The sequence below is a fragment of the Aquimarina sp. Aq107 genome, assembly GCF_943733665.1.
Lineage (GTDB): Bacteria > Bacteroidota > Bacteroidia > Flavobacteriales > Flavobacteriaceae > Aquimarina.
On record NZ_OX030782.1, the window covers coordinates 1,856,200 to 1,913,870 of the forward strand.

General features: G+C 31.5%; 52 protein-coding genes and 1 pseudogene (2 of these 53 only partly in view). 29 read left to right on the plus strand and 24 right to left on the minus strand.

Annotation, left to right across the window (positions count from 1 at the left end; translation table 11 throughout):
- The 3 genes from NMK29_RS07675 to NMK29_RS07685 form a co-directional block, all read right to left on the minus strand.
- Positions 1-1,584: the 5' portion of a PLP-dependent transferase gene (locus tag NMK29_RS07675; protein ID WP_108804440.1), read on the minus strand. It extends 261 nt beyond the left edge of the window; only the first 1,584 of its 1,845 coding nucleotides appear in the window; the start codon lies at positions 1,582-1,584; its stop codon lies off the left edge, out of view.
- A 122-nt stretch (positions 1,585-1,706) separates the two neighbouring features.
- On the minus strand, positions 1,707-3,272 hold the full coding sequence (locus NMK29_RS07680) for a carboxypeptidase-like regulatory domain-containing protein (RefSeq protein WP_108804439.1): 1,566 nt from the start codon (positions 3,270-3,272) through the stop codon (positions 1,707-1,709).
- A gap of 191 nt (positions 3,273-3,463) precedes the next feature.
- Positions 3,464-5,773 carry a type IA DNA topoisomerase gene (locus NMK29_RS07685; protein ID WP_108804438.1) on the minus strand — a complete coding sequence of 770 codons (2,310 nt, stop codon included), beginning with the start codon at positions 5,771-5,773 and terminating at the stop codon, positions 3,464-3,466.
- A 156-nt stretch (positions 5,774-5,929) separates the two neighbouring features.
- On the opposite strand from NMK29_RS07685, the gene NMK29_RS07690 reads away from it, so the two are divergent.
- The 5 genes from NMK29_RS07690 (at position 5,930) to NMK29_RS07710 (ending at position 11,801) form a co-directional block, all read left to right on the plus strand.
- Positions 5,930-7,090 carry a histidinol-phosphate transaminase gene (locus tag NMK29_RS07690; RefSeq protein ID WP_108804437.1) on the plus strand — a complete coding sequence of 387 codons (1,161 nt, stop codon included), beginning with the start codon at positions 5,930-5,932 and terminating at the stop codon, positions 7,088-7,090.
- A 143-nt stretch (positions 7,091-7,233) separates the two neighbouring features.
- Complete coding sequence (aroC, locus tag NMK29_RS07695) at positions 7,234-8,298, plus strand: chorismate synthase (protein ID WP_108804436.1); 1,065 nt, start codon at positions 7,234-7,236, stop codon at positions 8,296-8,298.
- A gap of 108 nt (positions 8,299-8,406) precedes the next feature.
- Positions 8,407-9,729 carry a dicarboxylate/amino acid:cation symporter gene (locus NMK29_RS07700; RefSeq protein ID WP_108804435.1) on the plus strand — a complete coding sequence of 441 codons (1,323 nt, stop codon included), beginning with the start codon at positions 8,407-8,409 and terminating at the stop codon, positions 9,727-9,729.
- 109 nt (positions 9,730-9,838) lie between these two features.
- Entirely contained in the window at positions 9,839-11,284 is a 1,446-nt protein-coding gene (locus NMK29_RS07705; RefSeq protein ID WP_108804434.1) for an aminotransferase class I/II-fold pyridoxal phosphate-dependent enzyme, read from the plus strand.
- 121 nt (positions 11,285-11,405) lie between these two features.
- Entirely contained in the window at positions 11,406-11,801 is a 396-nt protein-coding gene (locus tag NMK29_RS07710) for a hypothetical protein (protein ID WP_108804433.1), read from the plus strand.
- Between the two features lie 29 nt (positions 11,802-11,830).
- Here the strand turns inward: NMK29_RS07710 and NMK29_RS07715 are convergent, their stop codons facing one another.
- The 3 genes and pseudogenes from NMK29_RS07715 to NMK29_RS07725 all read right to left on the minus strand — a co-directional run bounded on the left by NMK29_RS07715 (position 11,831) and on the right by NMK29_RS07725 (position 13,695).
- Positions 11,831-12,589 (minus strand): DUF4139 domain-containing protein, encoded by a 759-nt coding sequence (locus NMK29_RS07715; RefSeq protein WP_234424306.1) that lies wholly within the window; start codon positions 12,587-12,589, stop codon positions 11,831-11,833.
- A 9-nt stretch (positions 12,590-12,598) separates the two neighbouring features.
- Positions 12,599-12,724 (minus strand): annotated as a pseudogene (locus tag NMK29_RS07720) (carboxypeptidase-like regulatory domain-containing protein); the annotation flags it as partial.
- On the minus strand, positions 12,724-13,695 hold the full coding sequence (locus tag NMK29_RS07725; protein WP_234424305.1) for a mucoidy inhibitor MuiA family protein: 972 nt from the start codon (positions 13,693-13,695) through the stop codon (positions 12,724-12,726). The gene NMK29_RS07725 and the pseudogene NMK29_RS07720, both read right to left, overlap by 1 nt.
- A gap of 393 nt (positions 13,696-14,088) precedes the next feature.
- Between NMK29_RS07725 and NMK29_RS07730 the strand changes: the two genes are divergently transcribed.
- A complete protein-coding gene (locus NMK29_RS07730) occupies positions 14,089-14,265 on the plus strand; it encodes a hypothetical protein (protein ID WP_159092292.1) in 177 nt (58 codons plus the stop codon).
- Between the two features lie 551 nt (positions 14,266-14,816).
- Here the strand turns inward: NMK29_RS07730 and NMK29_RS07735 are convergent.
- The 3 genes from NMK29_RS07735 to gcvT all read right to left on the minus strand — a co-directional run bounded on the left by NMK29_RS07735 (position 14,817) and on the right by gcvT (position 17,282).
- Positions 14,817-15,227 carry a thiol-disulfide oxidoreductase DCC family protein gene (locus NMK29_RS07735; RefSeq protein WP_027391244.1) on the minus strand — a complete coding sequence of 137 codons (411 nt, stop codon included), beginning with the start codon at positions 15,225-15,227 and terminating at the stop codon, positions 14,817-14,819.
- 64 nt (positions 15,228-15,291) lie between these two features.
- Positions 15,292-16,107 (minus strand): sugar nucleotide-binding protein, encoded by an 816-nt coding sequence (locus tag NMK29_RS07740; protein ID WP_108804432.1) that lies wholly within the window; start codon positions 16,105-16,107, stop codon positions 15,292-15,294.
- Positions 16,108-16,199: 92 nt separating this feature from the next.
- A complete protein-coding gene (gene gcvT / locus NMK29_RS07745) occupies positions 16,200-17,282 on the minus strand; it encodes a glycine cleavage system aminomethyltransferase GcvT (protein ID WP_108804431.1) in 1,083 nt (360 codons plus the stop codon).
- Between the two features lie 199 nt (positions 17,283-17,481).
- Here gcvT and NMK29_RS07750 point away from each other — a divergent pair, with 199 nt between their 5' ends.
- Entirely contained in the window at positions 17,482-17,895 is a 414-nt protein-coding gene (locus NMK29_RS07750; RefSeq protein WP_108804430.1) for a DUF3052 domain-containing protein, read from the plus strand.
- 70 nt (positions 17,896-17,965) lie between these two features.
- Entirely contained in the window at positions 17,966-18,367 is a 402-nt protein-coding gene (locus NMK29_RS07755) for a hypothetical protein (RefSeq protein ID WP_159092291.1), read from the plus strand.
- Between the two features lie 5 nt (positions 18,368-18,372).
- On the opposite strand, the gene NMK29_RS07760 is transcribed toward NMK29_RS07755, so the two are convergent.
- Positions 18,373-18,984: a hypothetical protein gene (locus tag NMK29_RS07760; RefSeq protein WP_108804428.1), complete on the minus strand. Its 612-nt coding sequence runs from the start codon at positions 18,982-18,984 to the stop codon at positions 18,373-18,375.
- 154 nt (positions 18,985-19,138) lie between these two features.
- Entirely contained in the window at positions 19,139-19,570 is a 432-nt protein-coding gene (locus NMK29_RS07765; RefSeq protein ID WP_108804427.1) for a hypothetical protein, read from the minus strand.
- A gap of 324 nt (positions 19,571-19,894) precedes the next feature.
- Here NMK29_RS07765 and NMK29_RS07770 point away from each other — a divergent pair, with 324 nt between their 5' ends.
- From NMK29_RS07770 to NMK29_RS07820, 11 genes are all read left to right on the plus strand, one after another.
- On the plus strand, positions 19,895-22,507 hold the full coding sequence (locus tag NMK29_RS07770) for a S8 family peptidase (RefSeq protein WP_108804426.1): 2,613 nt from the start codon (positions 19,895-19,897) through the stop codon (positions 22,505-22,507).
- A 181-nt stretch (positions 22,508-22,688) separates the two neighbouring features.
- Positions 22,689-23,117 carry a hypothetical protein gene (locus NMK29_RS07775; RefSeq protein ID WP_108804425.1) on the plus strand — a complete coding sequence of 143 codons (429 nt, stop codon included), beginning with the start codon at positions 22,689-22,691 and terminating at the stop codon, positions 23,115-23,117.
- Positions 23,118-23,306: 189 nt separating this feature from the next.
- Positions 23,307-24,005, plus strand: a complete 699-nt coding sequence (tssD, locus tag NMK29_RS07780) for a type VI secretion system tube protein TssD (RefSeq protein WP_108804424.1) — start codon at positions 23,307-23,309, stop codon at positions 24,003-24,005.
- Positions 24,006-24,011: 6 nt separating this feature from the next.
- Complete coding sequence (locus NMK29_RS07785; protein ID WP_108804423.1) at positions 24,012-25,247, plus strand: hypothetical protein; 1,236 nt, start codon at positions 24,012-24,014, stop codon at positions 25,245-25,247.
- Positions 25,240-25,962 (plus strand): hypothetical protein, encoded by a 723-nt coding sequence (locus NMK29_RS07790; protein WP_108804422.1) that lies wholly within the window; start codon positions 25,240-25,242, stop codon positions 25,960-25,962. Before NMK29_RS07785 ends, NMK29_RS07790 begins: the two co-directional genes overlap by 8 nt.
- Positions 25,963-27,111, plus strand: a complete 1,149-nt coding sequence (locus NMK29_RS07795) for a hypothetical protein (RefSeq protein ID WP_108804421.1) — start codon at positions 25,963-25,965, stop codon at positions 27,109-27,111.
- Between the two features lie 309 nt (positions 27,112-27,420).
- Positions 27,421-27,768 (plus strand): hypothetical protein, encoded by a 348-nt coding sequence (locus NMK29_RS07800; RefSeq protein ID WP_027391258.1) that lies wholly within the window; start codon positions 27,421-27,423, stop codon positions 27,766-27,768.
- Between the two features lie 165 nt (positions 27,769-27,933).
- Entirely contained in the window at positions 27,934-28,674 is a 741-nt protein-coding gene (locus tag NMK29_RS07805) for a hypothetical protein (RefSeq protein WP_108804420.1), read from the plus strand.
- 7 nt (positions 28,675-28,681) lie between these two features.
- Positions 28,682-29,794: a DUF1266 domain-containing protein gene (locus NMK29_RS07810; RefSeq protein ID WP_108804419.1), complete on the plus strand. Its 1,113-nt coding sequence runs from the start codon at positions 28,682-28,684 to the stop codon at positions 29,792-29,794.
- 109 nt (positions 29,795-29,903) lie between these two features.
- Positions 29,904-31,055, plus strand: a complete 1,152-nt coding sequence (locus tag NMK29_RS07815; protein ID WP_108804418.1) for a hypothetical protein — start codon at positions 29,904-29,906, stop codon at positions 31,053-31,055.
- Positions 31,056-31,346: 291 nt separating this feature from the next.
- The gene (locus tag NMK29_RS07820; protein WP_108804417.1) at positions 31,347-31,703 is read left to right on the plus strand and encodes a GIY-YIG nuclease family protein; all 357 of its coding nucleotides are present in this window, start codon (positions 31,347-31,349) and stop codon (positions 31,701-31,703) included.
- Between the two features lie 86 nt (positions 31,704-31,789).
- Here the strand turns inward: NMK29_RS07820 and NMK29_RS07825 are convergent, their stop codons facing one another.
- The 3 genes from NMK29_RS07825 to NMK29_RS07835 all read right to left on the minus strand — a co-directional run bounded on the left by NMK29_RS07825 (position 31,790) and on the right by NMK29_RS07835 (position 35,773).
- A complete protein-coding gene (locus tag NMK29_RS07825) occupies positions 31,790-33,091 on the minus strand; it encodes a hypothetical protein (protein WP_108804416.1) in 1,302 nt (433 codons plus the stop codon).
- Between the two features lie 374 nt (positions 33,092-33,465).
- On the minus strand, positions 33,466-34,548 hold the full coding sequence (locus tag NMK29_RS07830) for an adenylate/guanylate cyclase domain-containing protein (RefSeq protein WP_108804415.1): 1,083 nt from the start codon (positions 34,546-34,548) through the stop codon (positions 33,466-33,468).
- A gap of 130 nt (positions 34,549-34,678) precedes the next feature.
- A complete protein-coding gene (locus NMK29_RS07835) occupies positions 34,679-35,773 on the minus strand; it encodes an adenylate/guanylate cyclase domain-containing protein (protein ID WP_108804414.1) in 1,095 nt (364 codons plus the stop codon).
- Positions 35,774-36,084: 311 nt separating this feature from the next.
- Here NMK29_RS07835 and NMK29_RS07840 point away from each other — a divergent pair, with 311 nt between their 5' ends.
- The 4 genes from NMK29_RS07840 (at position 36,085) to NMK29_RS07855 (ending at position 42,338) form a co-directional block, all read left to right on the plus strand.
- Entirely contained in the window at positions 36,085-37,464 is a 1,380-nt protein-coding gene (locus NMK29_RS07840) for a glycosyltransferase family 2 protein (protein WP_234424310.1), read from the plus strand.
- Positions 37,465-37,824: 360 nt separating this feature from the next.
- A complete protein-coding gene (locus NMK29_RS07845; RefSeq protein WP_108804412.1) occupies positions 37,825-40,377 on the plus strand; it encodes a toxin-antitoxin system YwqK family antitoxin in 2,553 nt (850 codons plus the stop codon).
- Between the two features lie 101 nt (positions 40,378-40,478).
- The gene (locus NMK29_RS07850; protein ID WP_108804411.1) at positions 40,479-41,501 is read left to right on the plus strand and encodes a hypothetical protein; all 1,023 of its coding nucleotides are present in this window, start codon (positions 40,479-40,481) and stop codon (positions 41,499-41,501) included.
- 99 nt (positions 41,502-41,600) lie between these two features.
- Positions 41,601-42,338, plus strand: a complete 738-nt coding sequence (locus NMK29_RS07855) for a YARHG domain-containing protein (protein WP_108804410.1) — start codon at positions 41,601-41,603, stop codon at positions 42,336-42,338.
- Between the two features lie 64 nt (positions 42,339-42,402).
- Here the strand turns inward: NMK29_RS07855 and NMK29_RS07860 are convergent, their stop codons facing one another.
- Both NMK29_RS07860 and NMK29_RS07865 read right to left on the minus strand, forming a co-directional pair.
- Complete coding sequence (locus NMK29_RS07860; protein ID WP_108804409.1) at positions 42,403-43,119, minus strand: LytTR family DNA-binding domain-containing protein; 717 nt, start codon at positions 43,117-43,119, stop codon at positions 42,403-42,405.
- 18 nt (positions 43,120-43,137) lie between these two features.
- A complete protein-coding gene (locus NMK29_RS07865; RefSeq protein ID WP_027391283.1) occupies positions 43,138-44,178 on the minus strand; it encodes a sensor histidine kinase in 1,041 nt (346 codons plus the stop codon).
- A gap of 207 nt (positions 44,179-44,385) precedes the next feature.
- On the opposite strand from NMK29_RS07865, the gene NMK29_RS07870 reads away from it, so the two are divergent.
- A complete protein-coding gene (locus NMK29_RS07870; RefSeq protein ID WP_199915055.1) occupies positions 44,386-45,255 on the plus strand; it encodes a DUF5694 domain-containing protein in 870 nt (289 codons plus the stop codon).
- Between the two features lie 105 nt (positions 45,256-45,360).
- On the opposite strand, the gene NMK29_RS07875 is transcribed toward NMK29_RS07870, so the two are convergent.
- Together NMK29_RS07875 and NMK29_RS07880 are read right to left on the minus strand one after the other, a co-directional pair.
- On the minus strand, positions 45,361-46,113 hold the full coding sequence (locus NMK29_RS07875; protein ID WP_108804407.1) for an acyl-CoA desaturase: 753 nt from the start codon (positions 46,111-46,113) through the stop codon (positions 45,361-45,363).
- A 250-nt stretch (positions 46,114-46,363) separates the two neighbouring features.
- The gene (locus NMK29_RS07880; protein ID WP_108804406.1) at positions 46,364-46,879 is read right to left on the minus strand and encodes a hypothetical protein; all 516 of its coding nucleotides are present in this window, start codon (positions 46,877-46,879) and stop codon (positions 46,364-46,366) included.
- Positions 46,880-47,180: 301 nt separating this feature from the next.
- Between NMK29_RS07880 and NMK29_RS07885 the strand changes: the two genes are divergently transcribed.
- From NMK29_RS07885 to NMK29_RS07900, 4 genes are all read left to right on the plus strand, one after another.
- Positions 47,181-48,767, plus strand: coding sequence for an NAD(P)/FAD-dependent oxidoreductase (locus NMK29_RS07885; RefSeq protein WP_108804405.1), 1,587 nt, complete (start codon positions 47,181-47,183; stop codon positions 48,765-48,767).
- 35 nt (positions 48,768-48,802) lie between these two features.
- Positions 48,803-48,955 carry a hypothetical protein gene (locus tag NMK29_RS07890; protein ID WP_159092290.1) on the plus strand — a complete coding sequence of 51 codons (153 nt, stop codon included), beginning with the start codon at positions 48,803-48,805 and terminating at the stop codon, positions 48,953-48,955.
- Between the two features lie 268 nt (positions 48,956-49,223).
- Positions 49,224-49,892, plus strand: a complete 669-nt coding sequence (locus NMK29_RS07895; protein WP_108804404.1) for a hypothetical protein — start codon at positions 49,224-49,226, stop codon at positions 49,890-49,892.
- Between the two features lie 146 nt (positions 49,893-50,038).
- A complete protein-coding gene (locus NMK29_RS07900) occupies positions 50,039-50,608 on the plus strand; it encodes a hypothetical protein (RefSeq protein WP_108804403.1) in 570 nt (189 codons plus the stop codon).
- Between the two features lie 73 nt (positions 50,609-50,681).
- Here the strand turns inward: NMK29_RS07900 and NMK29_RS07905 are convergent, their stop codons facing one another.
- Positions 50,682-51,647, minus strand: coding sequence for a DUF547 domain-containing protein (locus tag NMK29_RS07905; protein WP_199915054.1), 966 nt, complete (start codon positions 51,645-51,647; stop codon positions 50,682-50,684).
- Between the two features lie 50 nt (positions 51,648-51,697).
- Entirely contained in the window at positions 51,698-52,291 is a 594-nt protein-coding gene (locus tag NMK29_RS07910) for a hypothetical protein (protein WP_108804402.1), read from the minus strand.
- Positions 52,292-52,399: 108 nt separating this feature from the next.
- Between NMK29_RS07910 and NMK29_RS07915 the strand changes: the two genes are divergently transcribed.
- Complete coding sequence (locus tag NMK29_RS07915) at positions 52,400-53,284, plus strand: M28 family metallopeptidase (protein ID WP_108804401.1); 885 nt, start codon at positions 52,400-52,402, stop codon at positions 53,282-53,284.
- Positions 53,285-53,324: 40 nt separating this feature from the next.
- On the opposite strand, the gene thrC is transcribed toward NMK29_RS07915, so the two are convergent.
- The 4 genes in view from thrC to thrA are tightly spaced (at most 19 nt apart) and all read right to left on the minus strand, a layout consistent with a single transcriptional unit that may run on beyond the window.
- Positions 53,325-54,614, minus strand: coding sequence for a threonine synthase (thrC, locus tag NMK29_RS07920; protein ID WP_108804400.1), 1,290 nt, complete (start codon positions 54,612-54,614; stop codon positions 53,325-53,327).
- 19 nt (positions 54,615-54,633) lie between these two features.
- Positions 54,634-54,999 (minus strand): RidA family protein, encoded by a 366-nt coding sequence (locus NMK29_RS07925; RefSeq protein ID WP_108804399.1) that lies wholly within the window; start codon positions 54,997-54,999, stop codon positions 54,634-54,636.
- 1 nt (position 55,000) lies between these two features.
- Positions 55,001-55,924, minus strand: coding sequence for a homoserine kinase (locus NMK29_RS07930; protein ID WP_108804398.1), 924 nt, complete (start codon positions 55,922-55,924; stop codon positions 55,001-55,003).
- 14 nt (positions 55,925-55,938) lie between these two features.
- On the minus strand, positions 55,939-57,671 hold the 3' portion of the coding sequence (thrA, locus tag NMK29_RS07935) for a bifunctional aspartate kinase/homoserine dehydrogenase I (protein WP_108804397.1). The gene runs 712 nt beyond the window's last position; 1,733 of the gene's 2,445 nt are visible here — the last part of the coding sequence; its start codon lies off the right edge, out of view; its stop codon occupies positions 55,939-55,941.

Genomic DNA, 57,671 nt, shown 5'->3' on the forward strand with positions numbered 1-57,671 from the left:
ATCACCTTTAGTAGGAAGATCTAAAGAAAATACAGAAGGAGTAAACCCTTCATTTGCTAATTCTGGAGATACAAAATTGATTTTTGCATCTGGTAAATTATTCTCGATAAAACTAACGAAATCACGAGTGTTTTTATAGGCATCAGCAATTCTTTGATTCATAGATGGTAATTGCTTTGCTAATATTTCCATTTGTAGATCAGTAGCTTGATTGTCACAAAGTAGTAAATGTAAGTCTATCTTTTCTAATAAGCTTGCGGATTTGTTATTAGCTACACAATATCCTGCAGTACATTTACCACCACTAGGAAATTTTGATCCACTAACATAGGCAATAGCTCTAACCGAGGACAGTATTTCATTTTCTCCTAAGAAATGAACATTAGGGCAAAATGTTTGATCTAAAATAAATACTGGATCAATAGCAGTTTGACCATCGGTAGTTTTACGTTCTTTACTAAGAACTGCTTCTAATTGAGGAAGATCTGGAACTTCAACTCTTGGGTTTGTTGGGATTTCTGCAATTATATATGGAACAGCATCTTGTTCTGCTATTTTATTTAGAACTACCTCAATACTTTGCACCATATCCTGACCACCATCTACAGGTAAATCAACTATTTCGATCATATCACTACAAGCAGCAACACGTCTAGCTTGATCATTGGTTCCTCCATAACAGTTTGGAGGAACTACAATTTTTATAGCTTTTCCTTTATGATGTTCTAATGCGTGATCCACCAATCCCATTACAATGGCATATTGCATAGATAGCCCGCTAGATCCAACAAGACCTTTTGCCTTAGTTCCAGTAATTTCTTTTATAGTATCCAAAACAATAGTTTTGTTTTCGTCAATATTACTATCTAAATCATTAGAAGAAGATTGTTGGGTTAGACCTTTTAGAAAAGCTAAAGTGTTCGCAGGTGTCATCGCGATAGTTTCTCTTCTTCTTACATGCTGAATTTCTGATATATATTCTTTATTAGTGTCTTTGTTTATTAAAATAACACTACCTAAGTTATGATGAATATTTACAAAAAAATCAATATTAGAATGTATATCAAATTGTGTGAGATCATCCTGTTGAGAAACAAAAATTGTACTTCCATTAAAAGCTGGAATTTCATCAGTATTTTCTATTTTTTTAAGATCAAATTGATATCCATATACGGTTTTTAGTATATCGGCATCGAAACAACTAGGCAATTTATCAGTATATACAATTTGCGTGTTTTTATTAGCTAATAAGTTTGTTCGCAGAACGGCCATAATTGGAGTTGTCTTAGACGAAAAACTAATTATATTTTCTGAATTTAGTTTGTGTAGTTTGGCAATAGTCCATTCTAAAACACAAGACAATGGATGCCCTAATCTAATATAGTCATATGCCGTTGGTAGTTCACGTAGTGCAGATAGTTGCGCATCATTATTACTAAACAGAAGTTCAAAACCTTCTAGAAATTGATCTTTAGCTAATGCTTCATTATAGATATCTAGTCGATGTGTTGTTAAATTCAACCAGTCTGCAGGCATGTTTTTTACTACCTCTTTTATATAATTTAATCTGTTATTGTCTTGCATGATTTTTACCTTTAGAAAGGTGGGTAATATACATTAAATAGAATTTTTTTTAAACCTTTTTAAAACGTTTTATTCTATTGTTTTTATTGTTGGTTATATGAACTTGGTTCTGAGATTACAACTTAATTTTTTAAAGGTGTATTCATCCAATAGTTCAATAGGTTTTGAGGAGTATTTGTTGGGTGGATGTTTTTCGAAATTGGTTTTGTTTTAATCATAAATAATTCAATAGTATTATTTTCATTATCGGTGTTAAGCTCTTGAACAAAAAACTCTCTAAATTGATTATAAGAAACAGATTCTTGTTCATGAACTATATTCCCATAAATATCTTGTACATTTTTGACTTCTATGGATACACCTTTACTACTTAATTTATCAAGAGATTGTATCATTTTTGGATGAAAAAAAGCTTTTTTGTCTTCAGGGTAGAGGTATACGCTATTCTTTTTTATACTAACACTGTCAATTTTTAACTTTATTTCTTTATACCATAATCGATAATTCTTTTTTTTAAAAGCATCTTTTGTGGATAGAGGATTATTAAAAATAAGTTCAAAACGTTTTCTTTCGTGATTGATTTTTGCAGTTATGGGCTTAAAATTTGGTGGTTGCAGAACTTCAAAAGCATTATTAAAAGAGATGTAATTAGGATACATTAACCCTTTGTTTGACCTATATGCTACAATGATTTCGAAAAGTAATTTGCCTTGTTTTTTTTTAGAAGTATCAGATTGTTTTCTGTCATACACTGCATATTCTAGTTTATAAATTTTATAATCTCCTTTACTAATATAAATTTTACTCTCTACTTGTATGTTTTCTCTATTTTTTAAAATTTTAATTACATATAAAGGAGTGTTATCTATAAAAGTTTCTGGTAGAAGCTTAAGTCTATGATTTTTGATCAAATCTTTATTTAAACGGTTTACAAAATCATAGGCATTAATATTATAGTTTCTAATAGCATCGTGTAATCTAAGAATAGTATATTCATTTCCTCCTTGACCATCTAAAGTGGCGTTAGAAATAATCTTACTTCGGTTAACATAATCATATGGTTTTGAAGCAATTGTATCTCTGGGGAAATCTGTATTGTTTTTATACGAGAATAATGTTGTCTGCGTATTTTTAAAATCCTCAGTTCCAAAACCTTGATCGAAAACCTTCATTATGGCTTCGTTCATATTTAAATAACGACCATCTAGTACTTGATAATCTCTATAATAGCCAACATAAGAATATGGTGAAAATGGATAATTTTCGGGAATTCTATCAATGGCAGTGCGAATGATACTTCTGGCACTTTTTCTTTTTTTCTTTTTTGAAACTACAACTTTTACTTCGTCTAATAACTCTATTTTTTCCAATAGCCATATTAGGTTAATCTGATCTGTTTTAAGGTTTGATAAAGGTATTTCTTTCGTTATATACCCTATAGACGATATCACTAAAGTATCAGCATTTTTCTTAAACGTATACGGGATTCTAAATCCTCCATCCGCATTGGAGATTAGACCTCTTTTTTTATTTTTAATCAAGACTGTAGCAAATGATATTGGGGATTGATTTTTAGTATTGATTAGTTTACCATCAATAAATGAATCTTCTTGACCAAAAAGTTGTATTGATTGGGTTATCAGAACAAATGCTAAAATATGATATGTTAGTCTAGCAACTTTATACATTCTATTTGCTCATATATTCGTTTAAACGGCTGTTTAAATAAGATAATTATTTACAAGATTAATCCTTTGGCAGATCCTTATTTGTAGGAATTCTTTTCATCTCTAATCCTTAGTTACTAAAGTAAGTACATAATTAGGGATTAGTAAAATATCAAGATGTTTTTAATACTATTTTAAGATTCTAAAATATATTAGTTGTAATTTTCTCTAAGAATTTGAGAGACTAATGCTTTGGTAATTTTTTTTCCTGTAGTTTTAGTTCGTAACATTTCAAATGAATATCTAAAGTCACAACCGTTTTTGAATTCACTACAGCCGTAAGCAGTTTTCCCTTTCAGGATGTGTCCTTTTTTACATTTAGGACATTCCATTTGATCAGGTGTACTGGTCATGGGAGTTAATTTTGTTTTCTTCTCTTCTAAAATAATATTAAAATGATCATCAAAACGAAGTAAACCTTCTGCAAGTCCGTTTTCTGATTTAAAACCTTTTAAGTTAACAGTACATCCTTTTTTTATTAATCTAATATATTGTTTTTCAGATACTTTTTTATTTAAATACGAAAATGGTAGTTGAAAACTACAACCATCTTTAAACGAACTACAACCATACGCGGACTTTCCTTTTAAGATTTTTCCTTTTTTGCATTTAGGGCAAAGCTCTTCTATTATTGTCGAAGTCTTTTTAGTTTTTTCTGTATTCGTTTTTTGCGTTTTTTTATCGGTTGTATAAGATATATTAGCTCTTGTTTTTTCCGTTCTTACTTCATACACCAAATGGTCCACCATTTGTTTCATATTTTTAATGAATGCACCTGCATTAAAAGAACCTTTTTCAATTTCTTTTAATTGTTTTTCCCATCTTCCTGTTAACTCGGCAGAAATAAGTAGTTTATTCTGGATAGTGTCAATAAGCTGAATACCTGTGCTAGTTGGCAAGATTTGTTTTTTATTACGTTCAATATATTTGCGCTTAAATAGCGTTTCAATAATATTTGCTCTTGTAGATGGTCTACCGATACCATTTTCTTTCATAAGCTCTCGCATCTCATCATCATCCACCTGTTTTCCTGCAGTTTCCATAGCTCTAAGTAAGGTAGCTTCTGTAAACTGTTTTGGAGGTTTAGTTTCTTTTTCAAGAAAAGTTGGTTCATGAGGTCCTTTTTCTCCTTTTGTAAAAACAGGAAGAATTCCAGTTTCTTTTTTATTAGGAGCATTTGGATTCTCAAAAACTACTCGCCATCCTTTGTCTAAAATAACTTTGCCCGTGGTTTTAAAAGAAACTGAATCAGCTTTACCGATTACTGTAGTATTTGCTACTTTACAATCATCATAGAATACTGCAATAAAACGTTTTGTAATAATATCATATACCTGTTTTTGATTATACTGCAGGTTTATTTGCTCACCAGTTGGAATAATAGCATGGTGGTCGGTTACTTTTTTATCATTAAAAACTTTTGATGATTTTTTAATCTTTTTGTCTAATAAAGGTTTAGTTAATGCGCTGTAATCGGTCAAATTTCTTAAGATACCAGGAACTTTTGGGTATACATCATTTGGCAGAAAGGTAGTATCTACTCTTGGGTACGTAACAACTTTTTGTTCATACAATCTTTGTACAATTTTTAGAGTTTCATCTGCAGAAAATCCGAACTTAGTATTACAATATACTTGCAATCCTGTTAAATCAAATAACTTGGGAGCATATTCTTTTCCATCTTTTTTAGTAATAGAAACAATTTCAAAATCACTTTTTTTTACTTTATTAGCTAGTAATTCGCCATCTTCTTTTTTTAAGAATCTCCCTTCCTCATAACTAAATAAAGTATCCCGATATAACGTTTGTAATTCCCAATACGGTTGTGGTATAAAGTTTTGGATTTCTTTATATCTATGAACAACCATCGCAAGACTAGGAGTTTGTACTCGACCGATAGATAATACTTGTTTGTAACCTCCATGTTTTACCGTATACAACCGTGTGGCATTCATTCCTAATAACCAGTCACCGATGGCTCTAGAAAACCCGGCATAGTATAAGTTATCATATTGTTCAGAAGGCTTGAGATTATCAAAACCTTCTTTAATTGCTTCTGTAGTTAATGATGAAATCCATAATCGCTGTATTTCTCCAGAATATCCTGCTTGATTGATAACCCATCGTTGTATGAGTTCTCCTTCTTGTCCTGCATCCCCACAATTAATTACTAGACTTGCTTGATCAAATAAAGATTTAACGATGTTAAACTGTTTCTGAATTCCTTGATTATCTACAACTTTAGTTTTAAACTTTTCTGGAAGCATTGGTAGATTATTAAGATCCCAACTTTTCCAGTGTGGTTTATAATCATTAGGCTCAAACAAGGTACATAAATGTCCAAAAGTATACGTAACAGCATATCCATTTCCTTCATAATAACCATCACGTTTTGTATTAGCTCCCAAAACAGTAGCAATTTCTCTAGCGACACTTGGTTTTTCGGCTATACAAACCTTCATTAATAGATATTTCTTGTTCGGTCGAAAATTAAGGAATTTTTATATAAAAACGATGGTAATACTAATTGAGTATATCACGTTTTAGTATACCAGAATCACGATCTTGATAGGAAATACACTCTATATCAGTCAAATTTGTAGAAAACTAATACTAATATGAAAGCAACAGGATTTAATAGAAGAAAATTTTTACAATTAGGCGGCACATTAGCAGTAGCAAGTACTATTTCGCCAATATCTTATGGAGCCACTTTATTAGACAAAAATGATTTAAAACCTTTAGGTAATGATGAGAATATTAGGTTGTTTTCTAATGAAAATCCTTATGGACCTTCTCAAAAAGTATTAGATGCTATTGCCAAAAATACTGATCGGGTAAATAGGTATGCATCGTTTCATTCGTATTCTACAGACACACTAAAAGAAAAAATAGCTGACATTAACGGAATTGAAAAAGACCAAGTGATTTTTGGCCATGGATCTTTTGAAATATTATGTATGCTAACCAGAACATTTGGACAGCAACAAGATGGTATTATAGTTCCTGCGACTACATTTAATGTTACTGCTGCTTTTGCTGATAGAATTTTTGATCATAAAGTAAAGAGAATACTACTTACTGATGGAATGGATATTGATTTAGAAACTACTAAAAAAGCAATAACTAAGAACACAAAACTTGTATATATATGTAACCCAAATAATCCGACCGGAAAATCATTACCAGCGGCTAAGCTAGAATCTTTTTGTAAAGAATTAGCTACTACCAATTGTACTATTGCTATTGATGAGGCCTATATAGAATTAATGGAACCTTCAAGAAGACCAGATACTATTGAGCTATTAAAACAAAAATATAATGTATTGATTATTAGAACTTTTTCTAAAGCATTTGGTTTAGCTGGTTTACGAGTTGGATATGCAATGGGATTGCCCGAAACGATAGCAAAGTTGAATCATGATTCCTATACTTTTAGCGGATTGATCGGTAACCCTGGGATTGTAGCTGCAATAACTGCTTTAGACGACACTGATTATGTAGATGAATATAGAAAAAAGAATGCAGAAGTAAGAACGTATATGGAAAGTCGCTTAAAAAAAATGGGCTTGAAATATTTAAAAAGTGACACTAACTTTATGTTGATAGAAGTAAAGGATGTTAAACGATTAAAAGAAGAATTGGTGTCATTTGGGATTGCCATTTTTCCGAGTGGAGGAAAACATTATCCAACTTGGGCAAGAATAAGTATCGGTACTTTGCAGGAGATGAAAATATTCTTTGATGCTATAAATACCATGAATTGGTTAACATCATAAATCAATAAAAATATTCATTGTGTAATAAAAGAGTTTGAAATCTGAAAGAGTAACAATTTTTAAGAAGCAAATCGAGGTTTTTCTATCAAATTACTATGGCGTTTTTAAAGATTAACAAGTACATTTGTTAAAAATTGTTTTGAATGGCAGGAAATACATTTGGAAACCTATTTAAGGTAACCACTTTTGGAGAATCTCATGGAGTAGCAATTGGAGGAGTAATTGATGGATGTCCTTCTGGAGTAACTTTAGATCTAGAGGCGATACAAGCAGAATTAGATCGTCGTAAACCGGGTCAATCTGCTATTGTTACGCAACGTAAAGAACCTGATACTGTAGAGTTTTATTCAGGAATATTTGAAGGTGTAACAACAGGAACTCCGATTGGTTTTGTGATTAAAAATGCTAACCAAAAATCTAAAGATTATTCGCATATAAAAGATTCGTATAGACCTTCTCATGCCGATTATACATATGATCAAAAATATGGTCTTCGGGATTATCGTGGAGGTGGACGTTCTTCTGCAAGAGAAACTGCTAGTAGAGTAGTAGCAGGTGCTATTGCAAAACAAGTACTTTCAGGAATTTCATTTAACGCATATGTAAGTGGAGTAGGATCAATAAAGTTAGATAAATCACATACGGAACTTGATTTTTCATTGACAGAAAGTAATATTGTTCGTTGTCCAGATCCCCAGAAAGCAGAGGAAATGGAACAATATATTAAGCAAATTAGAAAGGAAGGAGATACAGTTGGTGGATTGGTCAGTTGTGCAATATCTGGTGTTCCAGTGGGATTAGGAGAGCCTGTTTTTGATAAGTTACATGCAGAATTAGGTAAGGCAATGTTATCCATTAATGCAGTAAAAGGATTTGAATATGGTAGTGGTTTTGCAGGAGCAGAGTTAAAAGGAAGCAATCATAACGATTTGTTTAATTCGGATGGTACTACCAAGACCAATCTTTCTGGAGGTATACAAGGTGGTATTTCTAACGGAATGGATATTTACTTTAATGTAGCTTTTAAGCCTGTAGCGACTATTATGCAGGATCAAGAAACTATTGATAAGGAAGGGAATGTTGTAAATATGCAAGGAAAAGGAAGACACGATCCTTGTGTAGTACCTAGAGCAGTACCTATTGTAGAAGCAATGGCAGCCTTAGTCATCGTAGATTATTGGTTAATGAATCGTACGATCAAGAAGTAAGCTTTTAAAATATAAAGTTAATGTTGCGGTAATCTTAATAAGGTTACCGTTTTTTTGTTTTTAATTTATATCTTCGACTTCTTGTATTCAAAAAATTAGATAATTCACATGAAGAAACTAGCATTGCATTGGCAAATAATGATCGGAATGATCGCTGGAATATTATTCGGGTTTTTAATGACACAGTTTTCCTGGGGGAAAGGATTTACAGGAGATTGGATAGCTCCTTTAGGTACAATTTTCGTTAATTTATTAAAGTTAATAGCTGTTCCGTTAATTCTTGCTTCTTTAATAAAAGGTATTTCTGATTTAAAAGATATTTCTAAGTTTAAGAAAATAGGAGGAAGAACTATTGTAATCTATGTTCTGACTACTGTTATTGCGATTACTATAGGATTGTTATTAGTTAATGTGATGAAACCTGGAGATGGAATTACTCCAGAAACTATAGAAAAATTAACCAACGAATATGCTAGCAGTTCTAAAATATCTGAACGTATTGCCGAGGCCGGAAGACAAAAAGAAAGTGGTCCTTTACAGTTTGTTATAGATATGGTTCCTCAGAACGCAGTAGCGGCTATGAGTAATAATAAACTGATGCTGCAAGTAATATTTTTCGCTATTTTCTTAGGGATTAGTATGTTACTTATTAAAGAAGAACAATCAGATCCTTTAAAAAAGTTTTTCGATAGTTTAAATGAGGTTGTTTTAAAAATGGTTGATTTAATTATGCTCACTGCTCCGTATGCTGTTTTTGCATTGTTGGCAAATGTGGTTGTTACTTCTGATGATCCAGATATATTATTAGCTTTATTGAGATATGCAGGAGTTGTAGTATTTGGATTAGCGCTAATGATTGTATTTTATAGTATTTTGGTATCTGTAATTACCAAAAAATCTCCTTTATGGTTTTTAAAACAAATCAGTCCAGCGCAATTATTAGCATTTTCTACAAGCTCTAGTGCGGCGACATTACCGGTAACCATGGAAAGAGTAGAAGAGCATATTGGTGTTGATAAAGAGGTATCTAGTTTTGTACTACCAGTTGGTGCTACTATTAATATGGATGGTACAAGTCTATATCAAGCAGTAGCTTCGGTATTTATTATGCAAGTGTTATGGCCAGAAGGGCTTACATTTAGCAACCAGATCACTATTGTATTAACAGCATTGTTAGCATCTATTGGTTCTGCAGCTGTTCCTGGAGCAGGAATGGTTATGTTGGTAATTGTATTAGAGGCAATTGGTTTCCCATCGGATAAACTTCCTATTGGTTTAGCCTTAATCTTTGCTGTAGATCGTCCATTAGATATGTTGAGAACTACTATTAATGTAACAGGAGATGCTACTGTTTCTATGATTGTTGCAAAATCTGTTGGTAAATTAGGAGATCCTAAGGTAAAAGATTGGGATGATCATTATCAGGGATAATAGAGAACTTTAGAATTTATTTGTTATACTTTTTCTAAAATTGAATGCTTTTTCTTATTAATAGAATTGGTAGTTTTACCTTTATTGAAAATTGAGCAATTAAGGTACTATGAATGAAAATATATTCTTAGACGAATCATTAGAAAAAGTATATAATCCTTCAGATTTTAGAGAAATAGGTCATCAATTAGTTGATATGCTAGCTGACCACCTCGGTCAGGTACAATCGAATAGAGAACAATCTGTTATTAATTTTGAAGATCCAGAAAAAGAATTATCATATTGGAAAGAAGATATATCTTCTGATACTAGTATAATGGATTTTTATCAAAAAATTCTGGATAGATCTATTCATGTGCACCATCCAAGGTATATGGGACATCAAGTAGCGGTACCTTCAGTAATAAGTAGTTTGTCTGGTTTAATGGTTGATGTTTTGAGCAATGGAACTGGAGTCTATGAAATGGGAATGGCTTCTAATTCATTAGAAAAAATAGTTACTGATTTTGTTGCAGATAAGATTGGATATGGAGCTAATTCGTCTGGTTTTCTTACTTCGGGTGGTACATTAGCTAATTTAACAGCTTTATTAGCTGCTCGAAAAGCAAAAGCACCAGGTTCGGTTTGGGAAGATGGACATAATCAGAAATTGGCGGTATTAGTTTCTGAAGAAGCACATTATTGTATCGACCGTGCAGCGAGAATATTGGGATTTGGGTCAGAAGGAATAATAAAAGTTCCTGCCGATGAAAATTTTAAGATAAATACTTCTTTATTAGAAGAGTATTTAAAAAAGGCAAAAAATAAAGGATTAACTGTTATTGCACTTGTTGGATGTGCTTCTTCTACATCTACAGGTTCTTATGATAACTTAGATGAATTAACATCTTTTGCTTCAGAACATAATTTATGGTTTCATATAGATGGAGCACATGGTGGAGGAGTTGTTTTTTCAAAAAAGTATAAACATTTAGCAAATGGTATTGAAAAAGCGGATTCGGTTGTGATAGATTTTCATAAAATGTTACTAACTCCATCCCTAAATACAGCATTAATTTTTAAAGAAAGTCAAGATTCTTATAGAACTTTTGAACAGAAAGCGCAATATCTTTGGGATTCTCAGCAATCAAGGGAATGGTATAATTCTGGTAAAAGAACTTTTGAATGCACAAAACTAATGATGTCACTAAAAGTGTATTCTAATATTAGAATGTATGGGAATGACATATTCGAAAAGAATATAGATCGATTATATGATTTAGGAAAAGCATTTTCTAGAATCATAGAGAATAGAGAAGGGTTTGAGTTATTAATTCATCCTGAAGCAAATATTGTGAATTTTAGATATACTAATATATCAGAGAATGATCTTAATTCGTTCAACTCTAAAATAAGAGAAGAACTGATTTTATCTGGTAAATTCTATATCGTAAAAACAATGATAGGAGAGGATCGTTATCTAAGAACTTCAATAATGAATCCTCTTACTACTGAAGTAGATTTTAATGCTTTGTTAGATGAAATAGAAAAAATTGCTAATCCTATCCTTGGTTAACTTATTACTCTTAAGACGCAACCAATTTATAAGTATTTCATCTATTAATAGAATTAACTAATTGATAACCGGGTATAAATTTTTAGTTTTTTCACTTTTAATAAACTAAAAAAATAAACAGATGAGACACTTTTGTATTGTATTGCTTTCGATTATCCTATTCAGTTGTAGTAATGATGATGATAATAATGCCCAGTCATCAACAATTGCAGGAGCTTGGAACCTGGTTAAGGTTTCTGGTGGAGTTACAGGAGTGGATGAGGATATAGAAAAAGGCCTTATTGTATGGGATTTTAATGAAACTACAGGAATGGTAACTATTAATAATACGATTACTGATTCATCTTTTAATGTATTATTAGATTCAGGAACTTATACTTATAGTATTTCTGCTCCGGCGGATGCTGATATTCTTATTGTTAATGAAATAGTTTTAGGAGGTATTAATTTAGAAAATACATCATTTACCGTAGAAGAAACATTTGAAGATGGTTTTTCATTTCGTTTTGAGAGATAAAAATCTTTACCTTTATGAAACAAAAAGGGTTAGAGGTTAACCCTTTTGTTTTTTGGATATTTTAGTTCGTAAGAAAATTGTTTTTCTAATTGTGTTTTGGGTTGGATAGTTAATTTCCATTTCATAATTCCTGTTTTAGCATCATAATTAGCATCATTTGTTTTAATATTATCTACTTTGATTTCTTTATTCTGAGATATAGGAATTCGATCTTCTAGAATTAAATGAATTGAGTTTTGTTTACTGTTTTTTAATTGTATAGAGTACCCAAGATCTACAACTCTATTATTTCCATAAAAGGATTTTCTTTTAAATTTTTTTAAAGGCTTTCGTTTTACAATAATGTTTGGATCAGTTCCCAGTGAGATCATTAAACTATCTGTAGTTGCATGTGGATCAATGTTTGTTTTTCCGGCATAACTACCTTCAAAATATATGTTTGCTTCTCCTTCTAATAAGTCAAATTGTTCCCAGTTACCTAATTTGGCAGTTAAAAATACATTCTCATTTAATTCTGGAGCTACATAATAACTATAAGTTGCATCCATATCAAAATTATCAATCTCTAGAGTTGTTATATCTGTATTAGATTTGATAGTATATTTCTTTTTAATTACAAATCGGGTAGTGGTGATTCCTTCTTGTTTAGAATCGACAGTAAGATTATAAGATTCTTTTTTTCTTTTTGGTTTGCTACGTGAAGCTTTTCTATATCCTGATGAACTGGCGTATCCAGTGATAACAACTTCTTCTAACGAGTGGTCATCTTCTTCTAAATTTATATTCATTATAGAACTTCCAATTTTTACTTCTTCTGTAGCAAAACCAATGTATGAAAATGTTAATTGTTTTCCTTGTTGAATATTGATGGTATATCTACCATCAAAATCTGTAGATGTACCATTATTTGTTCCTTTTTCTATTACATTAACACCAGCGGTAGTCCTTTATGATCAGTAACAATTCCGCTAACAGTTTTTATATTTGGATTATAGGCAGAAGAATATCTATTTATCCCACTTCTCCTTTTATAACTACCATAACCGAAGTTTAAATATCTTGTTGTAAGGTCTGGTTTTATGTTATTAGTTGTTGGGTCTCCAGTCGATAAGATAACTTTTGTTTTGTTCCAATCTGTTCCTGTTTTTTGATAAACGTTAGCCTTATAGGTTATTTCTAACGGAGTATCCGTACTTTTTGATTTGATATCATATAAAGGAAACCATCCAGCATCCGTTACGTTATAATTAAATTTCAACTCAAGATTTGTAACAGATGGAACGTCTATTTTTATTTTGATTTCTCCTCTTTCTTCTTTTGTATTATCACTGAGTTTATCTATTTGATTTATTATTTTACTAATATCATCTTGTAGTTTATTTTTTTTCTGATTGATGACGTATGTTTCATTTTGTATAGCGACTGATCTTTTTCTGTAATAAGTAGAGATTTGTTTTACTTTATCTAATGAAAGGTCCGTTTGATCACTTCCGATACGTTGATTATTCTCTAACACTTTCATTTCATGATTAAATCCAGAGAGTACATTTTCTAATTTATTTTTTTGAAATAAGAGTAATTCTAGTTGATTTTCTAAAGATTCTAACTCTTCGGAGTTTTTTTTCTTTTCTAGATAGTTAATTCCATAATTTATTGATAAAATAGAAGCGTTTTTTAGTCCTGAGATTTGGATGCTGTTTTCATCTATTTTATTAGAAAGATCATAAAATATGATTTCGTTTACTCCTGGAACTAGATCCGTGATAGCAGTTCTTTGTATTCTTGCACCCGATAGATAAACGGTAACTTCTCTTATTGTAGATGATATTCTTTTTTCATCATTACCAAAAATGATAGTAGGTAGTAATACTAGAAGTAAAGTAAAGGTTCTCATAGTTGTATGTTGTTTTAGATTTTAAACGAAAATATAATTGTAGTGCATAAGAATAAATAGGTATTGAGTGAAGTGTACATTTGATCGAGTAAATCCTTCTATGTTTTTAGTTTTTATCCTCTAAAAAATAAAAAGAGACATGAGATTTCACTAAAATTAAAAGAGCTATACAATAGCTCTTTTTTTATAATTTTATATTAATGCTATATCTCTTGATTTAGAAATACAGTTGTAAGTAACTGTTTATTAGTTTGTTGCTGCGTACTTACGGTTATTGAATATTAAAAAAGGGGGAAAACCCCTATATGATTTTTAGCTAAAGTCCCCTTAATTTGTGCGATAGATAAGTATACTTTTGAACCACACATATTAATAAACTTAAAAAGACTCATTATGAAACGGCTTTTTCTACCAGTAGCTTTGATCTCATTTGCAGTAATATGCCTAAGTATAGTGCATATTGATAATGTAAACAAGCTTGATAAAGAATATAATCAGCTAAGAGAGAAACACCAAATTGATGATAATTCTGATGTCGATACAACGATAGAGGAATTTGATGTAAAATGAAGAGAAGGAAAGGATACGTTACAAACTAATAAACAAGAGGGAACTATTACTTCTGAACTGAAGGAATAAAAAGGAAAACAAAAAAAGTAACGGATAACCACCAATGAACTGTCTTATCTATTTATAGTAAGGCAGTTTTTTTATGCCATATACCTTTGATTTTATCGTTAGGTCTAGGGTAAATTCTTATTTAAATGATGTTTGTTCGATGCTTCTAAAAACGTTTTTTTTGATAAGTACAATCACTACAATAACGAATTCTAATTGAATCACTACGAATTCTAAAAGACGAAGGTGAGTAGGGTGCAAACATGATTACTTTTAAACCGTAATTAAAGGATGGTCTTTTTTTGCTCCCAAGTTATTTTAATCCCAAAATAAAATAGATATGAAGCAATTGTTATTACCGGTAGTTCTTATATGTTTTACAATATTCTGTTTAGGATTTGTGCATATTGACAATATGAATGAACTGGCTAAAGAAAAGAGTGAATTAAAAAAAATCGAGAATCAAGAAATACTTTGATTTTCTATACTATATTTTAACCGATTTAATCAATAAATAGGGCTTTAAGTTCTGGAGTTGGAATTACACAATTATCTCTTTTGCCAAACCATTTATATCTGTTTTTAGCAATAATATCATAAAACCAATCTCTTAGAATCTTCGGAAAGATAAGAAAAACAGAAAGTAACGGATAACCACCAGACAGCCGCTTTGCAATTTGTAGAGCGGCTGTTGATTTATGATAATATGCTACAGATGGTTCAATAAGTAGAATAGTATCTAATTTTGACGTATCTACACCAATTTCTGAAGCTAATTTTTTACCTATATCACTTTGTAACGATGCATATCTAAAAACATCATTCTTATCTCTTTTGATAATGAAATTAACAGCACCATTACATAAGTTACAAACACCATCAAATAGTATAATCTTTTTCCCTTCAAAATTCATACTACAAAGATAAGCACCAAATATGACTTCTTACTATGGATTATAATTTCATTAAGAATCTGACTTACTTTAAGATAATAGAATCAATGACCTCTTTAGTTGTGATTTGTAGATTTTTTGGTAACAGGTTATCTTTAGGAAGTACAGCTAGATACCGATCATTATTGGAATCAAAAACTTGTTTAAATATTGGATCTTCAAATTGGAGCATATCACAGATTTCTTTTATAAGATCTAAGTGATATATAAGATCAGTACTTCCTAGATGAAAGATGCCTTTTTTACTTCTATTGATTATGTAATGTAATTGTTGTGTTAATTTAGAAATTGAAGTAGCATTTATAATAACGTTAGGAAAGACTTCTATCGAGGCTTTAAGATCATATAATGTTTTAAGCTCTTGCACACGTGGCGTACTAGCTCCAAAAATCATTGGTATCCTGGCGATTACGTATTTATGAGTTGGCAGTCGCATCAATGCATTTTCAATTTTTATTTTAAATCTACCAAAAACACTTTCACTTAATGTCTTATCATATTCATAAGAAGGATAATTACTAAAGGTGTCAAATACATTTGCACTGGATAAGAATATCAATTTAGATTTATTTTTCTTGATCCAATCTATAATTCTATAATGTGCATCGACTTGAGAGTTAAAGTTCCCTCTAATAGCAGAAACAATGATTGAGGGTTTAAGATTATCCAATAATATTGAGATATCTTCTAATTCCATATCATACTGAAAGAATTTTTGATTCTTTTCATAAAAAGGATTATCCGTATGATATGTACCATACGTATCGAAATAGGAATTAAGCTCTTTGTAAAGAGCGTTTCCTATAAAACCACTGGCTCCTATGATTAGAATTTTTTTCAATACTACGTTATGCTAAAAAAGTTAAGTTTCAAAGATCACTAAACTCTGTAATCCTGAAACTTAACTTACCCTTTATTATTGTTATAAAATAATTATCCTTTGTAAAAAGGTAATTTTATTACTGTTGCTGGGATTGCTTTTTTACGAACCTGAATATGAATTTTACTACCAGGAGAAGCAAAAACTTTAGGAACATATCCTAATCCGATTCCTTTTCCTAAAGAAGGGGACATCGTACCAGAAGTAACTATTCCGATTATATTTCCATTACTATCTACAATATCATAATCATGTCTTGGAATTCCTCGTTCATCTAATTCAAACCCTATAAGTTTACGTTCTGCACCATGTTCTTTTTCTTTTGCCAATGCTTCTGCGTTTACAAAGTCTTTACTAAACTTTGTAATCCAGCTTAAACCTGCTTCTATAGGTGATGTTGTGTCATTGATATCATTACCATAAAGGCAATATCCCATCTCTAGACGCAAGGTGTCTCTTGCAGCAAGACCAATAGGTTTAATTCCGAAATCAGCACCAGCTTCAAGTACTTTATTCCATATTTGTTGTACTTCAGAATTTTTACAATAAATTTCAAAACCACCACTACCAGTATATCCAGTTGCAGAAATAATCACATGATCGATCCCAGCAAAATCAGACACTTCAAAGGTATAGAATTTCATTACTTCTAAATCCACAGATGTTAAGGATTGCATTGCCTTAGCAGCTTTAGGTCCCTGAATTGCTAATAAAGAATAGTCCTCAGATAGATCTCGCATATCAGCATTCATGGTATTATGACTCTGTATCCAATCCCAATCTTTCTGGATGTTAGAAGCATTTACTACTAACAAATATTTTTCATCAGCTAATTTGTATACAATTAAATCATCTACAATACCACCTTTTTCATTAGGTAAACAACTGTATTGTGCCTTTCCATCTATTAGTTTAGATGCGTCATTAGAAGTTACTTTTTGGATTAAATCTAAAGCATTAGGTCCTGTAATTAAGAACTCACCCATATGCGATACATCAAAAACTCCCACATCTTTGCGGACAGTTTCGTGTTCAATATTTACTCCTTCATAAGAAACAGGCATATTATATCCTGCAAACGGAACTATTTTAGCACCTAAAGCAATATGAGTTTCTGTTAATGCAGTGTTTTTCATAATGAATTGATTTGTAGAATTAAGAATCAAATTGACGCCGAAAGTAAAAAACTTTGCGTTGGTAAACAATGCTTTTGTATGATAAATTGTTAACTTTTTCCTAATCAGAAAGCATATAATTATGGATATAATAATATATGATTGTATTCTCTATGTTTTTTAATAACTTTATAAAGTATCATTAGTTAATTCATGTATTATGCCAGCAGGATATTCAGGAACTCCATTAGCTAAAAAATTGGGAATAAAAGAAGGATGTACTATTATATTATATAATCGTCCAGATCATTATTGGAATTTGTTTTCTGACCTTCCTGATAAGATAAAAGAACTGAAAATGGCAAAAAATGAGCAAGCAGATTTTATTCATGTGTTTTGTAAAACAATAAAAGAGTTAGAAAAGATTATCCCAATCTATAAAACTGCTTTAAAGAAAACAGGAATGTTATGGGTTAGCTGGCCGAAAGTAAGTTCTAAAATAACCACTGATCTTAAAAGAGAGTTGATCCGAACTCATGTATTACAGATTGGATTAGTTGACATTAAGGTAGCTGCCGTAGATGATGATTGGAGTGGTTTAAAATTTGTTTACAGAGTTTCGGATAGAAATTAATTTTAAATTATTTTTTATTGAAAAGCAACCTAACCCTACATAACGCATCTACATTATAAATAACACAATCATGAAAAAGTATATACCTCTTATTTTGATTCCTCTTTTATGCATGTTTTCTTGCAGTAATGATGATGATACAATTAATGATCCTGATTTATTAGGAAAATGGCAATTAATAGAACAATTGGTTGATCCTGGTGATGGAAGCGGTACATTCCAGCCAGTAAACAGTGATTTAGAATTAGAATTTCTCCCTGAAGGTGTACTTCAGGTATTTAATGGGACTTTATGCTTAATAACGATTGATGGAGAAGGAGATAGCACAGAAAGTTACTCCATTGATGAGAATGTCATAACTGTGGACTGTGGTAATTCTACGAGTATTAGTTTCGAAATAGAAGAAGGAAGATTATTTCTGTATTTTCCTTGTATCGAAGCGTGCGCCCAGAAATATCAGAAGCTACCTTAAAAAAACTATCCTAAATACATAAGGTATCTTAGAAGTTTAATTATTATAAAACAGATAAGAGTAATAATAGAAACTATGGACCCTATTTTTTTCCATTTTTTAACTTTTTCTGGATCTCCAAATCCTCGTGGTTTTTGAATGTACAACCCATTAGGAATATCTAGAGAGGCGATTAAATCAAATAGTTGATCGATAGTCATTTTACCTCTTAAAAATTCAATGAAAACGGGGTTTTTTCGGATGAGGTCATGATTTCCCTTTTGTTCTATGATAATGTACTCATCACATTTAAATATTTTAGTATAAAGACTCTGAAGATGGGTTAATTTGATATTGTGAATTGGTAATTCCTTTTCTGTATAAAGGGTAAAGTTTCCAATTTTTTTCTCTACCAAGGTATCATCTTGTATTTGGAAATGGTCTTCTTGTAGTGCTTTTTGAATATTTCCTTTAATAACTTTTAATTCACCTATTGCTAATTGACCAGAACCACCAAATTCTTCTAAGTAGGTTTTTAGCTGTAAATACTTTTCGTGATTTTCTGCGATCAGTAGATTATCATTCCTTTTTGTTAAAGACAAGCCAATAGTTTGGGCCTGTTCTTCGAAAACTGACATAAACTTTTTTATTAATAACATATCTTAAGATTAATTATTTGTGTGAATAATATATTGTTTAAAAACAGCAAATCCTGTCCATAAACAGAACAGGATTTGCCAAATAACCCCCATCAATTAAGGTAACTAAACTTAACTTAATATTTCTAAATGATTATTGCATTAGTTTTTTAGATAACTCTTGCAATTCAGCTGACTTTGCGGTCATATAATCATTTAACTTTTTTACATCATCGCCAGAAAGATTACCCATAACTTCCTGAGCTTTTGTACCTAATTCTTGTCCTTTTTGACCTAAAGAAGCAAAAGCTGTCATATCCTTACTTTCGACTACTTTTTTATATTCTTCAATATAAGCTTCATAAGAATTTACATACTCTTGTACTTTTTCGTCACTAAAACTTGGCACACCATCAGATGCTGCTGTCGTTGTTTCTTCATTACTTTTTTCCTCTGCTTTTTCAGTTTTTTCAACTTCTTCCGTTTTTTCTGCACTATCAGCAGCGTCGGATTTAGTTTCATTTTTACAAGAAGCTGTAAAAAGAACAGCAATGATTAATGCGAAATTTAAAATGGTTTTTTTCATGATTTTTATATAAGTGTTAATTAATTGGTTTCTATGACCACTACAAAGATATATTGATTGATTCCCTTACCAAACACTCTTTTCAGTGAAAAAAACACCCTGTTTTCAGGGTGCTTCCTTTGATAAGCTTTATGATTTGAATGTAATGTATTGATAGTTAATTGTTTGTAATTTGTTGTGCCCCGCTTTTTTAAGTTATAGCCTGTAATTATAGGATTACCATAATTAATAAGGGATAAATCCCCGTTTTTAATAAGTGTAATACCTGTTGATCTCTCATTAGTAGTAGTGTAAGTTTATAATATCAACTTAAATATATTATATATGAAATCTAAAACAACAATTCTGTGGTGCCTTATGGCACTGATCACTAGCTTTTCGTGGTCACAAAAGACAAAAACAATCAATCAACAACAATTTTTGGAAGAAAAAGATGGTTGGAAATTGGTTGATGAGCAAACTGGACAAAAATTTACATTAAGTGATGAAATTACAATTCAATTTAAGAAAGCACCTTCACCCAAGGAGATTCAAAGATTAGAAAACACCTATGGGATGAAATTCATGCGAAGTAACCGATTAGGTTTCTATGACTTTAAAATTACTACCAAAAGTAAACTACTCGATTCATATGAGAAAATGAGTAAGGAAGTAGATGCTGAGCAAATTTTTACGAATACGATGGGTACATATATTTTAACACCTAACGATCCTCAGTTCGGAATACAATGGGGGCTAGAACAAGCTAGTGATGCGGATATTGATGCAGAAGATGCTTGGGATATTACTACTGGAAATAGCTCGGTAATTGTAGCAATTTTGGATAGCGGAACCGACTGGACTCATGAAGATTTAGGGCTTGGTACAGATGGATATCAGAATGTGTATCTTAATCCAGGAGAGGATGCTTGGTCTAATCCAAATGATCCTACTACCGGAAACGGAATAGATGATGATGGTAATGGATTTATTGATGATTGGAAAGGTTGGGATTTTAATAATGCAGATAATGATTCCAGAGGACCTTTTTGGCATGGTACGCATGTAGCAGGAATCGTTGGAGCTAAAACGAATAATAACACTGGGATGTCCGGCATTGCCGGCGGTAACAACGCTGTAGGGTCTAGATTGATGTTAGAAGGAGTTGGAGATTTTGCTCCTAATGCTTCTATTTTGGACGACGCAATTATATATGCAATGGATAATGGAGCAGATATCATTCAACTTAGTTTAACTGTTGGGAGTTCACCGGCTATAGATACAGCACTACAAGATGCATATAATGCGGGAGTATTTATAGTGTGTGCTGCAGGGAATTCTGGAGCGGGAGCTATTTCGTATCCGGCATCAAATGTGAATGCATTCTCAGTAGCAGCAACAACAAATGCAGATGTTAAAGCAGGTTTCTCGCAATTTGGTCCTAACTTGGATCTTGCAGCGCCTGGTGTAGGGATTCGTAGTACACAAAATGGAAATGTCTATGCCGATAGCGATGGAACTTCGTTTGCTGCACCAGCAGTGTCAGGAGTAGCAGCATTGATGCTATCAGTAGATCCGACATTAAGTAATCAGGAGATTGAAGATATACTAAAATGTACAGCTGATAAAGTAGGAGGATATGATTATATCTGGAATCCAGCGGAGTTAGGACATTCTCAGGAATTGGGGTATGGTAGATTAAACGCACATCAAGCTGTGTTGGCAGCGAATACTTCAGATATTTATATTAGAGATACCACGTTGGATGATGGAACAGAACCATCTTCAGGAACCATGTACCTTAGTCCAGACATTTGGGTGCGTAACGATGATGATGGTGTGCTAACTCATGAAAATCCAGAATATAAATTATTGAGTCCTAATTGGGTATATGTTCGAATTAATAGAAAGAATTGCTCTAATATTGATGATGGGGTTTTAAAATTATATTTTAGTAAAGCTTCTACAGGATTATCTTGGCCATTGCATTGGGATAATTATTATCAAATGGTAAGTGGTAGTAGTGTATTACACGGAGATTTTATTGGAGATGTTCCGATACCAACTTCTCCAGATGATGAGATTATTGTAAAAATTCCTTGGTATCCACCAAATCCAGCAGATTTTATAAATGATGTACATCACTTCTGTTTATTAGCAAGAATAGAATCTGCCACGGATCCAATTGGAGTAGAAGGAACTTCTGTATGGAACAATACCAGAAATAATAATAACATTGCTTGGAAGAATGTAAGTGTTTATGATATCGATGCATTTAATAATACCGCTCCTTATGTATTCATCAGAAATGTAGACAAGCGAGTGAGAGCTATTAATTTATCATTGGACGTTACAGAGAATAAAACAGGTATTCCATTTGAGAAGATTGGAGCTTTTTATATCATTCCTGACGAAAAGTTAAATGAAATTTTAGCAGAAGCAAAGATGGAAGGTATTGAACGGGTAGATAGAAATGTCTATAGGGTATATGAACCCAAAGCTCGTATTTATGAGGTAAAAGCAGAACCTTATCAAACCTTTAGTCTTCAGTTATTGGTTAAACCAGAAGTAGAGCTTAAAGAAGGCACCTATTTAAATTATAACATTCTACAAACTGATGAAAAGTTCCAACCGATGGGAGGAGAACAGTTTACTATCGGTAATTTTGGTGGTAAAGAAGATAGACGAGAAGAAATCGAACAATCAGAAGAAATAAAAACTATTGATTTCAATGCATATCCTAATCCTACTCAAGGAGAAGTAACTATACGACTTAATGATACTTATACTAATGTGGGGATTGTCATCAGAAATATGGCAGGAGATGTTATTTATGCAGATCATCAGAAAGAAGCAGATCAATTTAATGTTGAGCTAAAAGGCTACAAAGGATTGTATTTTGTAAAGATTACAGCAGCTAATGGAGAAACCAAAACAATGAAGCTGCTTAAGAATTAATGACCGAATGAATACCCCGAGACTATGTAAAACCGCTCTTTTAATTAGAGCGGTTTTTTCTGTAGATGGTAATGGTCTACAATTCATTCGTCGATACCTTTTTGCTATTTACCGATTTAAAAGGGAAAATTAAGTGAATTACAATTAATTTAGATTTGGAAAAATAATACATTTGTTTTCTATGCAATACATTAAAGACTCTATATATTATCACGATGCTATACACGAATTAAATTATCCTTTTGGAAATTTTTATTTGTTCGATGGTTTTGTAGTGGGAGAGTTTAAAGAAGATACTGTGGTTACTTGGGATGACCATGCAAAACTTTTAGTAGAGGACTTAACCAACCTCTATGATCACGATGGAGGTAATGTTGTTTATATCACTAATCGCGTACATTCTTATGCGGTAAAACCAAGTGATTGGATTAAGTTTTATAGAAGTGATTATAAAATGCGGGGATATGCAATTATAAGTTATACTAAAAAAGGAATACTTAATGCGTTGATTGAAAAACTCTTCATTAAAAGTAGGTTTCGTAGTTTCGAGTCTTTAAGTGATGCAATTACTTGGGCTAAAAGCTTGACCAAATCTCCTGTCTCCAAATAAATATTCTTTCCTTTTAAATGCTATAAAGGGTTTTATAGTCATTTGATTTCTTACATAATAGATTACCGATATTTAAATTAACAGTTTATCACGGGAAAATATACCTATATCGAAATAATTCGTGATGGTAACCGTTGTTACATATATTTTTGATATTTTCAGCTTTCCAAATACCAAATTCAAGCGCTTATGGCCTTTCAGGCAAAACTATTTATTAATGACGAAGAACGAAATGTAATTGACAGTACATTTTTATATCAGCAACTGATGGATAGCAATGGTCGTCCTAAAACTACGATTCAGGATGGTAAAATCAATGTTTTAATAGAATCCACTAAGAATGATGAATTGTTTTACGATTGGATGTTTTCTACGCATACCACGTATAACGGATATGTTCGATTTTTTAAACGAGATGGATTTAGTAAACTATTTGATTTCGAATTTGCGAACTGCCATTGTGTTCATTTAGAAGAAAAATTTAATGCAGAAGGTAATAGTCCGTTAAAAATGGAATTGGTATTGTCGCCAGGTATTCAGAGAGTGCGGGGTCAGATTTTTGAAAAAAACTGGAATCCAAGCAATCCTTTTACGAATGCTACACCGATTACGGAGCGGGAGGAGAAAGAACCAAAAATAATTGAGGCATATTGGATGGATGAAGAAATGAATGAAAGAATAGATAAAATAACTTTTTCTAAAAAAGCAACTTTAATTGTTAAAACAGAAAATGTAGATCCTGGTGAAACGGTAAAATTAAAAATTAGAAGAAAAGATAGTGAGAAGCTAGAAGATAAAGATTATATAACTTATCAAGGTGTGGTTAATGAGGATGGTAATGCAGAAATGGAACCATTGGAATTGAAAGAAAATTGGTTGAAAAATTAAAAATCGATGAGTGAATTAGAGTTAATATTTGATGTTGAAGTTGCTGGGGTAACAAGAAGTTTTCAGAATGAAGTACTAAGGGTAAGACCACCAGTTGAGGTGTTCGCCAATGATGTACAACTAAATTCTAAAGATGAAGCTACCGATCGATTTGTTCCAATTACAACAGAACCGGCTATGCCGGTTATTACGATATCCAATAATATGGATGAAGAAATTAGAGGGAGATTAAAGATAGAATATACCAAAAATTATAGTGGTCAGACTGTTAGGAAGTGGTTAAATTACTATCCATCTGAAGAAAATGAGGAAGTCCAGACGGAAACTATTGAAGCACATAACTCTTGGAATGTAGATTTTGGAGATCATATAAGAGGTGGAACAGCAATTTTTGAATATGTAACTGGTGAAAATGAATGGAATGATGATAATATACAGACATTTACTTTTTATTTAAGAGGAAGAAACCCTAATAGAGATGAAGTGATTTCTTATATTGAAGATGAAGGTTATGATGATCAATATTGGTTCCTTATTCGTTTAATTAGACATGAATCAGCTACAGGTAGTTCAAATGAGTTTAGGCAATATAACCCTGGTACAAATTATACTACAACAAGTGTTCGAGGCTTACCTAATTTTGGACCACCCAGAGGATATGGTCTAGGACAAATAGATAATTTTGGTAGATTGGTTACAGGGTATTCTGCATTAACAGAAGCACAAAGGGAGGAACATAATTTGGTCGGAGTAGAAAGAGGGGAAACAATTGTTGATGATGAAGGTAGAACTATTGATTGGCAGGGTTATATTGTTGCTTCTGATAATCAAGTTTGGAATTGGAAGGAAAATATAGATACGGTTATAACATTTTTGGATATAAAAAAGCAGACCATAATTAATAAGTATACCTCTTGGGTTAATACTGCTAATAATTGGAATATTAATCACCCTGAAGATTTGGTAGAACAACATGCTGATCAAGTGGAGGGAGATATAACATTTAGTAGTATTGAAAGTTTTATTGATGATATTCCAAATAATGTTAATGAATATTTTGATGATGTGGAAGATTCTGATACCACTAAATCCTTTATAGATGCCTGCCTTATCCGTTATTATAATGGTGGATATTATCACCGATTAAGAAGAAATGGAAATCAAAAACCTTATTGGGATATTGATCGAGAATCAACTCAATCAGGTTTTTATGTTGAACATATATGTAGTCAAGATGAATAGATTGTCAATACTCTTTAAATTAATTATTCTATTATTTACACTTAATGGATTGATTTCGTGTTATGATACTAATAATAAAGAAAATACTAATCAAAGTAAGATAAACAATGATTCTTTAGCATATTTAGAGGATGATTCAACTTTGAATATTGAAAACGCCGATAAAATAATCTGGCAAAATAGTAACGTAAAAATTTACGCTAATCATTCAATTATTGAAGAAGGAGAGGAAAGATTGATTATATACTCAAATAAAAAAGATACTTTACTAAACTTTTTACATGAAGACGGAGGAAAGATCACTTTTCCCTTTGTAATAGGTATTAATGAAGAAGTTTTTATTAATTTTTTTGAAATTTGGGAAGGAAGCGGATTTCTCAGTAAAAAAAACTTTTATCATCTAGATCAGCAGGGATATACTTTGGATAAAGTAGAAAATGTTCCAATAGAAAATGTTTTGCAAGCGGTAAAGACAAAATTTAAAATAACAGATAGTATCTATACCAGAAAAGGGGAATTCTATAAAAACTTTACTTTTGATAAAACCTGTTTTAACGAAAACAAAGAATTACCCTTTTCTCTAGTGATTTATAATCATGATAATCCTAATCTCAATAAAGGTTTGGAAGGTTTTAAAACTGTAAAGGGTATTTATAAATTCGAAAAAGAAAAGGATTATATTTTAAAACCTATTTTAATTGATCTTAAAGATTAAATGAAAAAAACGTTTCTTTCTTTAATACTTATTCTATTAATTTCCTGTAAAACAACACAAGAAAATAAAGTAACTACCAAGGTAGAAAACGCAGTAGAAAGCATTCCAGAAAAAGTAGAAGCTGCTATAGAAAGAGCCGAGGAGCCGCCTTCGCAAGATATAGAAGAAACTATAGAAGAAGAATCAGAAGCTTTTACGCCTTCACCATTTATAGCCAAAATTTTAGAACAACTTGGAGTTCAACCCATACAAGTGTATGAACAATTTGTTGTACAGAAAGTAATGCCTTATGATGAGACCAGTACTATAGTAGTGATTCCTACAGTAGCTAGTCAAGAGTACGATTGGGACGTTTTTACATTAAACAGTTATATTTTGGTGGTAGATTCGGAAACGGGTGAGATCAAGCAACAATTTTATGAAAAAGAAAGTTGGTATTCTGATGCTATTCGTATCGATGAGATATCCATTGACACAACCAATTATAAGGTTGCCGATGGAAAGCGAGCTTTTGGAATTACACTTTCTTATATCGGAGCATCAAAACCGAATCCTTATAATTCAACTACCATTTCTCTCTTTATTCAGGAAGAGAGTGTTTTGGTACGCGTATTAGATGCTTTCGAAATAAACTCTTACTGGGGAGAATGGGATATGCGATGCACAGGAGAATTTACGAGTGTAGGTAAGGTCCTGATTATGGACCATAATCAAAACAATGGTTTTTATGATATTAAAGTGAATGTGGAAACTACAACCATGGAAACTTTTGAGAAAGGAGAAGATGATTGTGATGAAAAAGAATCTACTCAAAAATCAAAACAATTGCTCCGATATTACGGAAGTTATCAGTTGTATCAAAAAGTATACACATTAGAAACAGAATCTTCTTGTGGATTAGAAATCAAGCTAGAAGGGAATCAATATTATCTAAAAACCAGTAAACGAGAACATAAGGGAATATTCTTAATAAAAGATGGATATATTACTTTCCAAGGATTATTAATTGATAACTCCAAAAAAGAAGTACAAGGCAGTTACGATGATGATGAAATCGTAATACAGAACTACGGAAATGCGATGAATCCGTTTACTGTATTTGGAGAATGCGCTGATCAGAAATATCTTCATTTGGTAAATAAGGAATAGTCTTCGTTGCCCTACTTAGGTAAATATAATTTTATCAAATGAAAAATAGGTTAGGTATCCTTATGTTATTGCCGGCAGGTCAAAGCTATCCTCGGAATAGCAATTATAAAATATTAGTGTAAGAATTTGGTCTTCAGAATAACATCTAAACGGATAAAGAAAACACATCATATTCGCAAAAAGTCTTTTATTAGTAATAACTTTCGGGGAAATTTGCTAGTGTAAAATGAAAAACAGTGGTTTTCAGGGGTGGTTTTATCTTATAGAATTGTTTCCTTTGATATAGAGAACCTATAATACCCCCAAAGTATGAAAAAATCAAGGCTCAAAGAATATGTAGTACCCTATAAAACTTTAAAAACTCAATTTGTTTCACCTTATAACAAAAAAGAAGTTTTACTAGAAGTACGTATGCATAAAAAGATGATACACAAGGGTTTTGGTGAAAAAACACTAAAACAGCCAATCATTACGTTTCATACTACCACAGATCAGACGGAGATCCCTAAAAGGTATTGGACAGAACAAATGATAAAAGCAGTGGATGCCTACGCTAAAGAATATCCTGTAATTGATATCAGAAAAACACATTCTATAGCTAGTAAGATGATTTCTTCTATTTCTAGAGTATGGTTGGTATTGATTCCTATTCATTGATTTTTTATTCTGTTAATGAGATTACATAAAATCAACAATTAATATTATATTTCTCATGCATTACATAAAACAAAGAAATCTTCCCTAATTAAACGGTGGTTTTCAGGGTTGATTTTGATCTGAATCCGTGGTTATTTTGAGATGTACAAACTAACAACGCACATTATGCCTATTCTTACTATCAGTGAGCATTTAGAACATTATCAAACACTCAAGAGCCAATTTATATCCCCATATACTAATATGGAAGTGATGATGGAAGTTCGCTTGCATAAAAAGGTTATAAATACAGGCTTGGTTCAAAACATCCAGAAGAAACCCGTAATTGCTTTTTATACAACTACAGATCGAACCGAAATTTCTAAAAAAAAGTGGACGCAGCAAATGAAAAAAGCAGCTGCGGATTATGCTAAACAATATCCAATTGTCGATGCAGGAAAAACATATTCGACATTTGGTAAAATTATATTCTCTACTGCTATTATTGGAGTCATTGGTGCGTTAGCACTGGTTTTTTACTTATTTATGTTTAGTAATCCACAAGCAAAAATGAATATAGAAGAGTTTGTGTCTTTACCTAATAAAGGAGATAAATACTATGGATTTATTAATCAGACTTTAGATGAAAAGAAGACGCCTTTTTTAGCTCATGGTTGGATTAAAGTAATAGCTGTAAATCCTATAGATAGCACTTGTACGTATGTTACGGGTGAAGAAGTAGGAGCGCTTACCTTTGAAACCTTAGAAGCAGATCATAGTAATTTTTCTAATACACAGATAAAAGGAAAATTTAAAGCAGATAAGCGAGCTCAAAAAATCTCACTTATATCAGCAGACAAGCGTTGGAGATTCGAATCCCAAGTGATCAGTAATAAAACAAAGAATTATAAAATCACAGCAGAGTAAGCAGCTTATGGAAATATTACAAAACACACCATTAAGTCGCATAAATCCACCAAAAAACAATACTTTTTTACAAGCATATCAAAACTTAGAGCAGAACGCCAAAGTTGGGTTATCGATCTTAGGAACCGCAACGTTGTTTTTTATGTTGGTAATAGGAATGGGATTGTACGAAGTTTTTGGTAATCCTTCACAAGGAAATGGGATGCCTTTAAACTCTTTGATAGAACCTCAGTTTCTTGCTATAGTCACTGGTGTAATGATTTCCTTATTTTTTATATTTTCTTTTCTTAATAAACAACGAATATTAGCAATAAAAGAACAACAAACATATTATAGGTTGGGAGATGTAACTCCTTTGAACATAGATCAAAAAAAAGCAATTAGACTCAATTTAGTGCATATGTTTTATGGTGGTGGTTGGTCAGAAACTTTAGAAGTTTTTCCGTGTAATATTCGTTTAGGAGAACAGAAGTTTAAACCACAAACATTTGATATACATCAAGATGTGTTGTATCAACAATACCTTAATGAAGATTGGGGAGTACTTAATAAAGAACAATACTATGAGATGATAGCTCGTTTATTTGATGGAATGCATTCTAAATGGTTTGCGCAGGATATTGTTTCGGACTCCGCAAATGATATGATTAATCAAATCTCTGGACTTACTAAAGTGGATCCAATGTATATAGAGAAATGTGGTTTAATCGCTAATAATAAGCCCAAGAAGTTGATTTGGGGATTTGATTTATTTAGAGTTATACCAATGAGTCGATGGGCATTTATGGCCGGTTATATCTCAGAAAGCGAAGCTTGGAAAAATATACTAAAAGCTTCTGAACTCATTTATTATTTGTTTGATAGTCATGAGGATTATTATGATAATTATCGGGTAGGACATGCTTTTTGGAGTAATAATTTTGAAGCCTGTACGGATCGATTACAGAAATGGACCTATTTTAAAGAAAAATGTGATTGGCCCGCAAATAATTTGGCGTGGACACAACCAGAATCTGTAACGCTACCAGAAAATATGAAGACGAATTTCGAAACACATCTTTCGGAGATAAACAACCAACAGAAAACTACTATCGGGTTTCGCAAAACCCAAGAAGGGTGATACTTCATACTGAGTACGTTGAAGTTCTTAAAAGGCTGCAGATTTGAAAGGTCTATGTACAATTAGGAAAAGGTATGAAATCAATTGAATATCAAACCATAAATCAATCATGTCAAATACAAAGAAGAAAGCATATCATGCATTAGTAATTAGCACGTGTATCGTTGTACTATTGGTCAGTTTTATTTTTTTGAAATCTAAATATGATGAAAAGAAGGCTACTGCAATTGCCAAGTTAGAAGCTAAAAAGGATGTGATTCAGGATTTAGACTATCAGTATGCAAAACTAAAATATGCTGCTAGGGATTGGAGTACTTTATACGCTAAAATAACAGCAGTACATAACAGAGATACTGTGCTACATCAAAACTATACAATAGCGGAGTTAACCAGAAAACATCATGATATAATCGGTTTCTGGGATGAATATGAAGATGATGTGTATATAAAATATTATGCTACTAATACCCAATACATAGCTAGCATATATCAGGTTAGTGATACTTTAAAACAGTTGTTTACGACATACCACCTTCATGAAAAAATCTCTCGATATAAACAATCTTTAAATATCGCTTACAGTGATATCATACATAATATGAAGCCTACGGATAGTATATCTAGATACCTATCTCATAAATATCCTCAATACACTACATACTTTTATTATTTAGATAAGATTGATCAGGCGTATTATGAATTATTGTTTGAGCGGTATCCAAATTCATTACATTATTTAATAGAAGGCAATAATGAATTAGAAAAAGAAGCCGTAAGCAGGTTAATTAATATCCAAACACAGGAGCTAAGTAACCCTTGGTTACATACTAATAAGGTGGTAGAGGAAAAGCTAAGTAATCAAATGAATGCACATTTTAGTGTAGCAAAAGATACTACAAGCATTTATAAAATTAAGAAGAATGATCAAAAGTTATTGCTGATGGTAAAAACAGCAATGATTTCCCAAAACGATTCTGAGGCTGCAAAAAAAGCATACTTAGATGCACTAACGGTAGCGGCAGAAAGTATAAAAGATACATTTGTAAAAGACATTTATGTATATGTAGAGGTAGTAGATCCAGAAACACTTTTTACCGATGTATGGATAAAAACACCAATACAGACAGATCTGGCTGTGGATTACCCTAGCGCGTTATCAAGTATCCTTTCTGGTTTTTATAATGTAGATGCATATAAATATTATATCAAAGGATCCTTTAATATATTAGAAGCTTGGTATCCTAAAGTAGATAAACCTTAAATATCCTCCATTACATCCGAACCTTGAACATTCCCGAACCCTGAGCGGAGCTGAAGAGTAATTCCCTATAAATCGGGCTTCGAGAGCCTCAGCCCTCGAATACAATCGAACCCTGAGGTAACTCGAAGGGTGAGACTTCGAGAGCCTCAGTCTCCAGTGTTATATTATTCCACAGGGTGAGGCACTCGAACTCTGAGCAGTCACACTGAGCTTGTCGAAATGTGTATTCATAGGGTAACAATTACTTCCTTTTTAACACATAATACTATAGATACGGTAACATCATAAAGGATGGCAGGATATATGTACATATTAGAATGTAGTGACGGTAGTTACTATACAGGAAGTACAAAAGATTTAGATAGGAGATTGCAGCAGCACCAAAATGGAGAAGGAGCTAATCATACAAAAAAACGATTACCTGTTAGGTTATTATACTACGAACAATATGATAGGATCGATACGGCATTCTATCGAGAGAAACAAGTACAAGGATGGAGCAGAGCGAAAAAGGAAGCATTAATGAATGGAGATTTGGATACGCTACATGATTTAGCTGAATGCACGAACGGAACTCATTTTTCTGTTTTCAAAGTACCAGACTTCGACTCCGCTCAGTCCTCGGATAAGAATACCACTGAACCCTGAGTGCAGCCGAAGGGTTAGTACAACACCCCCAATAGTTGGACGCAACTATTGGGGGTGTTTTTTGTCTTTTTGTTTGTTGTAAAATATTATTGATTCACATAATTACCAAATGGGATACCGATGCTAAACCCTAGCGCGTGAGTACTTTCACCACTTAAAGTTTTTTCATGGATTTCTCTCCATTGTAATTCTACACTAATAGCAGAATCATCGTTTTTGCCTTTTAGGTAAAATGGAATTCCTATTTTCCAAGTTGATGCTTCATATTCTCCAAATGAATAATCAAAAGAAGCACTTAACCCAACAGGGAAATCACGATAAAAGTAAACAAAATCACCTTTAAGATTATGGGTAATGAAAGAATCAAATTCACCAATATACTTGTTTTGTGTACTTAATTCTACTGGTGTAGTAGGGGTATTGCTAGGTAAAGAGGTAAATGTTCTTTCTTTAAGAATATTTGCTGCTATAGAGTTGTTCATAAAACCATTATAAAAAGCGGTAAGTTGCATCGTTCCTATACGCATTGATTTACGATAATAACTGAATGAACCTTCTAATGATAAGGGATAAAAGCTTTTAGTTTCTGAACTAGGAGACGATTCTTCTTTAAAAACTTCATATTCTGTGGTACTTATTGGCATATAAACTCTTGCTGACCACCATGTTTTTCTCAAAGTTTTTATATACTTTCCTTTAGTAATAGTTTCAGCTTCTTCAATTAATGTTTCATTATAAGCATTTTTTACAGCAGCTGTATAAGCATTATTATATTCATCCTCTGTATCGATAGTAGGATCAAGGGATTTTTTCTTTTTAATAGCCAAATCTGTTTCTTTCTGAGATTCTTTATATTTATCATATTTATATGCTAATGCTTGATCAAGCAAGTACTGGTCTCTAAACTTTTTTATTTTTGCTTTATCCGTATACCCAATGTTTCCGCGAAAAAGTTGAGTGAATTTCACAAAAACGCCAATGTCATTTTGTATTTCACTATCTACGGAGAGACTAGAGAAATTGTCTTCTATGTCTGCCTGGATTCCCATACTCCATATATACCTTACATAGTCAGTCCCACTAGTCGTTTTACTATTTGGATTAATAGAATATCCCAACGTTAGTCTATTGTTTTCTTCTTCTAAGGTAGCAAACGCTGCTCGCGTAGATAAATCGGAAGCTTCCGTCAATAGTTTGTTGATTTCTCTATTAAAAACAATGTTTAATGCCTTATAATGTATGAATTTCTCTTCATTATATGATTTGTCTTGATATAGTTGTTTTACATCCGTTTTAAATTTCTCTTTTTCATCCTTATCAGACAATTGAGCATGAAGGTTAGCGATTGTTAATAATAAAAAAGAAAAGAAAGTAATTATTCGGCCCATTTTATAAAGTTTTTAGTTCATTCAAAAATAAATGAAATAGACCTGATCTAACATACCCACTAATAGGTATATTTAAAATTCGTTATGCTTAATGTAAAGTGAGTCTTCGAAGACCTCTAGTTTTATATTACCTAAAACTAAAGTGGGTGAAACTTTCGGACTCTAGTTATTTTCGATCACTTAACACTTTCTAACCCTGAGCGTAGTCGAAGGTTGATTACTGCCAGGCTCCGGCTCCGCGGCTGCTGAGTTTACCGAAGTACAGCCCTCGGATGTTCGAAGGTTGAAGGATCCAATAACAAACAAAAAAAGTCGAAGCTTATAACACACAGTAAGCTTCGACTTGCTCGGATTTTCCCCAAAACCTTCGCTATTTATACCCTCGCTATGGTATGAATGTTTACTTCTTCTTGCTTGCCTTTTAATAATACACTTCCTAAAAATTGACAAGTTAGATTGGCATTAATTTTTAGATCTCGGATTAGTTTTTCAGAGATTAATAATGGTACTTTATAAGTATTACATTGTCCTTGTATACGGGCAGAAGTATTGATAACATCTCCGTGATAGGCGATCTCTTTTTTTACAATACCCACTTCGGTTACCATGAGTTTACCACCGTGTAATCCAGCTTTAAACTCAGGTACAACTCCGTACTTTTTTAGATAATATGCTGCTTTTGCATGCTTGCGCTGTTGGAATGCAAAGAACAAGTTTACACAATTATTATCTGCTAATCCTCTTTTATAAGGCCAGCTTAGTACTACTTCATCTCCCACGTATTGATAGATTTCGGCATTGTGTTTAGGAACCACTTTATTTAGATCATAAAAACAATCTTGTATCAATTGGCTATATTTAAAATGACCTAATTTTTCTGCAATAGTGGTAGAGTCCTTTAGATCAAGAAACATAAAGATTCGTTTCTCTTCTTGTGGATTTTTATATTTTCCTAATAGCATTTTTATAAAAACTCCTTTTCCGAATTTTTCATTAGCTATTTTGATAAAAGAGAAGACAAAAGAGGATAAAACAATATACAGAATAACCGCCCAAAACGATTTATTAAAACAACACCAACCTGTATGTTGACCAGCGTGTGTACCTGTAAGTGTTGCGAAAATATCTGTAATCACCATAAATACAGTAAGCGTAACTATAAAATGCAATAATGTTCTTAAAATGATATCCTTAGTAAGTGATATTCTATTATTTGTATAGGCATCAAAAGTAAAGTCCACCGTAGCGTATAATACACCTATTATGATACCGATATTAATGAGTTTCACAAAATAATAAAGTGTTCCCAGTGTACCTTCATAGTTTTTGATCACTGCAAGACCTTCTTCTGAATCAATTCCATAATATCTAAATATCGAATATAGTACCATAGCTATTGCCCAAAAAAGTACAGACTGCTTCAGAAGCTGCGAGTATTGTTTTAATGTATGATTCATAACTGGTATCGTTTATGTGATTTCTGTTTTCTATACCTAAAACACATACGTACGAATTCACCCTACCTTTTTTTAAAATATTAAAATAAAAAAGATATTAAATGTTTTTAGAACACTTGTTGTTAAGTACTTAAGTGGTTTGCAAACTTTTGTCAATCGTGTGGATATTGACTTCTTTTTGTTTCCCTTTTAATAGAACACTGCCTAAGAATGTAGTAGATAAACCAGAATTAATAGTTAGATCTTTTAATAACTCTTCAGAAATAAGAAGCTTCACTTTATGATTATTACATTCTGCCTGGATCCGAGCTGATGTATTAATTACATCCCCATGATAGGCTATTTCTTTTTTGATAACTCCTACTTCTGTAACCATGAGTTTACCACCATGCAACCCGGCTTTAAATTCTGGAATTACGCCATACTTTTCTTGATAATAATTGGCTTTGTTTTGTTTTTTAAGTTGAAAAGCAAAAAATAAGGAGACACAGTTATTATTAGCCAAACCTTTTTTATATGGCCAACTTAGTACCGCTTCGTCTCCAACATATTGATAAATTTCTGCATCATATTTGGGAACTACGGTATTAAGATCATAAAAACAGTCTTGTATAAACTGACTGTATTTAAAATGTCCTAACTTTTCTGCGATGGTCGTAGAATCTTTAAGGTCCAGAAACATAAAAATGCGTTTCTCTTCTTGTGGGTTTTTATATTTACCGAGAAGCATTTTTATGAAAACACCTCTTCCAAACTTTTCTGCAGCTATTTTTATAAATGAAAAAACAAAAGAAACCATTACTATATAAAGAATAGTAGCCCAGAAAGATTTGTTTTCTTTCCACCAACCTCTATCAGTATCTAAATTAAGATTATAGATTTCAGAAAAGATATCCATAATTATAGTAAAGATGATAACTGTAGTAATAAAGTAAAATAAGGTTCTAACAATTAGGTTATATACCAGTGATATTTTATTAGAAGTATATTTATCAAAAAGTAAATCAATGGTAGCGTATACGATTCCGATTAACATTCCAATACTAGAAAAACCCATTAGTGCACGTATAGTACCAGTATACCCTCGATATTCCTGAATCATATAGATACCTTCTTCTTCATCAATTCCATAATATCTAAATATAGAAAAGAACCCCATGGCTAATGACCAAAAGAGTACAGACTGCCACAATAAACGCAGGTATTTTTTAATACTTCTTTTCATGTACGATACAAATGATATTAGAGAATACTCTAACAAAAATAACTAAATCTTATAAGGTGTCCTAAAGCTATAAAAGAGTGGGTAATCAGAATCATTAATTGTGGAAAATAATGTGGTAAAAATACCCAACTGTGTAAGAAATACACACTTTTGTTTTTTGGCATGTTTCTTAAATCATTGGAATTCAGTAGTGTTTGTAATTGGTATCAATTTTGGTTTTCCAGAGTGGTAACAAAAAAGACATTATGGAGATATCAAGAACAATAGAAATGACAGAAACACCGATAGTAGGAAACTCATTCGGTAATCGAATGAAGAATATGGTGATAAATGGATCTTCTTCATTTGTGTTGCTAATCACTTTTTTATTATTATTTGGTGCTGCATCATTATTTTATTTTTTACAACCTTATTTCGAACAAATTCGTTTAGAGAGAATGAATACTGTTTGGGGAATTAGTTTAATGATTGCGGGTATTTCATTGCTTTTGATTAAAGTAAGCTTTCTAGTTTATATATTATATCTATATCTACGTTATCAAACGACTGATACATTATCTGATAAAGAATTACCATTATGTACTGTAATTGTTCCTGCATATAATGAAGGAGAATTGGTGTATAAAACACTTCATAGTTTAGCTAAAAGTGATTATCCAATCGAGAAGTTACAGATTATTTCTATTGATGATGGGAGCCAGGATGACACTTGGGATTGGATGAAAAAAGCAAAAAATGAATTAGGAAATAGAGTTTCTATATACCAGCAACCAGAGAACAGAGGAAAAAGACATGCATTGTACAGAGGGTTCAATTTAGGAATGGGAGATGTTTTTATTACAGTTGATAGTGATTCTATTGTAAAAGAGGATACGCTGCGTGTAATGGCTTCGCCTTTTGTTACTAATGAATCTTGCGGGGCAGTAGCTGGTAATGTAAAAGTATTAAATAGCGACAAAGCGTTAATCCCAAGAATGCTTAATGTAAGCTTTGCATTTAGTTTTGAGTTTATACGTTCTGCGCAGAGTGCTATAGGATCTGTATTGTGTACTCCAGGAGCTTTATCTGCGTATCGCAGAGAAGCAGTTATGAACTGTAGAGCAGAATGGATTACTCAGACTTTTATGGGACAAGTCTCTAAAATAGGAGAAGATCGAGCAATGACTAATATGATTCTTAAACAAGGATATAATGTATTGTTTCAGAGAAAAGCATATGTGTATACGAACACTCCAGAACGTTATAAGAATTTATATAAAATGTTTATTCGATGGGAGCGTAGTAATATTAGAGAGAATATTGCTATGAGTAAATTTGCCTTTAGTAATTTTAGAGAAGGATCAAAAGCTGGTACCAGAGTTTTATTATTAAACCAGTGGTTAAAAATGGTAATGGCGTATCCTGCGACTTTGTTAATGGTGTTTTTTATAGCTACGTATCCAGTTTTATTTTTTAGTTCTACACTAGTAAGTATTCTAATATTTTCGAGTATTCAAGCATTCTTTTATGCTAAAAAACATAGTCTATCAGAATCTTTATGGGCGTATCCATATAGTTTATTCTATGCATTTACTTTGTTCTGGATTACACCATATGCTATAGCAACTGCCGGAAGAGGTGGATGGCTTACTCGTGACTTATCTAAGAAAGAATTAGAAAAACAACAACAGATAGTTCCTGCGGCTTCTTAACAATATTAATTACCCATTTTATTTCAATTGACCAACCATTTTATTTCCATCAAGGGTCTGAGAGTTTTAACCCAAAGAAATTTACAGACCCTGAGGAGATATATTAGGTATAGGATTGAATGGATTATTAGAAAAGTAACTACATAAACTCAACTACACTTTTTTTGCTTATCAATTTAAACTGTGATAACCAACCTACAAAAAGCTCCTCTTCCCCCATTTAGAGGAGCTTTTGCTATTTAAAATATTTATATGTCTTTTTTTCAGGGTTTACAATATCCTTGTTTTCAGGGGTAGTTATTGTATCTATGATGTTTACTTTTACATCAATAAATCAAAAGAAAAATAAGGTAGTAGAGTATGAGTATTGGTAAGAAGAATATTGTATTGGTTAGCATTATTTATGTAGTCTTATGTACTATAGGTTTTAAGGCTTTTGGACAGAATGATACAATTTGGTATGATAAAAATTGGAAGCTATCCATTAAAGATGATGCCGCTTTTTATCGTCCGCCTGTTTCTAAGAAAGGAGAACTATATCTGGTACGGGATTACTATATAAATGGCTCTTTGCAAATGGAAGGTACATCCTCTAATCCTGCAAAGGATTTTTGGGAAGGTGTGGTAACTTGGTACGATACAAACGGAAAAGTAATACAATCTTTTACTTATGAAAATAACCGTTTAGAAGGTGATTTCATTACTTATTACAAAGATAAAAAGCTTATTGCTCAATACAAGAATGGACGTTTTGTTTCTGGAGAAGCAAATTTTAATAATGGAACTTCACAAACCTATATCGTACAGCGTGATAGTATTATGAAAGAAGTTATCTATGATACCGATATAAATGGCGTTAGGTACGAATATTTTAAAAAAAACACAGGAACCTATGTAGATGCCTATGAAACTAAATTCTATGACAATGAAGGCAAGTATATAGGAACTTCTACAAGAGATAAGACAACTGGAAGTTATGAAGGAATATTTGTTACTTATTATAGAAGTCCATTTAGAGTAAAAGAAGTTAGAGATTATAAATACAAAAATGGTAGGGTAATGGCTACGTATTATCCTAATGGTGTACTAAGGAATCGTTTTATAGAAGAACCGAAACAAAAAATAGAATATTTTGATAAACAGGGAAATCTATTAAATAGTGTAGGAATTGAAAACCCTAATAAAAGCTGGAGTTTTATAAATGGAAAACGTATGCAGTTTTATTCGAATTACATTCCAGAAGAAATGCATCTTATAGAATATATAGAAGAATTCAATGAGGTAGGTGATGTGGTCTATATGGAACGTTTTCATAAAAATCAGAAGATAAAGGCGAAGATTTATTTCGAGAATAAAAATAAAAAGGAAGAGATTAATTATGATGAGCAAGGAAAACAATCCAGTAGGCTTAATTATAAAGAGTATAAACCATATCAAGGGACATTAATAGAAAAAGGTAGATCTGTTATATATGACCAAGGAGTTTTAGTAAAAGAGACTAATTATTATCCAGATACAAATGTTCCGTTCAGTATTTTTCAGAATAGTAAAGCTACTTTTTATGATAAAAATGGATTAGAATTGGGGCATGTGACGTCTAACTCTGATGAATATATGAGTGAAGAAGATGGGACTCGATATAGAATTGATTATAAAGGAAGAATTAATTATGTATCTAAATATTCGGATGGGAATAAAACTTCTGAAAAGATATATCGATACTTTGATAAGGATACTAGTAAGGTTGGAATCATAGAATATTTTTATGATGGTTATAAAACGTTAAAGGAAGTAACGTTTTATCACGATACACAAAAAAAACGTTCTGTATTACTTTATAAAAAAGGAAGCAAAGCAAAGGAAATCTTCTATGATCCATCAGGTAATGAGATAGCTACTTATGATCATCAATTAAAGCAAGGAATCTTGTATAAGTATTTTAGCAATACAGATGTGGTAGAGGAATATAAGGAGATGGATAATGGTACATTAGTAAAAAGTAAAAAATATAAGAAACGCTACATGTCTAATGCTAGTAAAGAATATGAATATGTATTAATAGAAGATATAGATATAAATACAAAAGCAGTTTTTTATAAAGAAAGTGGAGAAGTGATTGCAGAGCTGTTATTTAAAGATAAAAAACCATACGAAGGAGTTGCCTACAACCATGCTAATAATTCTTATTTGAACTATAAAAATGCCAAAAAGAATGGAGTGTATAAACGAATGAATTATTCCAATAAATTAATAGAAGAAGGGTATTATATAAATGATAAAAAAGAAGGAGCTTTTGTTAATTACGATTATAATGGAAATAAACAAATCGTAAAGAATTATACAAATGATATGTTAGAAGGAGAAACTATTTATTATGATACCGAAGGTAACCTTATAAGTAAGTTGATATATAAAAATGACCTTCCATATCAAGGAAAAGAAGTACATAGAGGTGAAGAGGTGTGGTATGAAAATGGTGCTATTGTTAAAAAAGAAAAAACAACCGAAAGACAAGTAATAGTTACCAATTACATTTCTGAAAATAATCAAAATGTAGTGGTGTACAGTGCTAATAGAAAAAATAAAGAGTATACATATGCGATAAAGGATTATAAATTAGATGGTAAAGTCATTAGGTATGACCTTAATGATAATGTACTTCATACAGCTATCTTTGATAATGGAGTGATGAAATCAGGAGAGATTTTGATTAAAGAAAACTCTTATAATTTGCGCATATATGAAAAGATATTTATGAAGTTGGATCAAGATGTTTTATCAATAAAATGTTTTGATAAAGAAAAGAATATTGTGTTAGAAATTACGGAAAAAGCTAATAGTTATAAAGAATTCCCCAATGCGGTCAAACTAGGGTTAAACCTCGGCTATCTGGGGCCAAATGTTCTTTTTTAGTACAAAAACAGAATAGATTTTTTATAAAGTAATTGTAGTATATTACCAGCCAATAGAATTTAGACCACAGAATGAATTTAAAAGTACTACTAGTTTTCCTAATGATTTCTATAGTTGCATTAGGACAGAAAAAGGAATGCGATCAGTTTAGAGAAGGTTATTTTAAAATTGAAGATTCCATAACGGGAGTTTCTTTACTCCATAGATTCGGAAATAAACAAAAAGAGTATAATTCTATTTCTAAAATGAAGCTCGAACTTTCTGTAGAGTGGTCAGCGTGTGGTTATAAGTTAACATTAGATAAAATAGTAGACAATCCTTATGATATCGATGTGGATACACCATTTTCTATTGATGTCGCAATGTTAGAAACTACAGAAAACTCATATCTTCAAAAGAGTACATCTCCATTTTCTGATATGGTCATACAGACTAGTGTGCAACGTATTACCGAAGAAGAATATCATGAAATTTTAGCACAACAAAAAAAGATCGATAGGAGTCTTAGTATTGATGATCCCACTTTTAAAAAAGAAGTAGCCGAAAGTATGTGCAATTGCTTTTCAGAAGAGGATAAGACAAATATTGATCAAAGCTTTTTTGCCAATTGTGTTGCTAAAAGTATATTAAATCATCAAGAACAATTAATCTCGATAGCATTACAAGATACTACAGGAACTGATCCGGAGATTTTAGGAAGACGTCTTGGAGAAGAACTTGTACTAACTGTACAAAAAGATTTAATTTATGATTGTGATGAGTATTTTAATTTTTTAGACGGAATAAAAAAAGAAGGTGAGAACAAGAGGTTTGCAAAGGCAAATCAAAAAATAACGGATTCTCTTTCTTATTTAATTGAAGATAATCAAGAATTATCATTGTATAGGAGTAGAGCCGAAAATTATCTAGGGCTTAGAGATTATGAAAATGCTGAAAAGGATATAGACGCATGTTTTGTTTTTGATCCTACCGATATACAGGCTAAAATGTTGTATGCATTGGTTTTAGAAGGGAAAGAAGAATATGAGAAGGCTGCTGATCAGTATATGGAGATTTCTGAAATAACGGGTAATAAATTTTTACCTATTATCGCAGAATTAACTAAAAGAAAGGCTAAAATGTAATTGTTTTTTCATCCATTGATTAAACATAAATTTCAGATATAGAGTGATTTGACTACAAATAGTATATTTGTAATACCAACTAAAACCAATCACTTTTTTATGAAAAATTACATACTCTTAGTTCTAGTTTTATGCTCTATGACTATAAAGGCACAACTAGAAGACTGCTCTGATTGTGCTACAATTGCGTATGCATCAAAAGACATATCCAAAAATAGTTTGTATCAATTACAACTATTACGAAATGAGATTTTTGCTAGACATCAATATATTTTTAAAGATGAACGTTTGTTAGAACATTTTCAGGAATATTTGTGGTACCAACCAGATTATAATAATCCTGCCGAAATTACTTTAAATGATATAGAAAATACCAACATAGCTCTTTTTAAGGCAGCAGAAAACCGAATTAAGAAAAAACGACAAAGACTGTTTGCAGAATTAAATGAGTTAAAAAGAGTACTCAGACAAAAAGATACTATTACTATTAATATGTTTTTGGATGATGGTTTATCGGATGGAGCGAACAAAGAAGGAGCTATAGATGAGTTGAATGCTATTTTTTCTAAAATAAACTTAAAAGATGTTAACTGGTATAGAGATACTGCTATATACAGTGTATCGACAGATAATGGATTTTTAATAAGTAAAACAGAATTACTTATAGATGGTAACAAAGTTACGCTTAGTAGAGGTGATCTGGAACATTCAGAAATAATGAAAAAGCCATTTAAATATGGAAGCGATTATTACTCGGAAAGTGAATATAGTTCCCTCTGGGTATTTACATTTGATGGTCAAAAATTAAGATTGGTAGAACATCTTGTTGCTGGATAAACATATAAGAAATAGAGCGCTACAGTCTTTATATAGAAGGATAAAATTAATACGATTTTATCCGTTAGAGTTGATGATTGTCAATAGTCTCAAAAAATGATTTTCTGTACGTATTTCCAATAGGGAGTTCTGTATTCTGGATCCAAATCGTATCATTATTTATTTTATCAATACGCTTGATAGAAATGATGTATGATTTATGGATTTGTATAAAATTAGATGATGGTAGTGTTTCCTTAAAATGTTTTAATGTGTTATAAGTAATGATTTGTTGGTCTTGTAGATGGATAGCAATGTAGTTTTTTAAACTTTCTATATATATAATATCTTGTAAAAATACCTTGGCATACTTATTCTTTCCGTCGGTTTTAAAAAAGAAAAATTCATCATTATTAGTTTGATTAACTATAGTATCCGAATTATTTGTAGCTTTTATCTTGGAGACCGCGGTATAAAAGCGTTCAAACTCAATAGGCTTAAGTAAATAATCTAAAGCGGCAACTTCATAACTATCCAAAGCGAATTGGGGATAAGCAGTAGAGAAAATAATTTTGGTTCTTTTATTGATAATTTTTGATAATTGAATTCCAGTAATTTCTGGCATTTGTATATCCAGAAAAACTAGATCTACAGATACACCTTCTAAATATTTTAATCCCTCTAATGGATTTGTAAACGTATCTTTTACCTCTAAAAAAGATACCTTACCACAATATTTCTCTAACAACCTAATCGCTGCTGGTTCATCGTCAATAATTACACAAGTAAATTGGTCTTTCATTAATAAGTTGTTATACGTTTAGAGTTCAAGTTGCAGGTATGCCTCAAACTGGTTTTCAGTTTTTTGATGTTCTAAAATAAAACTATCCTTATAGATAACCTCTAATCTTTGTTTAATATTTTTAGTACCTATGCCTTGTTCCGTATATGTATCAGAAGTATTAATGTAGTTTTTCGTTTTTAACTCTAACGTATGATCGCTGATCACTAATGTAATATTAGCCGGGCGGTTTTTGTCATTGATGATTCCATGCTTACATACATTTTCTATAAAATGTATTAGGATAAGAGATGGAATTTTTTGATTATGTACAAAACCATCTATATGCAATTGCACATGGAAATTATCCTCATACCTGCGTTTAAAGAAATATAAATAATCTTCAATAAAGGTTATTTCTTTATTTATAGAAGTGAAATCTTCGTTTGTTTCATAGGTAACATATCTCAATAATTTAGATAGTTTTAAAATATCACTGGCCGTTTTAGGTTTGTCTTCATATAGTTCTTCATAAAAGTTATTTAAGGTATTAAATAAAAAATGAGGACTTATCTGTGATTTAAGTACAGAGAGTTTTGCTTTTTCTTGCTCGATTTGTAATTGATGTATTTCTTCTTTGTTTTCATTGTATCTAAAAAATAAACACACAACAGCACTAACCAAACAGACTCTTAAGGTATAATAAAAAGAATCCCAAGCGTAGTTGCTAATAAGTTCTGACATAGGAACATTAAAAAAGTAATTATGTCTGCCTGTGATATTATATAAGATGATTTCTTCTAAAAAGAAACGCAGGCCTGCAAATAATAAAATCATCCCTATGAATGCTAAGAAGTATTGAAGGTATTTTTTCTTAAATAGAAATTTAGGAACACTATATATATAATTTATAATATACACTGTTAATAGTGATATAGTAAATGTGGTTTTAAATAAAAATAAAGTAAAGCTCGAAGAAAAAACATCTTTATCAAAAATGATATAATCTCCAAGTACATCTAGGATAATTATTGCCAATACAATTAATAGGTTGTATAGAAACTCTTTTTTAGTATTCATACTCCAAAAGTAGTTTTAAATACGATTCCTTTTATTCAATTAGTATGAACAATTCTTTTTATAGGATGAACTATAGTTTTTGTTATACAAAAACCTATGTTTTATAATATGTAAGGTTTATAAAATAATAAAAGGTGTTCGTGTAAAATTCCTATTGCACCAGCGTTAAGGCCGTAACATTGTATTGAATTTAATAAATCATATATAATGAAATACAGTCTATTATTACTTATCAGCATTAGCATCACTTTATTTACTACTAAAATGGCAGCTCAGGAAATCTCTAAGGAGAATGAAGGAATTCTTAAACCATATGAAAGTTATTATCCAAAACAGAAAACGAAAGTGCTAGTTGTAGGTACATTCCATTTTTCATACCCAGGTCTGGATTATACCAAAACCAATGATGATGATAAAATTGATGTGCTAAAAGAACCTAAAAAGTCAGAGGTAGAAGAGTTAGTGGCTTATATCAAAAGGTTTAAACCTACAAAAGTTGCCATAGAGGCAAAACCAGATTGGGGGATGGATAAAAAATACGAAGAGTATAAAGCGGGGAAACATAGAGATGTAAGAAACGAGAGTTACCAACTAGGAATGCGAATTGCAAATGATTTTAAGTTAGCCAAGATTTATTCTGTGGATGCTACTACGTTTAGCTCAGAATTAGAAAAGAAATACCCTAAAATGATGAAAGAATTGACGGAAGGGTATGATTTTCAATCTGATGATCCTTTTACGAAAATGACGCAGAAATCCTTCAATGAGTCCACTAAGTTTCCTTCTAAAGTAAAAATCCTTGATTTTTTCAAATATATGAATACAGTAGAAGGACATAGACATAATTATGGCTCTTATCTTGTGGGCGATTTTAAACTTGATAACAATCGAGGAGCCGATTTTTTATCCATATGGTGGTATAATAGGAACTTAAGAATATTTAGAAAAATACAACAGATAGAGCAAACAAAAGAAGATAGAATATTACTCATCGTAGGAAACGGACATGCCTCTGTATTAAGGCATTTATTCGAGTATTCACCAGAGTATGATTTTATAGAATTTAGTAATCTGTAGTTTTTATATGAAGACACTAAATACTAATAAAACAAAAATATCGAGCGTTACAAGCTCGATATTTTTGTTTTATTTGAGTGTGTTTTAAAGCTACTAACTTTATTGTCAATTATTGTTCGTCGTTACTGCACTCTTCTTTAATTTAATAATGCCTAACGTATTTAATAACAGCATTATATAATAAGTAGGATCTATTTCATGCCATCGTACACCACCAAAGTTAGCTCTACCACTATATTTATGATGGTTATTATGATAACCCTCTCCCATCATTAAGAAATCAATTGGGAGTAAGTTTTTAGAGGTATTATCCACTTTAAAATTAGTATACCCAACAATATGACCAAACCAATTAATAATAACTCCGTGTATAGGTGCCATAAAGAATGCTATTGGAAGAAATAACCAGTGCCACCAAGCGGTAGCAAAAAAATAAAAGAACACAGTATATCCCAATCCCCAAGCAATTCTAGAAAAATTAGAACTAGCAAACGTATCAAATGATTTCCATTGAGGAGTGTTTTTGGTGAATTTTGCATCTAAAGAAATTCGCTCATTATTGATATCCTGATATATATTTTTAGTTCGCCACATCATACTAAACATATTACTATCATACTTTGGAGAATGTGGATCTTTTTCGGTATCCACAAATGCGTGATGCATACGATGCATGACACCATAACCATATGCACTTAGATAATTAGATCCCTGACATACCCAAGTTAGAAAAAAACACATTTTTTCTGTAAAATTAGACATGGTAAATGTTTGGTGTGCTGCGTATCTATGTAAAAAGAAACTTTGAAAAAATAAACCTGTATACCATAATACAAGCATAAAAATAAGAATAGCCATTTTTAATTTAGAGTTGAGTTTGTAATCATTTATGATCCACCATTATCTGGTTTAGTGAGATGGGTGCAAAAGTACATATACTTATAAGATGTATTTAGCTATATGTTGGTTTATTTTTAGGGAAAACTAAAATTGATTCTTAAAAGCCGTGGTTTGGTATTTTAATTAGGTAATTATAATCGATTGATCGTTAGTACAAATAATAAACCAGATCCCATAAGAACCTGGTTTAATTGTATAATCAATTGTTTTATCTATATACAGAATACTGTATAACACAAGAATTGTTTTGTCTGTCATTACACTCAAAATAGATGATATCAGCATCTACAAAAGCAGCTCCTCCAGAACCAACAATTTGTGACACTTGAGCTTGTAAATCGTCTTGATAATGATCAAGGTTAATATCGCTGTCACCATCAACGTAATATACCATACTTCTAAAGTACGTATTTACTACATTAGATGGAGGCCAGTTTCTCGTATACGTAGTGCACTCACGTACATATCTTTCGAATTCTGAAGAAGCATTATCAGAACACCCTTCATCGCCACTTAATGTGCAATTTGCTTTTTCGATATTTATAGGGATTTTACTTAATTCTTCAGCAGTTGCTACACGTTGTTCTTCTGTACCAACAAGATCAAAGATAGCAGTTCTGTCTACAGATTCCGCCGATTCATTAAGATCTGTACCGTCGCTACAAGAAACGATTGTCAATGTTAGAAATAATACGCCCAATAATGATTTAAAAAGTGATTTCATTGTAATATATTTAAGGTTAAAAGTTGAAATAAAAGTAAACAACAGTACCTAAAAAATATGATTATTACTTTTTAAGAAATCGTAAATAATACGATGTGTTTTTAGGGGAATTTTTAACTTTTTTTAATGTTTAGTTAAGGTGCAAATAACATAAAGCATAATAACAGCAGGAAACAGTGATATTCTTGTTTTACATATTGATTATTAGTATGTTGTGTTTTTAAGAAATAATCATTTTGAAGTTTATCAAGTATCGTATTAAGATTCTTCTTAGATTTGATATTCAACCAAAAACCAATATATGATTCAGTCCTATAAACAACGTCCTAAATTAGAAGATAAGTATGATGCTATTATTATAGGATCTGGTATGGGAAGTTTAACAGTAGGAGCTATTTTGGCTAAAGAGGGTAAAAAGGTTCTTATTTTAGAACGTCATTATACGGCTGGTGGTTTTACACATATATTTAAACGCAAAGGATATGAGTGGGATGTAGGTATTCATTATATTGGAGGAGTACAGCAAGAGAATAGCCCTATTAGAAAGTTGTTTGATTATGTTTCTGATCGTAAATTAGCATGGGCCGATATGGGAGAAGTATATGATCGTATTATTATTGGCGATAGATCGTATGATTTTGTAAAAGGTGTTGAGAATTTTAGAAATAAAATACTAAGTTATTTCCCAGATGAAGAAAATGCAATTGATACTTATATTGATTTAGTTTTTAAATCAAATAAGGCAATGGGAGCCTTTTACAAAGAAAAAGTACTGCCTGGCTTTTTACGCTTTTTGATTGGAGGTTTCCTAAAAAGACCATACTTGAAATATGCAGATCAAACCACATATCAAGTATTAAGTAAGCTTACTAAAAATGAAGAATTAATTAAAGTACTGTCTGCTCAATATGGTGATTATGGATTGCCTCCAAAACAAAGTAGCTTTGCAATGCATGCTTCTGTTGCTAGACATTATTTTGGAGGAGGTAATTTTCCGGTTGGAGGTTCCTCTAAAATAGTGGAAACAATAGATCCTGTAATAGAATCTTCTTTAGGAACTATTCTGATTAATGCTGAGGTAGATGAAGTGATTATTGAGAATAATAGGGCAAAAGGAGTAAGAATGATAGATGGTAAGGAGTTTTATGCGGATACAATTATTAGCGGTACTGGAGTTTTTAATACTTTCGAAAAATTAATTCCTACCTCTATTAGTACCAAGTTAGGACTATTAGAACAATTACAGAAAGTTACACCTTCGGTATCTCACGCTTGTTTATATATGGGTTTTAAGAGTTCTCCCAAAGAATTAGAATTACCAAAGACTAATTTTTGGATATATCCAAATGATGGAGATCACGATACGTGCGTAGATCGTTACCTAAAAGATGAAACAGCTCCTTTTCCAGTAGTTTATGTTTCATTTCCTTCTGCTAAAGATCCCGATTGGTCCAATAGATATCCTGGACGTAGCACGATTGATATTATAACTTTGGTACCATATGAAACTGTTTCGCAATGGAAAGATACCAGATGGATGAAACGAGGAGAGGATTATGAAACTTGGAAAGAACAGATATCTCAGCGTTTAATGAAGGAACTTTTTAAACAACTTCCACATTTAGAAGGACAGGTAGATCATTACGAACTTTCTACACCTTTAAGTACACAACATTTTGTGAATTATAAAAATGGAGAAATCTATGGAATTGATCATACACCTGATCGTTTTCGTCAGAAGTTTTTACAACCCAGAACACCTATCAAAGGATTATATCTAACAGGGCAGGATATTGTTACAGCTGGTGTTGGTGGTGCTTTATTTGCAGGAGTTGTTACGGCATCTGCAGTTACAGGTATAAATTTTAAGAATAAGATTTTTGTGTAGGTAGACATGCTGCCACAGAATTAATTCATTTTGGCATGCAATTAGTTCAAGGAAATATGACATTAAATCATGTGATATCCACGGTTTTCAATTACCCCACGTTAGATGATTTATATAAATATGCTAGTTATAATGGTTTAGGAAATATAGCAGGTGAAAAATTAAAAACTGCTGTAGAGAAGATATAATCATATGCTTTTTTAGATGTAACTACTAATAATCTTATTTTTTATAGGATTTTTTCAGCAACTTCAATAATTATGTAGGATAAAAACATCCTGTTTAATTATTCAATATTGTTGTTCTTTTAACTCGTATAAGTACATTATGATCAACAAAAACTGACTTACAAGGGTAACAAATCACTCTTCTATGATACATACATAAACTATGAGTCATATTTCTTTACATAAAAAGAGTTATGTCTTTAGTTCTAACAATAACTAAGTAACCATTATGACAAGAGAAGAACATTTGGCATTTTGTAAAAAATGTACCAACAGAGAAATGGATCTTAAACAGGGTTTAGTATGTTCACTTACTAAAGAAAAGGCAAACTTTATAAATGATTGCCGTAATTTTAATTTAGATCCTACATATCAGGAACGATTTGATGATACAGAAGAATTACATAATAATGTGGTAAAAAGTATTATAACCGATGACATTTTAAAAAAAATGAAATCAGAGCAAAACTACTCGTTAGCAGTCATCTCGGGTATTATTGTTGGAATTATTGGTGCTTTATTATGGGGAGTAATAACATTGGCAACTGGATATCAAATAGGTTATATGGCACTAGCTATTGGCGCCGGTGTAGGTTTATCAATGAGGTATACAGGGAAAGGTGTTGATCAGATTTTTGGAATTACTGGAGCTGTTATTGCTGTTTTGAGTTGTTTTGCAGGTAATTTTTTTAGTATTATCGGTGCTATTGCTAATTTAGAAAGTCTTGGATATTTAGAAACTCTTATATCTTTTGATTACTCGCTATTGGTACCCATGATGAAAGAAACTTTCAGTATCATGGATATTTTGTTTTATGGTATTGCTGGTTTTGAAGGTTATAAATTTGCTTTTCGAGCTTTTACGGAGAAAGAACTGGAAGATTTTAAAAACAAATAGTTTTTGTTAATATTTATACATTAAATAAATATGGATTGGCATCTTAATTAGTTGAAAAAGTTTCGATTATATAATCGAAATTGGAAATATTGTCTTTTTTACGAGATGAATTAATTTTGATGTAATTATAAGAATTGTACTTTATAATGAATAACATATGTAAACTTGTTATTATATCAACGATTGTTGTATCCTGCACCAGAAATGATGAAGCAGAACGAATAGCTTTATTTGCTTGTTTGGAAAAAGGAGAAACTATTTCTAAACTAATTAGTTCTTCTAAAGTGAAAAAAATAAGTAAGGCTTTTACTAATACACCTAATATAGACTATTTAGTAGAAATTATGGATGAAGAAGTGATGAAGCATGAAAGTTATATACTTAATGGTCCTAATATTTTTTATAACCCATATGGGGATGAATATATTTATACTATTTATGCAAGTAAATGGATCGATAATGGCACAGATTGGGGATTGAATGATTATCTTTTTGTTATACAATTGGCATTTAAATATGATGAAGATTCTAAAAAGATTTCTGTAGAAAATAGTAGAATCCTTAAAGATCATATAGGTTTTAAGAAATGGTGGTATTCATTTATGAGATCCTATAATGAAAAAGGTTGCCGAAGAAATCTATGGGCAGAAACATATAATCTAATTCCGCCACCACCACCGCCTCCTACGATAGAAGACTGGATTTCTGTAAGATAATTGTTATTAGTTCATTGAATTGTATTAATTCTTAATTGGTTAGTATATACAAATCAAGATAGTCTAAGATAATTTAATCATTTAGGCCCCAGTTATAATCTAGGTATTTTATTTCTGCATTGGGATCTACTTTTGTTGTAGAAAAGTTATTTATAAACGGGATTATACCTTTTTTGAAATCCACTTTATACCATTCAAATATTTTACTTATTTCGATGGTTTTTTCTGAAATTTTGTTTTTTGTAGAATCGGTAATCCAGTTTTTGGAAAGTGTATTTAGTTGCGAATTTAATTTAGAAGGAAGAAAAGCACCTTTCATTAACTTAGGACAAGAAATAGCAGCACAATTAAATGCTACGTGTAATCTAGGTTCATTAAAATTAGGACGTACAATAGAGTTTTCTATTTGATTTAGAGAATAGGTGTTATTTCCAGATTCTATAAATTTTTTGTCCCATGGTTTACCATTGTTTATATCTTTAATACTTTTTACCGGATAATTATTGGCTATTAAATGAATTGTAGCAGCGTTATATAAGTTAAACCAATATGCTAATTTTTCATTTTTTGTCCAATCTTTTGTTGGAGGAGTATTCTTAAGATGTGCTAGATAATTGTCTATTTTGGATATATCGGATTTAAAAGCATTATAATTTACTTTACCCAAAGGAGATACGTGTTTTTTTGTTAATTGATCCCAAGCCGTATGATCAGGTTTTTTCTGTTCAATAACTTCTATTTTAATCTCTTTTTTTTCTTCTTTATCACCTGCATTGGTTTCTTTCACTATCTCTTTGTCTTTAGATACTTTTACAGCGGTTTCCGGTTCTATTAATCCATTGGCCTCAATAACAGAGTCCTTTATTTCTTTAACTTCTCTTTTTTCATCAGTAACAGTGGTATGATCCGAAGTATTTTTGACATGAGTGGTATCTATAGATGTAGAACTTTCAGATTGAATATTAAATTTTTCTTCTTTTTTGTTAGAAGTACATCCGAGAATAAAAAAAATAGCTAATACAATGGATATTTTTTGCATAATGTTTTTAGTTTTAATGCTAGAAGATTGGGTCATATTAAGATAGATAATTATTTTTTACAATCTACAGAAATTTGTATTCCATTTAATTTATTCCATATGGAATGATCAATTTCTTTTGGAGATATTCTAAAGATTACTAGATGTTTATTGAGATTGTTACAAGGGATGTAGTTCGCTATTATATTTAAAGTAACTTCTTTTTTAGTTGTAAAAGCATCATAAGTAATTACTTGACCAGCATAAGATACATTATCGATTTTCTCAAAAAATGCTTTAGTTTTTTTGATTTTTGAAGAAGTATCAGAAGAAGAAGTGGTATTTCCCAGCATAAGTCCATTAAAATAATCTTCTAATTGAGATTCTAAAATAGTACTAGATAATGCCGGGCTTTCATCTAAATACCAAAGAAAAGCATAAGAAAAGTAATCTTCAGCACCTTCTTTACCCCAACCAGGAGCAAATCGAACATATTCCGTACCTTTATAGTCAAGTGACGGAGCAAACGATAATGGAAACTCGATGGTTTCTTTTCTCCAATTATCGGGAGCTAATAAATAATTCGTAGCAGAATCTTCTTTTTTACAACCAAAGAATAATAAATTAATAATGATAAAAAATGGTATGGTTTTTGGATTTATCATAAGGAAATGTTTATTTTAAGACAATATAGATACTAATTGTAAAATTATATATTGTTTTTTATAAATTTGTTAGAAGGAAAGGAAAAATAAGAATACAAAAATTTTAAAATGAAATTATATAGGTTTAGAACATTACTATTATTGATTTTTTGCGTTCAGATTTCAGTAGCTCAATCATTGACTGATCAAGAAGAAGCAGAAATTATTAATATCCAGAAGGATATTGTTGGTAAACTAACTGGGCATATTCCTATTAAAGGAAAGAGGAAATTATCTAGTAGAGCCAGTAATTCGGAAAGAAAAATTACAGCCGATTATTTGTTTAATTACCTTAAAGATTTAGGAATTAAAGCAAAACGAAATAATTACAACGTTCAGGATAAGAAAGGGAATCAATATAATGGCTCTAATATATATGCCGAGATTCCAGCTACGAATGGAAGCGATGAATATATAGTTTTAGGAGCTCATTATGATACAGCAGAAGGAAGTCCTGGAGCAGTTCATAATGCTACAGGAGTTGCACTAACTTTATATGTAACAGAAAAAATAACCAAATTAGCCAATCGAAATATTAATTTTATGATTGTATTTTTTGACCAACAGGAAACTAATATGATTGGATGTAGAATGTTTGTTAAAAAACTACAAGACGATAAATACAATGTAAATTCTATGCATCGCGTGGATTATGTAGGATGGGATAATGACGAAGATAGAGCGATCGAATTGTTAGCATCTAACATAAGTCTAGAATCAGCATATCGATTAGAATCCGGTGTGCCTGTTTTTAAAAGAAGAGTATCAACTCCAGAGACTCGAGTATTTTCTACTTTAGGATATGATACAATAACAATAACTGCAGAGTTAATGAATGGAGATAATTCTCCATATGTACACCAGTCCGAAGATAAATATACTACTGTGAATTTTAAATACTTAGCATCTACTTCTTATATAGTTTCTAAAGTAATGAAATCACTTTCTAAATAAATTTAGACATAAATAAAAATATTCTAAAAAGAGTTTCTTCTTAACTAAGAAGAAACTCTTTTAGTTTGTTATAATCATTGGTTTTAATGCTAACTTTTTCTTTGTTCATTACTTTTTGAATCTGCGGAGGAATTGATATTTTAGTATCTAAAGTTTCTTCGACAATATCCAAGAATTTAACAGGATGAGCGGTTTCTAAAAATACTCCGTATTCATTTTCTTTTAAATTATACTCTTTTAATCCAAGATAACCGACTGCTCCGTGAGGATCTGCTATATATTTTGTCTCTTGATAAACTTCTTTCATAGCCTGTTTTGTACTCTGATCATTAAAACTATAAGCAGAAAAGCTACTTTTTAAAGATTCGAAGTTATTATCGAATAATTGTTGAATTCTAATAAAATTACTTGGATTACCTACATCCATAGCATTAGATATAGTTGCTTTAGAAGGTTTTGGATCATAATCTTTCGTATTCATATATCTAACAACAGTATCATTTACATTGGTAGCAGCTACAAAATGCTTGACAGGAAGTCCTAATTTATGAGCTACAATCCCGGCACAAATATTTCCGAAATTACCACTTGGAACAGAAAATACAATATCTTTTCCTTTACTTTTCAATTGTTTATAAGCAAAAACGAAATAGAATAATTGTGGTAACCATCTTGCGATATTGATAGAATTGGCAGAGGTTAATTGTTTATGATCTGTAATACTTTTATCTAGAAATGCTTTTTTTACCATATCCTGACAATCATCAAATACGCCATCTACTTCTAGCGCTGTTATATTTTGTCCAAGTGTTGTTAATTGTCTTTCTTGTATATCACTAACTTTACCAGAAGGGTATAAAATAACCACATCTACACCTTTTACTCCAAGAAAACCTTGTGCTACTGCACCTCCAGTATCGCCAGATGTAGCTACTAATACGGTAACTTTATTATCATTGTTTCTATTAAAATATTCTAGACAACGTGCCATAAATCGAGCACCTACATCTTTAAAAGCCATTGTAGGCCCATGGAAAAGCTCTAACGTACCTATATTTTCTTTGATATCAATTACAGGAAAATCAAAACTGAGTACATCTTTTAGAATATCTTTTAATTCTGTATCAGGAATCTCATCACCCACGAATTGTTTAATAGTTTGAAAACCAATTTCTATGGTGTCTAAATTTTCAATAGTATCAAAAAAAGATGAAGGTAAAGGAGTTATATTTTCAGGAAAATATAGACCTTTATCTGGAGCTAATCCTTTTATAACTGCTTCAGAAAAAGGTACTTTAGGAGCGTTATTATGTAAACTATAATATTGCATTTTTAATCTAGTTTTAGTATTATGAAACTATAGCAGAGAATTCAATCTCTACTAAAATATTGGGATCAATTAGTTTAGAAACTTCTACCATGGATGTTACAGGTTTTATTTTGCCAAAGTATTCTCCATGAGCTTTACCAATTTCTTCCCATTTGCTAATGTCTGTACAGTATATTCTCGTTCTAATTATTTGATTTAAATTAGCATTGAATTCTTTTAGTACATTCTTTACAGACTCAATAATAGCTTTAGTTTGCTCATATTCGTTTTCTCCAGGAGCTGTTGTTCCCGATACTTCGATAGTATTACCAATTTTAATGGCTCTTGAATATCCTACAATATCTTCCCAAGGAGAACCTGTTGCTATTTTTTTAATTTCTTGCATATCAATTAATTATTTTAACTCCTTGACTATTGATTTTAGAAATATGAATATCAAAGTCAAGTCCTGTTTTTGTATACACTTTATGTATTGCGTTTCCTACGTTTTTAGCGGTGGTCATACTTTTGCTTAAAGCAAATATTGAAGGTCCAGAACCTGAAATTCCACATCCTAAGGCACCTTCTGCAATGGCTGCTTTTTTAACGTTTTCAAATTCCGGAATTAGAATCGATCGCATAGGTTCAATGATCACATCTTCTAAACTACGACCTATTAGATCATAATCCTCGGTAAAAAGGCCAGATATAAAACCTCCAACGTTACCCCATTGATGTATTGCTTGCTTTAATGTTACATTTTGCTTTATAACGGATCGTGCATCCGAAGTTTTTACTTCAATTTGAGGATGAATAACAGTCATCACTAAATCATCAGGCGTGTGTAATTTGATCACATCCAATGGGGCATAACTTCGCACTAAAGTAAATCCACCTAATAGGGCAGGAGCAACATTATCTGCATGGGCATTTCCACTTGCAAGTTTTTCTCCTTCCATTGCGAATTCGACTAATTTATGAGGAGAAAAAGGATGATCCAATAGATGATTTACAGCCCAAACAGCTCCTGCACTACTAGCAGCACTACTGCCTATACCACTTCCTGCTTTGATTTTCTTGTAAATTTCAATATCTACTCCAATTTCATTTTTATAATTCGCTAATAAAGCCTCTACAGCAACACCAGCTACATTTTTTTTAGTATCTAAAGGGAGGTCAGCACCCTCGATTTTTGTAATTCTTACACCTGGATTGGGTGTAAGTGATATGATCATTTCATCTCCTACAGTATCTAAACAGCAACCTAGTACATCAAATCCACAAGAAAGATTCGCTACGGTAGCTGGAGCAAAGATCTTTATACTTTTCATTTTAACATTGAGATTTACTTTTTACCAATTCTTATAATGTCAGCAAATATACCAGATGCTGTTACTTCTGCACCAGCTCCAGCTCCTTTTACAATAAGAGGTTGTTCTGGATAGCGGTCTGTATAAAAAAGAACAATATTATCGCTTCCTTCTAAATTGTAGAACGGATGATCAGCAGGAATGTGTTGTAAACCTACTTTTGCTTTACCATTCTCATATTGAGCAACATACTTCAATCTACATTCTTTTTTGTTAGCTTCCTCTAGAATTTTAGCAAAATGAGCTTCGTTCTTTTTTAAGGATTCGAAAAAATCATCAACAGTTGGAGTATCCAAACTTTGTTGTGGTAAAAAAGCATCTTTTTCGATATCCTCTAGTTCCATGATTTGACCACTTTCTCTAGCCAGAATTAGAATTTTTCTAGCGACATCAACACCACTTAAATCAATTTTTGGATCTGGTTCGGTGTACCCTTCTTCCTGTGCTTGTTTTACAACATCATAAAAATTAGTATCTTCATTATAATTGTTAAATACAAAATTTAAACTACCCGATAACACTGCTTGTATTTTATGGACATTATCACCTGACGCAATCAGATTGTTCAAGGTATCTATGATAGGTAAACCAGCACCTACATTAGTTTCATAAAGAAAAGAAGCGCTAAATTTTCGCGAAAGCTCTTTTAACTCAGAATAGTTAGCATATTCATCAGCACAAGCAATTTTATTGCAGGTTACAACCGCCATACTTTCTGATAAATAGTGCTTATATACTTTGGCAATATCTGGATTCGCGGTATTATCTACAAAAATCGAATTACGGATATTCATTGCTTTAGCAGTCTCAAAGAATTTTTCTGAATTCGCTTTTTCTCCACTAGCTAATTTATCTTCCCAAGAACTTAATTTAATTCCTTGTTCATCAAAAGCCATAGTTCTTGAATTAGAAATTCCCACTACACGTATCTTTAAGCGTAATTTATCATTTAAGTAACTTTTTTGCTGTTCTAATTGTGATAACAGCTTACTACCTACATTACCTACACCTGTGATAAATAAATTAAGTTGTTTTGTTTTTACTTCGAAAAAACGTTCGTGTAAAATATTTAGGGCTTTTTTGATATCTTTTTTTCCAATTACAACAGAAATATTTTTTTCAGAAGCTCCTTGAGCTATTGCTCTAATATTTACATTGTTTTTACCTAAAGTGCTAAACATCTTACCACTTAAACCTTGATGGTGATACATATTATCACCAACTAAAGCAACGATAGCAGCGTCATTTTCAATTTTTACAGGATCTACTTTATGCTTTGTAATTTCAAACTCGAAAGCAGAATCTAAAACTGTTTTAGCTTTTTCTGCATCAACAGCTTCTACAGCTAAGCAGATAGAATGTTCAGAAGAAGCTTGAGTAATTAAGATTACATTGATATTTTCTAAAAATAAAGCTTCGAACAAACGTTTTGAAAACCCTGGAATACCAACCATTCCACTTCCTTCTAAGGATATTACAGAAATATTATCAATATGACTAATACCGGTAACTGGTTTTGGTCTATTAGTTACTTCTCTAGTAATTAAAGTACCTTGATCTTCAGGTTCAAAAGTATTTTTGATAACAATCGGAATGTTTTTATCTAAAACAGGATGAATTGTTGGAGGATAAATAACTTTAGCTCCAAAATGAGACAATTCCATCGCTTCCTGATAAGAAATGTGTGATACAGGTTTTGCTTGTTTTA

Bases quoted from the DNA above. Each gene is read 5' to 3' on its own strand.
- NMK29_RS07680 (WP_108804439.1), bottom strand. From the start codon at position 3,272: ATGTATAAAGTTGCTAGACTAACATATCATATTTTAGCATTTGTTCTG.
- NMK29_RS07685 (WP_108804438.1), bottom strand. From the start codon at position 5,773: ATGAAGGTTTGTATAGCCGAAAAACCAAGTGTCGCTAGAGAAATTGCT.
- NMK29_RS07690 (WP_108804437.1), top strand. From the start codon at position 5,930: ATGAAAGCAACAGGATTTAATAGAAGAAAATTTTTACAATTAGGCGGC.
- aroC (WP_108804436.1), top strand. From the start codon at position 7,234: ATGGCAGGAAATACATTTGGAAACCTATTTAAGGTAACCACTTTTGGA.
- NMK29_RS07700 (WP_108804435.1), top strand. From the start codon at position 8,407: ATGAAGAAACTAGCATTGCATTGGCAAATAATGATCGGAATGATCGCT.
- NMK29_RS07705 (WP_108804434.1), top strand. From the start codon at position 9,839: ATGAATGAAAATATATTCTTAGACGAATCATTAGAAAAAGTATATAAT.
- NMK29_RS07710 (WP_108804433.1), top strand. From the start codon at position 11,406: ATGAGACACTTTTGTATTGTATTGCTTTCGATTATCCTATTCAGTTGT.
- NMK29_RS07715 (WP_234424306.1), bottom strand. From the start codon at position 12,589: ATGAATATAAATTTAGAAGAAGATGACCACTCGTTAGAAGAAGTTGTT.
- NMK29_RS07725 (WP_234424305.1), bottom strand. From the start codon at position 13,695: ATGAGAACCTTTACTTTACTTCTAGTATTACTACCTACTATCATTTTT.
- NMK29_RS07730 (WP_159092292.1), top strand. From the start codon at position 14,089: ATGAAACGGCTTTTTCTACCAGTAGCTTTGATCTCATTTGCAGTAATA.
- NMK29_RS07735 (WP_027391244.1), bottom strand. From the start codon at position 15,227: ATGAATTTTGAAGGGAAAAAGATTATACTATTTGATGGTGTTTGTAAC.
- gcvT (WP_108804431.1), bottom strand. From the start codon at position 17,282: ATGAAAAACACTGCATTAACAGAAACTCATATTGCTTTAGGTGCTAAA.
- NMK29_RS07750 (WP_108804430.1), top strand. From the start codon at position 17,482: ATGCCAGCAGGATATTCAGGAACTCCATTAGCTAAAAAATTGGGAATA.
- NMK29_RS07755 (WP_159092291.1), top strand. From the start codon at position 17,966: ATGAAAAAGTATATACCTCTTATTTTGATTCCTCTTTTATGCATGTTT.
- NMK29_RS07760 (WP_108804428.1), bottom strand. From the start codon at position 18,984: ATGTCAGTTTTCGAAGAACAGGCCCAAACTATTGGCTTGTCTTTAACA.
- NMK29_RS07765 (WP_108804427.1), bottom strand. From the start codon at position 19,570: ATGAAAAAAACCATTTTAAATTTCGCATTAATCATTGCTGTTCTTTTT.
- NMK29_RS07770 (WP_108804426.1), top strand. From the start codon at position 19,895: ATGAAATCTAAAACAACAATTCTGTGGTGCCTTATGGCACTGATCACT.
- NMK29_RS07775 (WP_108804425.1), top strand. From the start codon at position 22,689: ATGCAATACATTAAAGACTCTATATATTATCACGATGCTATACACGAA.
- tssD (WP_108804424.1), top strand. From the start codon at position 23,307: ATGGCCTTTCAGGCAAAACTATTTATTAATGACGAAGAACGAAATGTA.
- NMK29_RS07785 (WP_108804423.1), top strand. From the start codon at position 24,012: ATGAGTGAATTAGAGTTAATATTTGATGTTGAAGTTGCTGGGGTAACA.
- NMK29_RS07790 (WP_108804422.1), top strand. From the start codon at position 25,240: ATGAATAGATTGTCAATACTCTTTAAATTAATTATTCTATTATTTACA.
- NMK29_RS07795 (WP_108804421.1), top strand. From the start codon at position 25,963: ATGAAAAAAACGTTTCTTTCTTTAATACTTATTCTATTAATTTCCTGT.
- NMK29_RS07800 (WP_027391258.1), top strand. From the start codon at position 27,421: ATGAAAAAATCAAGGCTCAAAGAATATGTAGTACCCTATAAAACTTTA.
- NMK29_RS07805 (WP_108804420.1), top strand. From the start codon at position 27,934: ATGCCTATTCTTACTATCAGTGAGCATTTAGAACATTATCAAACACTC.
- NMK29_RS07810 (WP_108804419.1), top strand. From the start codon at position 28,682: ATGGAAATATTACAAAACACACCATTAAGTCGCATAAATCCACCAAAA.
- NMK29_RS07815 (WP_108804418.1), top strand. From the start codon at position 29,904: ATGTCAAATACAAAGAAGAAAGCATATCATGCATTAGTAATTAGCACG.
- NMK29_RS07820 (WP_108804417.1), top strand. From the start codon at position 31,347: ATGGCAGGATATATGTACATATTAGAATGTAGTGACGGTAGTTACTAT.
- NMK29_RS07825 (WP_108804416.1), bottom strand. From the start codon at position 33,091: ATGGGCCGAATAATTACTTTCTTTTCTTTTTTATTATTAACAATCGCT.
- NMK29_RS07830 (WP_108804415.1), bottom strand. From the start codon at position 34,548: ATGAATCATACATTAAAACAATACTCGCAGCTTCTGAAGCAGTCTGTA.
- NMK29_RS07835 (WP_108804414.1), bottom strand. From the start codon at position 35,773: ATGAAAAGAAGTATTAAAAAATACCTGCGTTTATTGTGGCAGTCTGTA.
- NMK29_RS07840 (WP_234424310.1), top strand. From the start codon at position 36,085: ATGAAGAATATGGTGATAAATGGATCTTCTTCATTTGTGTTGCTAATC.
- NMK29_RS07845 (WP_108804412.1), top strand. From the start codon at position 37,825: ATGAGTATTGGTAAGAAGAATATTGTATTGGTTAGCATTATTTATGTA.
- NMK29_RS07850 (WP_108804411.1), top strand. From the start codon at position 40,479: ATGATTTCTATAGTTGCATTAGGACAGAAAAAGGAATGCGATCAGTTT.
- NMK29_RS07855 (WP_108804410.1), top strand. From the start codon at position 41,601: ATGAAAAATTACATACTCTTAGTTCTAGTTTTATGCTCTATGACTATA.
- NMK29_RS07860 (WP_108804409.1), bottom strand. From the start codon at position 43,119: ATGAAAGACCAATTTACTTGTGTAATTATTGACGATGAACCAGCAGCG.
- NMK29_RS07865 (WP_027391283.1), bottom strand. From the start codon at position 44,178: ATGAATACTAAAAAAGAGTTTCTATACAACCTATTAATTGTATTGGCA.
- NMK29_RS07870 (WP_199915055.1), top strand. From the start codon at position 44,386: ATGAAATACAGTCTATTATTACTTATCAGCATTAGCATCACTTTATTT.
- NMK29_RS07875 (WP_108804407.1), bottom strand. From the start codon at position 46,113: ATGGCTATTCTTATTTTTATGCTTGTATTATGGTATACAGGTTTATTT.
- NMK29_RS07880 (WP_108804406.1), bottom strand. From the start codon at position 46,879: ATGAAATCACTTTTTAAATCATTATTGGGCGTATTATTTCTAACATTG.
- NMK29_RS07885 (WP_108804405.1), top strand. From the start codon at position 47,181: ATGATTCAGTCCTATAAACAACGTCCTAAATTAGAAGATAAGTATGAT.
- NMK29_RS07890 (WP_159092290.1), top strand. From the start codon at position 48,803: ATGCAATTAGTTCAAGGAAATATGACATTAAATCATGTGATATCCACG.
- NMK29_RS07895 (WP_108804404.1), top strand. From the start codon at position 49,224: ATGACAAGAGAAGAACATTTGGCATTTTGTAAAAAATGTACCAACAGA.
- NMK29_RS07900 (WP_108804403.1), top strand. From the start codon at position 50,039: ATGAATAACATATGTAAACTTGTTATTATATCAACGATTGTTGTATCC.
- NMK29_RS07905 (WP_199915054.1), bottom strand. From the start codon at position 51,647: ATGCAAAAAATATCCATTGTATTAGCTATTTTTTTTATTCTCGGATGT.
- NMK29_RS07910 (WP_108804402.1), bottom strand. From the start codon at position 52,291: ATGATAAATCCAAAAACCATACCATTTTTTATCATTATTAATTTATTA.
- NMK29_RS07915 (WP_108804401.1), top strand. From the start codon at position 52,400: ATGAAATTATATAGGTTTAGAACATTACTATTATTGATTTTTTGCGTT.
- thrC (WP_108804400.1), bottom strand. From the start codon at position 54,614: ATGCAATATTATAGTTTACATAATAACGCTCCTAAAGTACCTTTTTCT.
- NMK29_RS07925 (WP_108804399.1), bottom strand. From the start codon at position 54,999: ATGCAAGAAATTAAAAAAATAGCAACAGGTTCTCCTTGGGAAGATATT.
- NMK29_RS07930 (WP_108804398.1), bottom strand. From the start codon at position 55,924: ATGAAAAGTATAAAGATCTTTGCTCCAGCTACCGTAGCGAATCTTTCT.